Annotated in this window: 38 protein-coding genes (1 of these 38 running past the window's edge); 27 read left to right on the forward strand and 11 right to left on the reverse strand. The window is 73.6% G+C overall.

The window, feature by feature from the left end; genetic code table 11:
- Positions 1-243: 243 nt before the first annotated feature.
- Positions 244-1,743, forward strand: coding sequence for an FAD-dependent oxidoreductase (locus tag AB0G28_RS32920; protein WP_361098025.1), 1,500 nt, complete (start codon positions 244-246; stop codon positions 1,741-1,743).
- 10 nt (positions 1,744-1,753) lie between these two features.
- Here the strand turns inward: AB0G28_RS32920 and AB0G28_RS32925 are convergent, their stop codons facing one another.
- A complete protein-coding gene (locus tag AB0G28_RS32925; protein WP_361098028.1) occupies positions 1,754-2,719 on the reverse strand; it encodes a LysR family transcriptional regulator in 966 nt (321 codons plus the stop codon).
- Positions 2,720-2,827: 108 nt separating this feature from the next.
- On the opposite strand from AB0G28_RS32925, the gene AB0G28_RS32930 reads away from it, so the two are divergent.
- Together AB0G28_RS32930 and AB0G28_RS32935 are read left to right on the forward strand one after the other, a co-directional pair.
- Complete coding sequence (locus AB0G28_RS32930; RefSeq protein ID WP_361098031.1) at positions 2,828-3,649, forward strand: alpha/beta fold hydrolase; 822 nt, start codon at positions 2,828-2,830, stop codon at positions 3,647-3,649.
- A 4-nt stretch (positions 3,650-3,653) separates the two neighbouring features.
- Positions 3,654-4,448, forward strand: a complete 795-nt coding sequence (locus AB0G28_RS32935; protein ID WP_361098035.1) for an SDR family oxidoreductase — start codon at positions 3,654-3,656, stop codon at positions 4,446-4,448.
- Positions 4,449-4,451: 3 nt separating this feature from the next.
- Here AB0G28_RS32935 and AB0G28_RS32940 read toward each other — a convergent pair whose 3' ends face one another.
- Positions 4,452-5,027, reverse strand: a complete 576-nt coding sequence (locus AB0G28_RS32940; protein WP_361098038.1) for a TetR/AcrR family transcriptional regulator — start codon at positions 5,025-5,027, stop codon at positions 4,452-4,454.
- Positions 5,028-5,119: 92 nt separating this feature from the next.
- On the opposite strand from AB0G28_RS32940, the gene AB0G28_RS32945 reads away from it, so the two are divergent.
- Complete coding sequence (locus AB0G28_RS32945; RefSeq protein ID WP_361098182.1) at positions 5,120-5,551, forward strand: tautomerase family protein; 432 nt, start codon at positions 5,120-5,122, stop codon at positions 5,549-5,551.
- Entirely contained in the window at positions 5,544-6,560 is a 1,017-nt protein-coding gene (locus AB0G28_RS32950; RefSeq protein WP_361098041.1) for an alcohol dehydrogenase catalytic domain-containing protein, read from the forward strand. Before AB0G28_RS32945 ends, AB0G28_RS32950 begins: the two co-directional genes overlap by 8 nt.
- 116 nt (positions 6,561-6,676) lie before the next feature.
- Here the strand turns inward: AB0G28_RS32950 and AB0G28_RS32955 are convergent, their stop codons facing one another.
- A complete protein-coding gene (locus tag AB0G28_RS32955) occupies positions 6,677-7,336 on the reverse strand; it encodes a DUF2238 domain-containing protein (RefSeq protein ID WP_361098044.1) in 660 nt (219 codons plus the stop codon).
- A 9-nt stretch (positions 7,337-7,345) separates the two neighbouring features.
- Complete coding sequence (locus AB0G28_RS32960) at positions 7,346-8,254, reverse strand: LysR substrate-binding domain-containing protein (protein ID WP_361098047.1); 909 nt, start codon at positions 8,252-8,254, stop codon at positions 7,346-7,348.
- 114 nt (positions 8,255-8,368) lie between these two features.
- Here AB0G28_RS32960 and AB0G28_RS32965 point away from each other — a divergent pair, with 114 nt between their 5' ends.
- Positions 8,369-9,445, forward strand: a complete 1,077-nt coding sequence (locus tag AB0G28_RS32965; protein ID WP_361098050.1) for a tartrate dehydrogenase — start codon at positions 8,369-8,371, stop codon at positions 9,443-9,445.
- A 1-nt stretch (position 9,446) separates the two neighbouring features.
- Here AB0G28_RS32965 and AB0G28_RS32970 read toward each other — a convergent pair whose 3' ends face one another.
- Complete coding sequence (locus AB0G28_RS32970; protein WP_361098053.1) at positions 9,447-10,172, reverse strand: GntR family transcriptional regulator; 726 nt, start codon at positions 10,170-10,172, stop codon at positions 9,447-9,449.
- Positions 10,173-10,282: 110 nt separating this feature from the next.
- Here AB0G28_RS32970 and AB0G28_RS32975 point away from each other — a divergent pair, with 110 nt between their 5' ends.
- The 8 genes from AB0G28_RS32975 to AB0G28_RS33010 all read left to right on the forward strand — a co-directional run bounded on the left by AB0G28_RS32975 (position 10,283) and on the right by AB0G28_RS33010 (position 19,995).
- On the forward strand, positions 10,283-11,557 hold the full coding sequence (locus AB0G28_RS32975) for an MFS transporter (RefSeq protein ID WP_361098056.1): 1,275 nt from the start codon (positions 10,283-10,285) through the stop codon (positions 11,555-11,557).
- Positions 11,554-12,492, forward strand: coding sequence for an NAD(P)-dependent oxidoreductase (locus tag AB0G28_RS32980; RefSeq protein ID WP_361098059.1), 939 nt, complete (start codon positions 11,554-11,556; stop codon positions 12,490-12,492). The genes AB0G28_RS32975 and AB0G28_RS32980 overlap by 4 nt, the downstream gene beginning before the upstream one ends.
- A gap of 19 nt (positions 12,493-12,511) precedes the next feature.
- On the forward strand, positions 12,512-13,879 hold the full coding sequence (locus AB0G28_RS32985) for an acyclic terpene utilization AtuA family protein (RefSeq protein WP_361098062.1): 1,368 nt from the start codon (positions 12,512-12,514) through the stop codon (positions 13,877-13,879).
- The gene (locus AB0G28_RS32990; RefSeq protein ID WP_361098065.1) at positions 13,872-14,201 is read left to right on the forward strand and encodes a DUF4387 domain-containing protein; all 330 of its coding nucleotides are present in this window, start codon (positions 13,872-13,874) and stop codon (positions 14,199-14,201) included. The genes AB0G28_RS32985 and AB0G28_RS32990 overlap by 8 nt, the downstream gene beginning before the upstream one ends.
- Entirely contained in the window at positions 14,198-15,019 is an 822-nt protein-coding gene (locus tag AB0G28_RS32995; protein WP_361098068.1) for an alpha/beta hydrolase, read from the forward strand. Before AB0G28_RS32990 ends, AB0G28_RS32995 begins: the two co-directional genes overlap by 4 nt.
- Before the next feature lie 156 nt (positions 15,020-15,175).
- Complete coding sequence (locus tag AB0G28_RS33000) at positions 15,176-18,052, forward strand: beta-galactosidase (protein WP_361098070.1); 2,877 nt, start codon at positions 15,176-15,178, stop codon at positions 18,050-18,052.
- A gap of 23 nt (positions 18,053-18,075) precedes the next feature.
- On the forward strand, positions 18,076-19,509 hold the full coding sequence (locus AB0G28_RS33005) for an alpha-L-fucosidase (RefSeq protein WP_361098073.1): 1,434 nt from the start codon (positions 18,076-18,078) through the stop codon (positions 19,507-19,509).
- A 240-nt stretch (positions 19,510-19,749) separates the two neighbouring features.
- Positions 19,750-19,995 carry an ATP F0F1 synthase subunit C gene (locus tag AB0G28_RS33010; RefSeq protein WP_361098076.1) on the forward strand — a complete coding sequence of 82 codons (246 nt, stop codon included), beginning with the start codon at positions 19,750-19,752 and terminating at the stop codon, positions 19,993-19,995.
- A 45-nt stretch (positions 19,996-20,040) separates the two neighbouring features.
- Here AB0G28_RS33010 and AB0G28_RS33015 read toward each other — a convergent pair whose 3' ends face one another.
- From AB0G28_RS33015 to AB0G28_RS33025, 3 genes are read right to left on the reverse strand one after another with little or no spacing between them, the layout of a single operon-like run.
- Positions 20,041-20,802 (reverse strand): alpha/beta fold hydrolase, encoded by a 762-nt coding sequence (locus tag AB0G28_RS33015; RefSeq protein ID WP_361098079.1) that lies wholly within the window; start codon positions 20,800-20,802, stop codon positions 20,041-20,043.
- A gap of 14 nt (positions 20,803-20,816) precedes the next feature.
- On the reverse strand, positions 20,817-22,478 hold the full coding sequence (locus AB0G28_RS33020; RefSeq protein ID WP_361098081.1) for a non-ribosomal peptide synthetase: 1,662 nt from the start codon (positions 22,476-22,478) through the stop codon (positions 20,817-20,819).
- On the reverse strand, positions 22,478-23,506 hold the full coding sequence (locus AB0G28_RS33025) for a TauD/TfdA family dioxygenase (protein ID WP_361098084.1): 1,029 nt from the start codon (positions 23,504-23,506) through the stop codon (positions 22,478-22,480). Before AB0G28_RS33025 ends, AB0G28_RS33020 begins: the two co-directional genes overlap by 1 nt.
- A 216-nt stretch (positions 23,507-23,722) precedes the next feature.
- Here AB0G28_RS33025 and AB0G28_RS33030 point away from each other — a divergent pair, with 216 nt between their 5' ends.
- From AB0G28_RS33030 to AB0G28_RS33085, 12 genes are all read left to right on the forward strand, one after another.
- A complete protein-coding gene (locus AB0G28_RS33030; RefSeq protein ID WP_361098087.1) occupies positions 23,723-24,151 on the forward strand; it encodes a cobalamin-dependent protein in 429 nt (142 codons plus the stop codon).
- A complete protein-coding gene (locus AB0G28_RS33035; RefSeq protein WP_361098090.1) occupies positions 24,148-25,416 on the forward strand; it encodes a methylaspartate mutase in 1,269 nt (422 codons plus the stop codon). Before AB0G28_RS33030 ends, AB0G28_RS33035 begins: the two co-directional genes overlap by 4 nt.
- The gene (locus tag AB0G28_RS33040; RefSeq protein ID WP_361098093.1) at positions 25,413-26,408 is read left to right on the forward strand and encodes an asparagine synthetase A; all 996 of its coding nucleotides are present in this window, start codon (positions 25,413-25,415) and stop codon (positions 26,406-26,408) included. Before AB0G28_RS33035 ends, AB0G28_RS33040 begins: the two co-directional genes overlap by 4 nt.
- Positions 26,405-27,652 carry a glutamate synthase-related protein gene (locus AB0G28_RS33045; RefSeq protein ID WP_361098096.1) on the forward strand — a complete coding sequence of 416 codons (1,248 nt, stop codon included), beginning with the start codon at positions 26,405-26,407 and terminating at the stop codon, positions 27,650-27,652. The genes AB0G28_RS33040 and AB0G28_RS33045 overlap by 4 nt, the downstream gene beginning before the upstream one ends.
- Positions 27,653-27,726: 74 nt before the next feature.
- Positions 27,727-32,769: an amino acid adenylation domain-containing protein gene (locus tag AB0G28_RS33050; RefSeq protein WP_361098099.1), complete on the forward strand. Its 5,043-nt coding sequence runs from the start codon at positions 27,727-27,729 to the stop codon at positions 32,767-32,769.
- Positions 32,766-37,094, forward strand: a complete 4,329-nt coding sequence (locus AB0G28_RS33055; protein ID WP_361098102.1) for an amino acid adenylation domain-containing protein — start codon at positions 32,766-32,768, stop codon at positions 37,092-37,094. Before AB0G28_RS33050 ends, AB0G28_RS33055 begins: the two co-directional genes overlap by 4 nt.
- Positions 37,095-37,109: 15 nt before the next feature.
- The gene (locus tag AB0G28_RS33060; RefSeq protein ID WP_361098105.1) at positions 37,110-37,304 is read left to right on the forward strand and encodes an MbtH family protein; all 195 of its coding nucleotides are present in this window, start codon (positions 37,110-37,112) and stop codon (positions 37,302-37,304) included.
- Between the two features lie 10 nt (positions 37,305-37,314).
- Complete coding sequence (locus AB0G28_RS33065; protein WP_361098108.1) at positions 37,315-37,581, forward strand: phosphopantetheine-binding protein; 267 nt, start codon at positions 37,315-37,317, stop codon at positions 37,579-37,581.
- 305 nt (positions 37,582-37,886) lie between these two features.
- A complete protein-coding gene (locus tag AB0G28_RS33070; protein ID WP_361098111.1) occupies positions 37,887-38,588 on the forward strand; it encodes an alpha/beta fold hydrolase in 702 nt (233 codons plus the stop codon).
- Positions 38,589-38,704: 116 nt separating this feature from the next.
- Positions 38,705-39,877, forward strand: coding sequence for a cytochrome P450 (locus AB0G28_RS33075; protein ID WP_361098114.1), 1,173 nt, complete (start codon positions 38,705-38,707; stop codon positions 39,875-39,877).
- Positions 39,878-39,900: 23 nt separating this feature from the next.
- Entirely contained in the window at positions 39,901-41,106 is a 1,206-nt protein-coding gene (locus AB0G28_RS33080; RefSeq protein WP_361098117.1) for an MFS transporter, read from the forward strand.
- A gap of 12 nt (positions 41,107-41,118) precedes the next feature.
- Positions 41,119-52,662: an amino acid adenylation domain-containing protein gene (locus AB0G28_RS33085; RefSeq protein ID WP_361098120.1), complete on the forward strand. Its 11,544-nt coding sequence runs from the start codon at positions 41,119-41,121 to the stop codon at positions 52,660-52,662.
- Between the two features lie 85 nt (positions 52,663-52,747).
- Here the strand turns inward: AB0G28_RS33085 and AB0G28_RS33090 are convergent, their stop codons facing one another.
- Complete coding sequence (locus tag AB0G28_RS33090) at positions 52,748-53,953, reverse strand: helix-turn-helix domain-containing protein (protein WP_361098123.1); 1,206 nt, start codon at positions 53,951-53,953, stop codon at positions 52,748-52,750.
- Between the two features lie 247 nt (positions 53,954-54,200).
- Here AB0G28_RS33090 and AB0G28_RS33095 point away from each other — a divergent pair, with 247 nt between their 5' ends.
- Entirely contained in the window at positions 54,201-54,395 is a 195-nt protein-coding gene (locus tag AB0G28_RS33095; RefSeq protein ID WP_361098126.1) for a hypothetical protein, read from the forward strand.
- Between the two features lie 97 nt (positions 54,396-54,492).
- On the opposite strand, the gene AB0G28_RS33100 is transcribed toward AB0G28_RS33095, so the two are convergent.
- Both AB0G28_RS33100 and AB0G28_RS33105 read right to left on the reverse strand, forming a co-directional pair.
- On the reverse strand, positions 54,493-57,342 hold the full coding sequence (locus tag AB0G28_RS33100) for a BTAD domain-containing putative transcriptional regulator (RefSeq protein ID WP_361098129.1): 2,850 nt from the start codon (positions 57,340-57,342) through the stop codon (positions 54,493-54,495).
- A gap of 60 nt (positions 57,343-57,402) precedes the next feature.
- A protein-coding gene (locus AB0G28_RS33105; RefSeq protein ID WP_361098132.1) for a nuclear transport factor 2 family protein crosses the window boundary here: on the reverse strand, positions 57,403-57,671 show its 3' portion. Its footprint extends 142 nt past the window's final position; 269 of the gene's 411 nt are visible here — the last part of the coding sequence; the start codon falls outside the window, past its right edge; it ends in the stop codon at positions 57,403-57,405.

Here is a 57,671-nt window from a genome sequence, read left to right on the forward strand (position 1 = left end):
ACGTCCTGTTCGCGCTCCTGCGGACCCGCCGGCCCTACCAAGCCGACCATGCACAAGTCACAGCTGCTTGACAAAAACATTAGGCAGCCTCCTCCCCGGAAGCACTTTCGTTCAGGGTCGTCCGGCCGCGGGGTGAAGTTACGGGCGCCACCCGAATGGGGGGAACGGCGACCGGGTGGCCGGCGCGGGCGCAACCGCTCTACGCTGGCCGGAAAGGGGTTTCTTTCTCGACGGGGGACACTGATGCCGCAGACGACGGACCTGACCGTGCTGATCGTCGGTGCCGGGCCGACCGGGCTGACGCTGGCCTGCGAACTCGCCCGCGGCGGCGTTTCCTTCCGCCTGATCGAAGCCGCGCCCGGCCCGCGGCCCGGCTCGCGGGGCAAAGGCGTCCAGCCGCGCACCCTCGAGGTGTTCGACGACCTCGGCGTCGTCGGCCGCGTGCTCGCCCACGGCCGGATGGCGATGCCGATCCGGTCGGTCGCGCCCGGCGGGCAGGTGACGCTCGGTGGCACCGAGACGGCGGGGGACCGCCCCGACATTCCTTACCCGGCCAGCCTGATCACGCCCCAGTGGCGGATCGAAGAGACACTGGGGCTGCGGCTGGCGGAGCTGGGCGGGGACGTCGAGTTCGGCGCCGCGCTCGACAGCTTCGAGCAGTCCGGCGAGGGCGTGTCGGCGGTGGTCGTGAAGGACGGCGTGACCGAGACGATCGGCGCGCGCTGGCTCGTCGGCTGCGACGGCGGCCACAGCCTCGTCCGCAAGCAGGCCGGGATCACCTTCGAGGGCGAGACCCGGGACGCCGTGCGGATGATCGTCGCCGACGTCGGGGTCGACGGCCTCGACCGCGACGCCTGGCACATGTGGCGGCACCCCGACGGCCTCGCCAGCCTGTGCCCGCTGCCCTCGACCGACGTCTTCCAGTACCAGGCCAGCATCGCGCCCGGGCAGGATCCCGGGCTCGGCCTCGCGAACCTCCAGGCGATCCTCGAGCGGCGCAGCGGCCGTACCGACCTCCGCCTGCGCGAACCGGAGTGGTCGTCGCTGTGGCGCGCCAACGTCCGGCTCGCCGACCGCTACCGCGAGGGCCGCGTCTTCCTGGCCGGCGACGCGGCGCACATCCACTCGCCCGCCGGTGGCCAGGGGATGAACACCGGCATCCAGGACGCGCACAACCTCGGCTGGAAGCTCGCGGCGGTCGCCCAAGGTGCCTCGCCGGCGTTGCTCGACAGCTACGAAGCCGAACGCCGTCCGGTCGCCGCCGGCGTGCTCGCGCTTTCGGACGCGCGCCTGGCGCAGGCGATCGAGGAGAAGGGCATCCCGATCCGCCGCGACGCGGACACGATGCAGCTCGGCGTGCGCTATCGCGGGTCCGCTTTGGCCCGCGACGACCGCGACGAGACGGCCGCGCTCCGAGCCGGCGACCGCGCTCCCGACGCGACCGGGCTGCTGACCGTGGACGGCGAGCGCCGGTTGTTCGACCTGACCCGCGGCGGGCGCTTCACACTGCTGAGCTTCGGCGACGCGCCCGAGGTCGAAGCGAAGAGCGCCGGCCTCAGGACGTTCCGGGTCGTCGGCCGGCCGGCCGGTCCCGGCGACATCGCCGACCCCGAAGGCCACCTCACCCGTGCCTACGGCGCGACCGGCCGCACCCTCGCGCTGATCCGTCCCGACGGCTACCTCGCCGTGATCTCCGACGCCGGCGACGTCTCGGTGGTGTCGGACTACCTCGCGGCGCTGTAGCCCGCGGCTTTCACGGGGTGGCCAGGGCGAGATCTTCGGGTGGTGCCCACAGCGGCGCGGCGTCCGCGCGTTCGGGGTGCTGCCAGCGGTGGCGGGCCGCGGTTTCGCGGGCGACCTCGAGGAAGACTTCGACGGCTTCCGGCGGCTCGCCGTCCCGCCAGGCCAGCGACCACGGGTAGACCGGCTGGAGTTCCTGCGGCCGGTGGACCGGGACGCCGCGGTCGGCGTACCGGCGGGCGTAGCTGTCGAACTCGAGCAGGAACGCGCTGTCGCGTGCCCGGCTGACCGCCGCGTGGCAGGTGTCGAAGGTGCCGGGGTTGCCCAGCCAGCGCAGGGCGAGGCCGGTGTGCTGCTCCAGCGACCTCAGGTACCGGCCGTGCACGTTGAACAGCGCCGTGCCGGGCGCGTCCGCGAAGACCTCGATCGGTCGTTCGTGCACCGACACGGCCGTCCGGCGCGGGTCGCCCGGCCGGCCGACCAGCCAGAACGGCTCCAGCCGCAGCAGCGTGTGCCGCCACCCCGCCGGGTGGGCGGCCTTCATGGCGGTGGTGACGCGGATGATCCCGACGTCGAGGTGGCCTTCGAGCAGCGCGGTGAGCTGGCGGGCGCTGTCCATCTGGCTCTGGACGAGCTGGACGCCGGGATGGGCGGCGACGAACGCGTCGGCGAGGACCCGGCTGGTGTCGAGCTCGAAGATGTGGGCGATCCGCAGGTGGTGCGGCGCGGGCTCGCGCAGCATCTGGTCCGCGGTGGCCAGCAGCTGCCGGGCGAGGTGCAGGAACCGCTCGCCGCGCGGAGTCAGCGCGACGTGCCGGCTGTCGCGCACGAACAGCGGCCCGCCGACGTCGGTTTCGAGCTTGCGGATCTGCTTGGACAGCGCCGGCTGGCTGATGAACAGCTTGGCGGCGGCCCGTCCGAAGTGCAGTTCGTCGGCGACGGTGACGAAGTACCGCACCAACCTGAGGTCGAGGTCCATGCGGGCCTTCCGTGGCGTGAGTGTCCGGACGATGTCACCACGGCTATCGATTCGCGCGCAACAGGTCTTGGACGCGCCGCGGAGTGTCCGGTTGGCTTCGAGCAGTCCATGCGAACACTGGAGGATTCGATGGCCGAGCCGGGCACCCCTGTCGTGTTCATCCACGGTCTGTGGCTGCACGCCACGTCGTGGAACCCGTGGGTCGACCACTTCCGGGCGGCCGGGTACGCACCCGTCGCGCCCGGCTGGCCGCACGAACCCGAAACCGTCGAGCTGGCGCGCGAGAACCCGGACGCCGTCGCGGACATCGGGATCGACGACGCCACCGGCCACTTCGCGTCGATCATCGAGGGCCTCGGGCGACCGCCGGTGATCATCGGGCACTCCTTCGGCGGCCTGATCACCGAAAAGCTGCTGGGCCAGGGGATCGGCCTGGCCGGTGTCGCCATCGACCCCGCGCAGATCAAGGGCGTGCTGCCGCTGCCGCTGGCGCAGCTGCGCGCGGGCCTGCCGGCGCTGGGCAACCCGGCGAACCTCCACCGCGCGGTGTCGCTGACCGAGAAGGAGTTCCGGTTCGGCTTCGGCAACGCCCTGACCGACGAGGAGTCGTCGGAGCTGTACCGCCGCTGGACGATCCCGTCCCCGGCCCGGCCGCTGTTCCAGGCCGCGGCCGCGAACTTCGTGCTGCACTCCCAGGCCGCGGTCGACACCCGCCGCGAGGACCGCGGCCCGCTCCTGCTGATCTCCGGGACGGCCGACCACACGGTCCCGGACGTGGTCACCCGCTCGACATTCAAGCAGTACCGGGACTCCGCGGCGGTCACCGAGCTGAAGCAGTTCGAGGGCCGCGGTCACTCGCTCACCATCGACAGCGGCTGGCGCGAGGTCGCCGACGCCGTCCTCGGCTGGCTGCGCGACCAGGGGATCTAGGCCCGTGGATCTCGGTCTGGACGGCGCGGTCGCCGTCGTCACCGGGGCCAGCCGGGGCATCGGGCTGGCCGTCACCGAAGCCCTCGTCGCGGAGGGGGCCCACGTCGTGGCCGGAGCGCGCGTCCCGGGGCCGGACCTCGAAGCGCTCGCCCAGGCGGGGAAGGCCCACGCGCTCGCCGTCGACCTCGGCACCGCCGACGGCCCGGGCCGGCTCGCGGAGCTGGCCCTGACCGAGCTGGGGCGCATCGACATCCTGGTCAACAACGTCGGCGCCGTCACCCCGCGGCCGAACGGCTTCCTGCTGGTCGACGACGACGAGTGGACCCGGTCGCTGACCTTGAACCTGCTGAGCGCGGTCCGGGCCACCCGCGCCGTGCTGCCGACGATGGTGACCGCCGGGCGGGGCAGCATCGTCACGATCGCCTCGGTCAACGCGATCCTGCCGGACCCCGGCGTCATCGACTACAGCGCGGCGAAGGCGGCGCTGGTCAACTTCACGAAGTCGGTGTCGAAGGAGTTCGGCCCGCACGGCGTCCGCGTCAACGCGATCAACCCGGGGCCGGTCGCGACGGACCTGTGGCTCGGGACCGGTGGCGTGGCCGAGACGGTCGCCGCCACCACGGGCGCGAATCCGGGAGCGGTGGCCGAGGAGGCCGCCGCCCACGCCGTCACCGGCCGCTTCACGCGGCCCGCGGAGGTCGCGAACCTCGCGGCCTTCCTGGCCAGCGACCGGGTGGCCGGGAACATCACCGGTGCCACCCTCGCCATCGACGGCGGGTACGCCACCGAAACGCACTGAGGTTCAGCCGCCGACCGCCGTGGTGATCAGGCTTTCGAGCTGGGCGGAGACGCGGTCGAGGGGCCGGGTGCTGCGCTGGGCGCGGCACATGGCCACGGCGCCCTCGGCCGCGGCGACGGCCAGCGTGGCGAGCCTGCCCGCTTCGGCGGCGGCGACGCCGTGTTCGCGCAGGGATCCGGTCAGCTGGGCTTCCCAGCCGGTGAACGCCTCCGCCGCGGCGGAGAGGGCTTCGCCGTGCGTGCCTTCTTCGATGGACACCGCGAGGACGGGACAGCCGGCCTGGAAATCGCTGCCGGTGAGGATTTCGCGCCACAGCGCGAGAAAGGCGCGCAGCCCGTCGACCGGTCCCGCGCGCAGCCGCTTGTCCAGCATCCGGGTGACCGTGTCACCGGCGAAGCGGACCGCCTCGGTCGCCAGCTGCTGCTTGCCGCCGGGGAAGTAGTGGTACGTGGACCCCAGCGGGGTTCCGGCGTGCTTGGCCACCTCGCGGATGCTGGTGGCGTTGAGCCCGCGGCGCCGGATCATGTCGGCGGCTCCCGCGACGAGTTGCTGCCGCGACGGCGGGCTCGGCTCGGTCATCGGCGTCCTTCCCTGGCTATAACGACCGTCATAGTGTAGCGTCCGCCGCGGTTATAACGAGTGTTATAACCGGGAGGAGCGATGCCGTGCCGATGATCGAACTGACCGCACCCGCCGGAGTCCTGACGGCCGAGGGGCGGGCGGGTGTCCACCGCGAGCTGGCCGCGGTGCTGCTGCGCTGGGAAGGCGCGCCGGACACGGAGTTCTTCCGCGCGCAGGCGTGGAGCTACCTGCACGAGCTGCCCGCGGGCGCCCAGGCCACGGCCGCGGACGACGCGCCGCGGTTCCGGGTGGACGTCACGGTTCCCCAGGGAGCGGTGTCGGACCGCCGCAAGGCCGGGCTGGTGCAGGAGGCCACGCAGGTCGTGCTGAAGGCCGCCGGGCTGACCGAGGCCGACGCGCTGCGGGTGTGGGTGCTGATCCACGAGCAGGCCGAGGGCACGTGGGGGGCGGGCGGCGGCATCGTGCGCTACGCCGACCTGGTCGCCCTGGCCGAGCAGTCCCGGGAGGCGGCCGGTGCGTGAGCTGACCTACGTCGCCCGCCGGGCCGTCGAGTGGCGCGAGGCGCCGGACCCCGCCCTGGAGTCCGATCGGGACGCGATCGTGGCACCGGTCGCGGCGACCTCGTGCGACGTCGATTCGGCGATCCTGGCCGGGCACGGCCCGATCCCGCCGCCGTTCGCCCTCGGCCACGAGTGCGTCGCGCGGGTGACCGAGGTCGGTGAAGCCGTCACGCACGTCTCGCCCGGGGACCTCGTGGTCGTGCCGTGGGCGATCTCCTGCGGGGAGTGCGAGCGCTGCCGCGCGGGGCTGACGGCGCACTGCACGTCGGTGCCGCACATGGCGATGTTCGGCGCCCCGATCGGCGGGGCCTGGGGCGGGCTGTTCTCCGACCTGGTGCGCGTCCCGTGGGCCGACGCGATGCTGGTGCCGCTGCCGTCCGGGCTGGATCCGGTGGCGATGGCCTCGGCGAGCGACAACTGGTCGCTGTCGTGGCGGCTGGTCGCCCCGCACCTGCGGGCGAAGCCGGGCGCGCGGGTGCTGGTGATCGCCCGCGGCAGCATCGGCCTCTACGTGTGCGACATCGCCCGCGCGCTGGGCGCGTCGGACGTGCTCTACGTCGACCCGGACCCGGCGCACCGGGCGATCGCCGGCACCTACGGCGCCCGCACGGCCGAGGCGATCGAGCCGGTCCACCACGGGTTCGACCTGGCGATCGAGTCGACCGGCCGGGTCGGCGAGCTCGCCACGGCCCTGCGGTCGCTGGCCCCGGAAGGGATCTGCGAGAGCGCGGGCAACCACTTCCGCCCGGGCGAGCTGCCGCTGCTGGAGATGTACCTGACGGGGGTGAACCTGCGCATCGCCCGCGACAACGTGCGCACGCACCTGCCGGACGCGCTCGACCTCGCGCGGACCGGCCGGGTGGACCCGCGGCGGGTCGTCTCGGACGTCTTCGGCTGGGAAGCGCTGCCGGAGGCGTTGCCGGAGCGGCACCTCAAGCCCGTCTTCGTGCGGGACTTGCCCGGGGCGTGAGCTGCGGTCCGAACGCGCCGGCCGGCCGGCCTGGCACGGACGCTCCGAACCGTCGCTGGTGGATCCGGGTGCCCCGGCCGGGCCTTCGATCCTGTCCCTGCTGGACGGCGGCGTGTTCACCGAGGAGAAGGCGAAGGCGATCCGGGCGGCGACGGGCGGCTGACGACGTCGCCCAGCTGCCGGTCGTGGACCCGGCGCCAGACCAGCACGGAAACCACCGCGCCGCACAGGCAGAGGAACATGTCCCACTGGGTGTCCCAGACGTCTCCCTGGGTGGCGAGGAAAGCGTCCGCGCCGGAACCGGCGACGAGCGCGCTGAACCATTCCACGAATTCGAAGCACGCGCTGATCGCCAGGCAGACGCTGACCGTCAGGAACGCGACCCAGCCGCCCGCCCGCAGCGGCGTCCGGCGCAGCAGCACCTCACGCACCGCGACGGCGGGGACGAAGCCCTGGACGAAGTGGCCGAGCCGGTCGTAGTCGTTGCGCTTCGTCCCCAGCCAGTGCTGCACCCATTCCCCGAGCGGCGTTTCGGCGTACGTGTACTGCCCGCCGTAGCACAGCACGAGCGCGTGGAGGACCAGCAGCCAGCACAGCAGGCGCGTCAGGGGGAACCTCTTGCGCAGCGCCACCACCAGGGGCAGCCCGATCAGCACCCAGACGACTTCCAGGAACCAGGTACCGGGCGAGCGGGCCCGCACCCCGGTGACGACGAGCGCCGCGAGCACGACGCCGGCCAGCAGCGTCCCCTCGGTCCGGCTCGCTCCGCGCACCATCCGGGGAACCTATCGCGCCGATCGGCGGTGAGCGATGCGGTCCGGCAGCCGGGCGGCCAGGTACCTGACCAGCTCGCCGACCCGCCGGGGCGCGTGGGCGCCGCCGGGGCGCAGCGCGTAGATGTCGGCCGATGGGGTCGGCACGCCGGGCAGGACGCGCACCAGGGCGCCGCTGTCCAGGTGCGCGCGGACCTGCCACTCCGAGCGCATGATCACGCCGTGCCCCCGCAGGGCCCAGCCGGTCACGACGTCGCCGTCGTCGCACGACAGGCGCCCGCGTACCCGGACCTGCCGGGGGCTGCGGGCGTCCCCGAAGCGCCACACGGCGAAGTCGCCCTCGTTCTCGCGGAGCACGATGCAGTCGTGGTCCTCGAGGTCTTCGATCCGCTCGGGCATCCCTCGTCGCTCCACATAGGACGGTGACGCACACGGGATCCGGCGGTTCTTCGCCAGCCGGCGCATGCGCAGCGAGGAGTCCGGGGGTGGTCCCACGTGGACGGCCAGGTCGAACTCGCGCCGGTGCGGGCGCAGGGGGAGCGCGGACGTGTGCAGTTCGACGCTCACCCGGGGGTGCTGCTCGGCGAACTCGCCGAGCAGCGGGGCGATGTGCGCGCGGCCGAGACCGAGGGTGGCCTGGACCACGATGGACCCCCGCAGGTCGCCGGAACGGTGGGCGACGAGGTCCTCGAGCTCGCGGACCTGGTCGAGGATCGGCTCCAGGCGCGCGGCGAACAGTTCCCCCTCGGAGGTCAGCACGAGCCGGCGCGTGCCGCGGTGCACCAGCCGCGCGTCGAGCCGGCGTTCCAGCGCGCTGAGGCGCTTGCTGACCACCGGCAGCGAGCACTGCAGTTCCCGGGCGGCGGCCGTCAGCGTCTCGCTCGACGCGACCACCCGGAAGAAGCGGAGATCGTCGATCATCGCGACCTGTCCTTTCGCTCGGCGAAAGGATAGGTTGCCGGCCACGCTCTTGTTGCGCCGCTGACCGCCGATCAAGGTGAAGGTGCGTGCCCACCCGAGCGACAGGAGCGTCCCGTGTCCCAGCGTCACCGCATCGCGGTCATCCCCGGCGACGGCATCGGCCTCGAGGTCGTCCCGGAAGGACTGCGGTGCCTGTACGCCGCCGCCGATGCCCACGGGTTCGGGCTCGACGTCACCGAGTTCGGGTTCGCCTGTGCCGAGTACTGGCTACGGCACGGCGAGATGCTGCCGCCGGACTGGCGGGACGTGCTCGGCGGCTTCGACGCGATCTTCTTCGGCGCGGTCGGGTGGCCCGAGGTGGTGCCCGACCACGTTTCGCTGTGGGGCAGCCTCCTGCGGTTCCGCCGGGGTTTCGACCAGTACGTCAACCTGCGGCCGGTCCGGCTGCTCCGCGGGGTGCGCGGCCCGCTGCGTGACCACGGCCCGGGCGACATCGACTTCCTCGTCGTCCGCGAGAACACCGAAGGCGAGTATTCGAGCATCGGCGGCCGGATCTTCGAGGGCACCGACCGCGAAACGGTGCTCCAGGAGACCGTGCTGACCCGGACCGGCGTGGACCGCGTGCTGCGCTACGCCTTCGACCTCGCCGCCGCACGGCCCCGCAAGCACCTGACGTGGGCGACCAAGAGCAACGGCATCGCCATCTCCATGCCCTACTGGGACGAACGCGCGGAGCTGATGGCGCGGCAGTACCCGGAGGTGGCCGCGGACAAGGACCACATCGACATCCTCGCCGCCAAGTTCGTGCTCGAGCCGCGGGCCTACGACGTCGTCGTCGCGAGCAACCTCTTCGGCGACATCCTCTCCGACCTCGGGCCGGCCTGCACCGGGACCATCGGGATCGCCCCGAGCGCCAACATCAACCCCGACCGCACCGCGCCGAGCCTGTTCGAGCCGGTCCACGGCTCGGCCCCGGACATCGCCGGGCGCGGCATCGCCAACCCGGTCGGGCAGATCTGGAGCGGCGCCATGCTGCTCGACCACCTGGGGGAGACCACCGCGGCCGCGGCGGTCGTGGCCGCGATCGAAAACGTGCTCGCCGAACGCCCGGAAGTGCTGACCCCCGACCTCGGCGGCTCCGGCACGACCGAGAGCCTGGGTGCGGCGATCGCCGCCGAGATCGCGCGGTGATTCAGCGGGCGGCGGTGGCCGGTGCGGCGAGCAGGTCGCCGAGCCCGCCGCGGGCGTCGTCGACGACGAGCGCCTCCGCCGCCGCGGAGTCACCCGCTCTCAGCGCCCGGACCAGCGCGCGGTGGCTGCCGTAGCGGTCGAGGCCGAACCGGTCGTCCTCGGCGATGCGGTCGAGCAGCCTGGCCCGCCGTTCCGGTGCGGAGAACACCCGGGTCTGGCCCAGCAGCCGCACCAGCACCGGGTTGCGGGCGCACGACTCGACGCCTTCGTTGAAGCGCTGCATGGCGTCCAGCAGCCGGTCCACGTGCCGCGAGATGTCCTGCCCGGCCCGCCGGCGCTGCTGGACGAGGATCAGCAGGTCGTCGGCTTCGTCGAGGACGGCGTCGAGGTGGTCCAGCTGCGCCGGGGACGCGTGCCGGGCGGCGAAGCGGGCCACCATCCCGCGCAGTGCCACCTCGACCTCGGCGAGGTCCTGGACCGCGGTGTCGCCGAAGGCGGCCACCTGGACGGTCCGCGGGCCGGTGCGTTCGAGGAGGCCGTCCTGCTCCAGCCGCCGGATGGCCTCGCGCACCGGCGTCGGGCTCACCGAGAGCCGCTCGGCGAGGCCGCGTTCGGTGACCTTCTGCCCCGGCCGGAGCTCGCCGGTCGAGATCGCGTCGCGAAGGGCCCGGTACGCGCGGTCGGCCAGCGTGTCGGCTGTCAGGCCCTTCAACGTCTCACTCGCCATGGCGTCACCTTATCCGCCATGGCAAATCCAAAATGCAACTCTTGACGGTCTTGCTATAGCAAAAGTACGGTGGCGGTCACCGCGGCCGCGGTGGGACAGGAAGGTGCCGGATGACGACGACGTCGAGCGCACAACGCGTGCGGACCGGACGGATCACGTTCTTCGTGGCCCTGGCCGTCTTCGCGCAGGAGTCGACGTGGAACCTCTACGACTCGCAGGTTCCGCCGCTGCTGCGGGAGCACATCGGCAGTGCGGCGCTGGTCGGCCTGCTGATGGGGATGGACAACGTGCTCGGCTTCTTCATCCAGCCGTGGATGGGCAACCGGTCGGACCGCACGCGCACCTCGTGGGGGCGGCGGATGCCGTACCTCATCGCCGGAATGCCCTTGGCGGCACTGCTGTTCCTCGTCATCCCGCACGTCGCCGGCTCGCTCCCGCTGCTGGTCCTGGTGATGTTCGGCTACGCGCTGGTCGCGAACTCGTTCAAGCCGATCGCCGAATCGCTGCTCCCGGACTTCGTCCCGCCCGAGCGGCGCAGCCGCGCCAACGCCGTCGTCAAGATCGCCTCGAGCCTCACGGTGATGGTCGCGGCCCTGATCAGCATCTTCCTGGTCGACGCGCATCCGAAGCTGTCGTTCGCCGTTCCCTCGGTCCTGATGGTGGTGTCCCTGGCCGTGCTCGCCGCGAAGGTGCGGGACAACCGGTCCCCGGCCTACCGGAGGGCGCTCGAGGAGGACCGCGAAGAGCGCGGCGCGGCGAAACCCGGCCCGCGGGTGCGGGACACGGTGCTCGACATCGTCCGGGACACCGACCGCAGCCGGCTGCTGCTCATCGGGGCCATCCTGCTCTTCGGCGGCGCGTGGGCCGCTTCGCGAGCGCTCATCACGCCGTACGGCATGGAAGTGCTGCACCTGTCCCGTGGCGAAGCGGGCGGGCTGACGCTGCCCAGCGGCGTGGCCTTCATCCTGGCCGCCTACCCGGTCGCGCGGCTCGCCGAACGCTTCGGCCGGCTGCGGGTGATGCGGGCCGGGATGACGGTGTTCGCGGCCGGCATGGTGCTCGGCGCCGTGGTCCGGACGCCGACCGGCGTGGTCGCCGGCCTCTGCGTCGCCGCAGCGGGTGCGTCCTCGTTCCTGGTCAACGCGGTCGTCGTGCTGTGGAACCTCGCCCCGTCCGATCGCCTGGTCGGGACCTACACCGGGCTCTACACCGTCGGCTGGGTGGGCGGCGGTTTCCTCGGGCCCGCCGCGGTCGGCGGGATGGTCGACCTGACGGGCTGGCCCCTGCTGCCGCTGCACGTCGCGATCGTCGGGCTCCTCGCCGTGCTGGCCGTCTCCCGGATCAGTGCCCGGCAGCGCCGGTCGGCCTCGGGGCGCGCGCTGTGAGCACCCGCGTCCTGATCACCACGGACTACCTGCGGCCCGGCGACGAGACCGACCGGTTCTTGCGGAGTGCGGGCCTGGAGACCACGCACCTGCCCATGACCGGCCGTCGCGATCCCGGCCGGCTCGCCGCCGCCCTGGCCGGCGTCGACGCGGCACTGGTGGCCAACGAACCGCTGACGGAGGACGTCCTCGCCCGCGCCCCGAGGTTGCGCGCCATCGTGCGGACGGGCGTGGGGCACGACTCGATCGACGTCGCTGCCGCGGCCCGGCTCGGGATCACCGTGAGCACCCTGCCCGGTGTCAACGCCAACGCCGTGGCCGAGTACACCCTCGGCCTGCTGCTGGCGGGCGCCCGGCGGCTCGTGCAGTCCGCGACCGGGGTGGCGCGGGGCGACTGGCCGCGCGAGGCCGGGCGCGAACTGCGTGGCTCGACCCTCGGCCTCATCGGCTACGGCGCTTCGGCGCGCGCGGTGGTCCCGCTGGCCCGCGCGTTCGGGATGACGGTCCTGTGCGCGACGAACGTCCCGGCGGAATCGCGGGAACCGGGTGTCCGGTTCACCGGGCTGCCGGAGCTGCTGTCCACTTCGGACTTCGTCTCGGTGCACACCGCGCTCACCGAACGGACCCGGGGCCTGCTGGACGCCGTGGCGTTCAAGCGGATGAAGCCGACGGCGCTGCTGGTCAACACCGCACGCGGACCCATCGTCGACGAGGACGCCCTCGTCGCGGCCGTGCGGGACGGGAGATCGCGGGCGCCGCGCTCGACGTCGTGGCCGAGGAGCCGCTGCCGCCCGGCAGCCCCTTGCGCGGGGTGGACGGGATCGTCGTCTGTTCCCACCTGGCCGGGCAGACCGCCGAAGCACGGCGGGCCGCGGGCCTGCGCGGTGCCGAAGAAATCGTGGCCGCGCTCGCGGGACGGGCGCGGTTCGTGGTGAACGGAGCGAAATGAGGGACATGGACACAGTGCGCGTCCTGGTGCCGAGCGGCATGCTCGGCGCCGGGTGGGACCACGCCACGATCGAGCGCGGCATCGCCCTGGGGGCCGACGTCATCACCGTCGACGCCGGGTCGACCGATTCCGGCCCCTACTACCTCGGGTCCGGGCGGCCCAAGACGACGGCCAAGGCGGTGGCCCGCGACCTGCGCAGCCTGCTGACGGCCGCGGCCGGCGCGGGCATCCCGCTGATCGTCGGCTCCTGCGGGACGAGCGGGACCGACGGCGGCGTCGACTGGGTCGCCGGGATCGCCGTCGAGGTGCTGGCCGAAGAAGGCCTGGACCTGGCCGTCGCGCGGATCTACAGCGAGCAGGACGCCGCCGGCCTGAAGGACCACCTCGACGCGGGCCGGATCCACCCGCTGCCGCCGCTGGGGGAGCTGCGGGCCGAGACCCTCGAGAGCTGCACCCGCATCGTCGGCGCGATGGGGCACGAACCGATCGTCGAAGCGCTGCGCGCCGGCGCTCAGGTGGTGCTCGCCGGCCGCGCCACCGACACCGCGGTGGCGGCCGCCTACCCGCTCATGAAGGGGATGCCCGCCGGGCCGGCGTGGCACGCCGCCAAGATCGTCGAGTGCGGTGGCCAGTGCACGAGCAACCCGCGCGCGGGCGGCGTCCTCGCCACGATCGACGCGCACGGCTTCACCATCGAACCGCTCGACCCCGCCGTGTCGTGCACGCCGATTTCGGTGGCGGCGCACATGCTCTACGAGTCCGCGGACCCGTTCGAGATGCGGGAGCCCGCCGGCACCCTCGACGTCCGGGACGCGCGGTACACCGCGGCCGACGACCGGATCGTGCGCGTCGAAGGGTCGCGGTTCCACCCCGCCGCGCAGTACACGATCAAGCTGGAAGGCGCGCGGATCACCGGCTACGAGACCGTGTCGTTTTCGGCGATCCGGGACCCGCTCATCCTCGCCGACGTCGATGCTTGGGCGAACCTCATGCGCACGATGATCACCGAACGGGTGCGCCAGACACTGGAGCTGGCCGGCGACGAGTACGCCTTCGACCTCCGCCTCTACGGCCACAACGCCGTGCTGGACGACCTCGAGCCGGAGAGCGGGCCGCCCCGCGAGGTCGGCGTCATGCTGCTCGTCAACGCGCCCGACCAGGCGACCGCCACGGCCGTCGCCAAGGTCGCCAACCCGCTGATGCTGCACCTGCCCGCCCCGGGGATGGCCTACCTGCCCAGCCTCGCCTTCCCGTTCTCGCCCGCGGAGGTCGAACGCGGCGCGGCCTACGAGTTCGTGCTCAACCACGTCGTCGACTGCGCCGCGCCGACGGACCTGTTCCGGATCGAGCTGGGGGAGAAAACCCTTGTCTGACACGACTCTCGCGGATCTCGCCCATGAGGTCCGGTCGAAGAACGCCGGCCCGTTCTGGGTCACCATGGAGCTGTTCATGCGGGACGCCGAGGGCTACCGGATCGCCGCGGAGCTGGTGGACGAGCGGGTGATCGCGGAGCTCTACCGCGTCGAGGAGAGCGCCGTCCGGGTGTTCCGGATCCCTGCGCTCGACGTCGTGAAGATCTCCTTCCCCCGGCCGGTCGGCCAGGGCTCGCTGCGGGATCGCGACGTCCACGCGGGACAGCACCACGTGCCCCTCGCTCGCCTGGTGGTCACCGGCCGCGGCGGGGAGGTTTCGTGATCCGGGTCGCGGACCTGCCCGCCACGCACCCCGGCCGGAGGCTGCTCACCAAGCGCTCGCCCTTCTTCGCCGCACCGGGCGAGCCGCGCTGCAGTTACTGCGTCTACGTGCCCACGAGCTGGACCCCCGACGCCGAACTGCCGGTTCTGGTGGCCGTGCACGGCACCGGCCGCAGCGTCGGGGAACTGCGCGAAGGGTTCATCCCCTTCGCGGAACGCCACCGCCTGATCGTGGTGATCCCGCTGTTCCCGGTCGGTATCGACGACCCGGACGACGTCGACGGCTACAAGCTCCTCGATGCCCACGGCATCCGGTTCGACCTGGTGTTGCTGGACATCCTGGAGCAGGTGCGGTTCCGGTGGAACGCGCGGATCGGCACCGTGCTGCTGTGCGGGCACTCCGGCGGCGGCCAGTTCGCCCACCGCTTCCTCTACCTCCACCCGGACCGGGTCGCCGCCGTCGCCGTCGGCGCACCCGGCCGCGTGACCCTGCTCGACGACGCGCTCGCGTGGCCGGACGGCGTCGGCGACACCCGGGAGCGGTTCGGGATCACCGTGGATCCCGGCGCCGTCGTCCGGGTGCCGGTGCTGCTCGTCATCGGCGCGGACGACGACGGGCGGGCCGACCTGGCCGCCATGGGCCACCCCGGCCACAGCCGCCCCGAGCAACTCGACCGGCTGGCCCGAAGCCTGGCCGGGCACGGCACGGCGGTCCGGCGGGTCGTGGTCCCCGGGGCCGGTCACAGCGCCCCGGCGACGCGGCCGCCGGTCGTCGACTTCTTCACCGGCTTGCTGCCGGCTGATCCCGGCCGGGAATAATCGCCGAAACAATCGAATTCCCTTGTCGCGCCGACGAACCGTTGACAGGAGGAAAATTCCCGGGACATAGTGCGGTGTCGTCGTTTCCGCGGCATTGCCGTGCCGTGGATTCGAATCGATTCGAATCGACGGAATCCGCCGGCGGAAGGGACACCCGTGGGGATCGGAAAGCGCTTGCGGACACTCGGTCTCTGCGGTGCCCTGGTGGCCGGGCTCCTCGCGAGCACGCCCGCCGCCGGGGCGGCCGCGCGCCCGGCGCACACCGTCACCTACGACAAGTACTCGCTCGAGCTCGACGGCAAGCGGCTGTACGTCTGGTCGGGGGAGTTCCACTACTGGCGCCTGCCCAGCCCGGACCTCTGGCGGGACGTGCTGCAGAAGATGAAGGCCGCCGGGTTCAACGCCGTTTCGATCTATTTCGACTGGGGTTTCCACTCGCCGAAGCAGGGCGTGTACGACTTCACCGGGATCCGGGACGTCGGCAAGCTGCTCGACATCGCGCAGGAGACGGGCATCTACGTCATCGCCCGGCCCGGCCCGTACATCAACGCCGAGACCGATTCCGGCGGGTTTCCCGGCTGGCTCACCCGGCAGGTCGGGCTCGCCCGGACGAGCGCGCCCGACTACGTCGCGGCCGCCCAGGAGTGGTTCACCGCGATCGACGCGATCCTCAAGCGGCGCCAGGTCACCGACGGCGGCGGCCCGATCGTGCTGTACCAGGTCGAAAACGAATACAGCGGCACGGTGCTCGACGCCGGCTACATGCAGGCCCTGGTCGACAAGGCGCGGGCCGACGGCATCACCGTGCCGCTGTTCCACAACGACGTCTGGCCGGGCGGGAAGTGGGCGCCGGGCAAGCCGGGCGCGCCGGACCTCTACGCCTTCGACGGCTACCCGAACCTGTTCGACTGCCGCAACCCGCAGGCGTGGAAGCCCGCGCCCGACTTCCGCTGGACCCGGCCGGTCTCCCCGGGCACACCGATGTTCGTCGCCGAGTTCCAGGGCGGCTCCTTCGACCCGTGGGGCGGTCCCGGCTACGACAAGTGCCGCGAACTGACCGATGCCTCGTTCGAAAACGTCTTCTCCAAGAACAACATCGCCTCCGGCCTGACGCTGCAGAACTTCTACATGACCTACGGCGGGACCAGCTGGGGCTGGCTGCCCGACCCCAACGTCGTCTACACCTCCTACGACTACGGCGCCGCCATCTCCGAAGCGCGCCAGCTCGGCCCGAAGTACGACGAGCAGAAACGCATCGGCTACTTCACCCAGGCCGTCGAGCCGCTCACGAAGACCGACCCCGGCCCGGACATCACGGGCACGAACCCGGCCGTCACGGTGAAGACACAGTCCAATCCGGACACTCGCACGCAGTTCCTGCTGGCGCAGCACAAGGACACCACCTCGACCACGCACGAGCGGACGGCGTTCGGCCTGACCGGGCCCGACGGGACCTACGCGGCCGTTCCGCAGCAGGGCGCGCTGGACGTCGACGGTCGCGAAGCCAAGCTGCTCGTGGCGGGTTACGACCTCGGCGGGCAGCGGCTGGTCTATTCGACGTCGGAGCTCATGACGCACGCCCGCATCGGCGGCCGCGACACCGCGGTGCTCTACGGCGGCGCCGGGCAGGACGGCGAAACGGTGCTCCGCTATCCGAGCGAGCCCAAGGTGACCGTGCTCGAAGGCGTGGTGGACCACGGGTGGGACGCCGCACGGGGTGACCTGCGGCTGGACTACCGCCACGGCGGACTGGCCCGCGTCCGCGTCGAGGGCGGCGGCCGGACCCCGCTGGAGCTGCTGATCGCCGACACCGCGGCCTCGGCCGCCTTCTGGAAGCAGGACACCGCCGCCGGACCCGTGCTGGAGCGCGGTTCGGACCTCGTCCGCACGGCCACCGCGGCGGGGCCGCTGCTCGCGCTGACCGGTGACACCGCCCGGGCCGGCGACCTCGAGGTGTGGGCGCCGCCGTCGATCCGGTGGGTGACGTGGAACGGCCGTCCACTGCCGGTGACCCGGACCGCGGACGGGACACTGCGGGGCCGGCTGGACGGCCCGGCCCCGGTCACGCTGCCCGCGCTGACCGGCTGGCGCACGCGGTACGAGACCCCGGAACGCCGGCCGGACTTCGACGACTCGACGTGGACGGCCGCCGACCACACCACGACGAACAACCCGACGAAGCCGCCCGCCGGGCAGCCGGTGCTCAACGCCGACGACTACGGGTTCCACCACGGCGACGTCTGGTACCGCGGCCACTTCTCCTCCAGCGGTGCGGAGACGGCCGTCACGCTGAACGGGATCACCGGCAACCAGGGCGTCTACTCCGTGTGGCTGAACGGCACCTACCTGGGCAGCAGCGGCAGTGGCACGCACGAGTTCGCCATCCCCGCGGGCACGCTGAAACCGGACAGCGTGCTGTCGGTGCTGCTGGAGAACATGGGCCACAACGAAGACTGGGACGTCAACGACGCGCACAAGCAACCGCGCGGCCTGCTGTCCGCGGCCTTCACCGGCGGAACCCCGGCCGTGCGGTGGAAGATCCAGGGCACCCTCGGCGGTGAAGACCTCGCCGATCCGGTGCGCGGCCCGGTCAACAACGGAGGGCTGTACGGGGAACGCGCGGGCTGGTCGCTGCCCGGGTTCCCCGACCGCGGCTGGCCGCGGACGTCCCTGCCCGCGGCCCGCACCGAGCCGGGCGTCACCTGGTACCGCACGGAGTTCTCGCTGCACCTGCCCGCCGGCCAGGACACCGCGGTGGGGTTGCGCATCGACGACGACCCGGCCCTGGTCTACCGCGCGCAGATCTTCGTCAACGGCTGGAACCTCGGCCGGTACCTCAACAACGTCGGTCCGCAGCACGTGTTCTCGCTGCCCACCGGCATCCTGCGCGCCGACGGCCGCAACACGATCGCGATCGCGTCGTGGGGTGACGGCGCCCGCGGGCTCGGCCAGGTCGGTCTGGTCGATCTCGGCACCCACCGGGGCGGGGTGCCGGTGGCCGACGTCCCCGGCCCGGCCTACCGAGGCCGCTGACCCGCTCCCGAAGGGAACCCGCCGTGTCCGAGCTTTCCCGCCGTGACCTGCTGAAGGCGACGGCCGCCACCTCGATGCTGCTGGGGCTGCCCGCCCTGGCCGGTGGTCCGGTCGCCGGAGCGTCCACGGCAGACGATCCGCTGTCGTTCTTCGTGAACCTGCGGTTCGGGATGTTCCTGCACTTCAACATGGGGACCTTCCACGACGCGGAATGGGTGGACCCCAACCAGGACCCGAAGTCGTTCGCGCCCACCGCGCTGGACTGCGGCCAGTGGGCGGACGCGGCGAAGGCGGCCGGGATGACCTTCGGCGTCCTGACCACCAAGCACCACGACGGCTTCTGCCTGTGGCCGTCGAAGCTGACCGGCTACACGGTGGCGAACAGCTCCCATCGCCGTGACGTCGTCGCCGAGTACGTCACCGCGTTCCGCTCCCGGGGCCTGGTGCCCGCGTTGTACTTCTCCATCTGGGACCGGACGCAGGGCGTCGCGGCGGGCTCGGTCGGCCGGGCGGACCTGGACTTCGTCAAGGGCCAGCTGACCGAGCTGCTGACCCGCTACGGGGACATCCCGGCGCTGGTCATCGACGGCTGGTCGTGGCAGATGGGGCTGCGGGAGGTGCCCTACGGCGAGATCCGCGACCACATCCGGTCGCTGCAGCCGCGGTGCGCGGTGGTCTGCCTGACCGGGATCACCGAGCCGTGGGGCACCGACGTCGTGTTCTACGAGGAGCCGAAGGGCGTGTGGACCGCGCCGGACAACACGTACGCGGCCTGCCAGGGGCAGACGATCGCGGCCAACGGCTGGTTCTGGCACCCGAGCACGCCCACGACGTCCCTGATGACGGCGGACGACATCGTGCACCGGCACCTGGCGCAGCTCGAACCCCGCTGGTCGACCTTCATCCTCAACTGCCCGCCAGGGCCGAGCGGGCTGCTGGACGACAACATCGTCGCCCGCCTGCGCGAGGCAGGCGCCCTGTGGCGGCCGAACCCCGCCCGTCCGCCGCTGCCACCCCAGCCGCCGCGGCTGACGCATCCGGTGGCACCGGTGACCGCGACGGCCACGAGCGGCGACGCGGCGAAGGCCATCGACGGCTACAGCGACTACAACGGCGGCGCGCAGCAGACGCTGTGGCAGCCCACCGCGGCCTTGCCGCAGTCGGTGACGCTGGACCTGGGGACCGTCCGGCCCGGCATCGACATGCTCACCTACCTGCCCCGCCAGGACGAGGTGAACGGCGAGTACGTCACGACCGGCGACGTGACCGGCTTCCGGGTCGAGACGAGCACCGACGGCGTCCGCTTCGCCCCGGCGGCCCGCGGCGGGTGGCCGGCGGACAAGACGATGAAGCACGCGAAGTTCAGCCCTCGCCCGGCGCGGTATGTCCGCTTCACGGCGACGGCCGCGGTGGGCGGCCGGGCGGTGGCGAGCCAGCTCGACTGCGGACGCTCCTGACACGCTTTCCGGGAATGGGCGTACGGCCGATACCCGATCGTTTCCGTTTTTCGCTGTGAGCGATAAGGCGTCATGGGAACCGTCGATTCGGTGATATCCTCGCTGTGACCGAACCTCTCGGTCCTCGTGGATATCCCCGAATTTCTCAACGACTCCCGACCAGTCGAATTTCCGGCACTCCGACGCATCATCAGCCGCTCCACGCGAGTGTGCGCGTGGACCGATGAGAGGGGAATGCTCATGCGCGACATCGTTCTGGCCGAAACCGCCAACATCAACCCCGGCCTCGCCGCCATCGGTTACGGGCTGGGTGCGATCGGCCCGGGAATCGGCGTCGGCCTCATCTTCGCGGCCGTCATCAATGGTACCGCGCGGCAGCCGGAAGCGCGAGGGAAATTGCAGACCATGGGTTACTCGACCTTCGTGCTGACCGAGGTGCTCGCCCTGATCGGCATCGTCGTCTACTTCATCACCTACACCAAGTGAACCCGTCGCCGCACGCGCCCGGCCCGGGCGCGTGCGGCGACGGGATCAGCCGGCCGGGACCGGGGTGAGGGCCGGGATCCGCGTCGGCAGCGTCCGCCAGATCTCGGGGGTGTAGAAGTGCCCGCCGGGGAGTTCGACGTGCCGGTAACCGCCGCGGGCGAGCGATCGCCACTGCTCGGCCGCGTCCGGCACGATCACGTCGTCCTCGGCGCCGGTGAGGACCTCCAGCGGGACCTCGACCGTCGCGCCTTCGGTGTAGCCGAAGGTGTCGCGGACCCGGATGTCGGCCCGCATGAGCTCCAGCGCCATCTCGCTCAGCTCCGGGTCGTCGAGCACGTACCCGGGCAGCAGGCCGTTGGTGCGCATCCACGCCACCAGCTGCTCGTCGGTGTCCCGCTGGGCCGGGAACATGTCCCGCGGGGTGAGCCCGCGGCTCGGCGCGTTCGCCGACGACACGATCAGCGTCTCCGGGAGCGGGCCGCCGCGCCGCTGCAGGCGGTGGGCCACCTCGAACGCCATCCAGCCGCCCATGCTGTGCCCGAACAGCAGGTACGGCCGGGGGGCGGCGGCCGCGGTCACCGCCTCGGTCGCGTCCTCGGCGAGGGTGTCCCAGTCCGGGGCGAAGTCGTCGAGGAACCGGCCGTCGCGGCCCGGGTAGCAGATCGTCACCAGTTCGACGTCGGCCGGCAGCACGTCGGCCCACGGCAGGTACGGGCCGGAGCCGCCGCCGCAGAACCCGAGGCACACCAGAGTCTTCGTGGCGTCCGGGTTGGGGCGGGCCCGCACCACGGTGTTGGGGTTGTCCATCGCCGTGCTCCTCATCAGGTCGTGGCGAGCGCCGAGACGTGCTTGGCGAGGTCGGCCAGCTTCGGGTGCCGGTAGACGTCCTTGGTGGACACCGGGACGCCGAAGTTCTTCTTCAGCCGGGCCACCACGCGCAGGGCCACCAGCGAGTGCCCGCCGAGGGCGAAGAAGTCGTCGTCGGCGCCGACGCCGTCACGGCCGAGCACCTCCGACCAGACGTCCGCGATCAGCTCCTCGACCGGTCCACTGGGGGCCGGGCCGCCGGAGCCGGCGTCCGGCGCAGGCAGCGCCGCGGTGTCCAGCTTGCCGTTCGGCGTGCGCGGGAGCTCGTCGAGCCGGACGAACGCGGCCGGCACCATGTACTCCGGCAGCGTCGCGGCGGCCGCCTCGCGGAGTTCGCCGCCGCCGACGTGGTAGGCGACCAGCTGCTCGTCGCGCAGCACGACCACGGCGGACGTGACACCGGGACAGTCGCGCAGCACCGCTTCGATCTCGCCGAGCTCGATCCGGTAGCCGCGCAGTTTCACCTGGCGGTCGAGCCGCCCGAGGAACTCCAGGGTCCCGTCCGGCGACCAGCGGACCTCGTCGCCGGTGCGGTACAGCCGCGAACCGGGCTCCCCGAAGGGGTCGGGCACGAACCGGCCGGCGGTCAGGCCGGGCCGGCCGAGGTACCCGGCCGTGAGCCGGGGCCCGGACAGGTACAGCTCACCGGACGAACCCGACGGCGCGGGCCGCATGGCGGAGTCGAGGACGTGGGCCCGGATGCCGGCCAGCGGGACGCCGATGTGCGGGGACGGCCCGGTGACCCAGGTCGCCGTCGCGTCCACAGTGGACTCCGTGGGACCGTAGAGGTTGAGCGCCTCGAGCCCGCTTCCGGCCAGTTCGCGCCACATCGGCTCCGTGATCGGCTCGCCGCCGAGGAACAGGCGCAACGAACGGCCGGGCAGGTGCTCGCGCAGCGCGGTCCAGTGCGACGGCGTCAGGTCGAGGTCCGTCACGCCGCATTCGTCCAGCCAGGCGACGAGCCGGGCCGGGTCGGTCCGGTGGGCGTCGTCGAGGAGCACGACGGTGTCCCCGCGGCACACGCGGGCCCACTGCTGCACGGACGCGTCGAACGACACGCTGGCGTTCCAGGCGACCACCCGCGGGCCGGCCGCGTACATGCCCGCCTGCTCCAGCGCGGCGACGAGCGTGGCCACCGCGCCGTGGTGCGCCGGGACGCCCTTCGGGCGGCCGGTCGAGCCGGACGTGTAGATCACGTAGGCCGGGTCGAGGTCCGAGACCGCGGTGTCGGGCACCGGCGGCCCCTCCGCGCCGGGCGCCACGACGACCGCGTCCGCCGGGAGCCAGGGCGCGGCCGTCGCCGACACCAGGACGCGGATCGCCGCGTCGCCGGCCATGAAGGCCAGCCGGTCGGCCGGGTAGGCCGGGTCGAGGGGCACGTAGGCGGCACCGGTCCGCCAGACGGCCAGCAGCGCCACGACGAGGTCGCAGCCCCGGCCGAGGGCGACCCCGACCCGGTCGCCGCGGCCGGCGCCGTGGGCGCGCAGCGCGCCGGCCAGCGCCGCGGTCCGGCGGTCCAGCTCGGCGAACGTCAACGCGGACGCGGTGTCCCGCACGGCGATCCGCTCGGGCGCGCGGCGGACCGCGTCGTGGAAACGGGTGAGCAGGCCGGCCATCAGCGGACCCCGCTCGCGGCCGGGCGCACGGTCGGCGCGCAGTCGGCGACGTCGACGGGCTCGCCCATCGCGACCACGATCTTGCGGTCCCCGCGGAACGGGTCGCGCCCGTGCGTCGCCAGGATGTTGTCGACGAGCAGCAGGTCGCCCGGCTGCCACTGCTTGCGCACCGTCGCGGCGTCGTAGGCCGCGTCCAGCGCCGCCATCTCCTCACGCGTCAGCGGGCTGCCGTCGCCGATGGCGGTGTTGAACGGCAGGTCGTCGCGGCCGAACTCGTCGATCAGCGTCTCGCGCAGCTCTTCGTCCAGCGACCACTCGTTCCAGAAGGCCAGGTGGTTGAACCAGACCTCCTCGCCGGTGACCGGGTGGCTGATGACGCCGGGCCGCAGCTGGCTGGTCCGCAGGTGCCCGTCGGCCTGCCAGCGGCAGGCGATCAGGTTCTCGGCGCAGTAGCGTTCGACGTCTTCCCGGCCGGCCGCGGCGAACGCGGTCCGCCAGTCGGTCGAGATGTGCTCGGAGTAGCTGCGGTTCAGCAGCCAGCCGTGCGCGCGGACCTTCGCCACCAGTTCCGGCGGCAGCGCGCGCAGCACCTTCCGGACGTCCGCCACCGGCGTCGCCCCGCCCTCGGGCGGCGCGATCAGGCAGGAGAACATCAGCAGCCCGGGGAAGGTCAGCGTGTAGCTGTTCTCGTTGTGCATCCGGATCCGCTGCGCGGCCGGGAGGTCGGTCGAGGAGAAGACGCCATTGCCGAAGTCGCTGCGCGGCGTCGCCTTCTCGCGGTACGGCGTGCGCGCCGGCATCAGCGTGTCGCGCACCTGCCCGAAGTCCTCGACGCTCGCGATCGGCAGGCCGCGCAGGTGCACCGCGCCGTGGCGGTGCAACGCCGCCCGCAGCGACGGCGCCGCCGCGGCGAGCCAGGACACGGCCTCGGAGAGGCCGGTCAGCCCGCGCACTTCGGCGCTCGCCGGCTCGCCGGGTTCGACCACCCAGTCGAGCGGCAGGAATTCTTTGACGCCCAGGGAACCCATCGCATGTCCTTTCACCGCACCGCCGCGGGCGTCCACTGTGGAACCACCCGATTCGCTCGTGAGCCGACGCTAAGCGGCGCCACGGCCCCGCGGCGGCAGGTTGTGCGGCAAGTGGGAGGCAGTGCGGCGGCAGTTTCCGCGTCGCCCGCATTGCCGCCGCGGTCCTGCCGCTCCAACTGCCGGTCTCGCCCCGGTTCCGCTCCTAGGTTCGGCATCGTGACTTCGGAACTTCGCCCGGTCGCGGTGGTCAGCAGCACGGCCTCCGACGCACACACCTGGAACCTCGTCTACCTGCAGCTGCTGCTGGAAGAACTCGGCTTCGCGGTGGCGAACCTCGGCGCGTGCGTCCCGGACGACCTGGTGATCGGCGAGTGCCGCCGGCTGGGCCCGGACCTCGTGGTGATCAGCACCGTCAACGGGCACGGACACGCCGACGGCCTGCGGCTGGCCCCGCGGCTGCGGGCACTGCCCGAGCTGGCCGGCGCGGCGCTGGTCATCGGCGGGAAGCTCGGCGTCGACGGTACCCGCGGCGCCGCCGGTGAGCTCCGGCTGCGCGCGGCGGGGTTCGACCGCGTCTTCGGCGACGGCGACGTCGGGGCCTTCCGCCGGTACCTCGCCGCCGTCGCCGTGGGGGTGGCGTCGTGACCGTGCCGTTCGGGGCGTTCGTCGTCCGGGAGCACGCGGCGGGCCGCCTGGTCGTCCAGCCGCGGATGGGGTTCGCGACGCCGGCGGCCATGCGGGCCGGCCTGCTGGGCACCCGCGCGGCCGCGGCCACCACGGTCGGCACCTTGACCCTCGACAGCTACACCCGCGTCGGCGATCTCGCCGCGGCGGCCCGCGCGCTGGCCGAAGGCGTGCCGCTCAACGGGTTCCCGCTCGTCACGCACGGCCCGGAAGTGACCCGCGCGATGCTCGACGGCGTGCTCGGCGCCGGCTTCCCGGTGCAGGTGCGGCACGGCTCGGCCCGGCCGCAGGACATCGTCCGGACGCTGGTCGCGGCCGGTCTCGACGCGACCGAGGGCGGGCCGGTGTCGTACTGCCTGCCCTACAGCCGGACTCCGCTGGCCACCGCCGTGCGGCACTGGGTGGAAGCCTGCGACCTGCTGGCGGCAGCCGGCGGCGTCCCGCACCTGGAGACCTTCGGCGGCTGCATGCTGGGCCAGCTGTGCCCGCCGAGCATGCTGGTCGCGATCAGCGTGCTGGAGGCGATGTTCTTCGCCCGCCACGGCATCCGCAGCGTCTCGCTGAGCTACGCGCAGCAGGCCGACCCGGCGCAGGACGAGGAGGCGGTGCGGGCGCTGCGCCGGCTGGCCGCGCGGCACCTGCCCGGCGTCGAGTGGCACGTGGTGCTCTACGCCTACATGGGCGTGTACCCGCGGACGCCGGACGGCGCCGCCCGGCTGCTGGCCTCCGCCGCGCGGCTCGCGGTGCGCTCCGGCGCGGCCCGGCTGATCGTGAAGACCGCCGCCGAGGCCCACCGGATCCCGACCGTCGAGGAGAACGTCGACGCGCTCGAACTCGCCGCGCGCGTCGCCGCCGAGACCCCGCGGGCGGAAGCCGAAGCCGCGGACACCGGTCTCCTCGAAGAAGCGTCCACGCTGGTCGAGGCCGTCCTGGACCTCGGCGACGACCTCGCCGCGACGGTGCCGGCCGCGTTCGCCCGCGGTCTGCTCGACATCCCCTACTGCCTGCACCCGGACAACGCCGGCCGGGCCCGCGGCTACCTCGACGCCGCCGGCCGCCTGCAGTGGGCGGACACCGGCGGCCTGCCGATCCGGCCGCCGTCCCGCGGCGCGCGGCCGTCCCGGACCGGCTCGGCGGAGCTGTTGTCCGCGCTGTGCCACGTGGAGCGGAAGTTCGACGCGCCCCCGCCCGCCCGGGCCGGGGCCGGACCCGGAGGAGCGCAATGAACGACACCTACGACGGACAGCTGCCCCCGCCGCTGCCCGTGCACCTCGCCTCACCCGTCACCCAGAGCGCGCTTCGCGTGCAGCACCAGGTGCTGGTCGCGGTCCGCGAGTTCCTCGGCGGCGAGGGGTTCACCGAGCTGCTGCCGCCGGTGATCGGCCCGGTGACCGACCCCGGCGTCCGCGGGTCGAAGCAGCTGGACGTCGACTACTACGGCCACCGCTACAAGCTGATGACCAGCGGGATCCTCTACAAGCAGGCGTCGCTGCTCGGCTTCGGGAAGATCTTCTACATCGCGCCGAACGTCCGCGCGGAGCCGGTGGAGACCTGCTCGACGCGGCGGCACCTCGCGGAGTTCCACCAGATCGACGTCGAGCTGGCGGGTGCGAGCCGGGCGCAGGCCCAGGACGTCGCCGAACGGCTGCTGACGCACATCGTGAAGCACGTGCTCGCGACGGTCCCCGGCGAGCTGACCGGGCTGGGCCGGGACCTCACGGCACTGGCCGGCGTGCTGTCCGGGGCGTTCGGCCGCACGACGCACGCCGCCGCCGTCGCCCGGCTGCACGAGCTGGGCCACCCGCAGAGCCCGGACGCGGAGATCGACTGGGCCGGCGAGGAGCTGCTGTCCCGGAAGGCCGAGCGGCCGTTCTTCGTCGACGACTACCCGAAGGGCTCGCGCGGCTTCTACGACCGCGAAAGCACCACCGAGCCCGGGATCCTGCGCAACTTCGACCTCCTCGCGCCGGGCGGGTTCGGCGAACTGGCCAGCGGCAGCGAACGCGAGTCCGACTACGCCCGGATCGTCACGCGGATGCGCGAGACGGGCGAGAACCCGGCCAAGTACGGCTGGTACCTCGACATGGTCCGCGAAGGCATCCCCGCCAGCGCGGGTTTCGGGCTGGGGCTGGAGCGGCTCGTCCGGTTCCTCACCGGCCTCGACGCGGTGTGGCGGGTCAACGCCTACCCGAAGGTCCCCGGGCTGGTGGCGCCGTGAGGGCCGCCGGGTTTCCCGAGGCCGCGGTCCGGGACCGCGCCGCGCGGGGCGCGGCCGCGGTGTTCCCGGCCGAGTCCGCCTACGGCCACGAGGTGTTCGGTGCGGTGGCGTCGGACGGCGACGAGCTCGACCGGGCCCGCCTGGTGCCGCCGGTGTTCGTGCCGCTGCGGCTGGAAAAGCTGATCGAGCTGGGCCGCGAGCCGCTGTTCACCGACGTCGACCTGGCCACCGCGGTCGGCGGGTTCGCCTCGCCGCTGCCGGTGTTCCTCTCGGCGTTCGGCTCGACGCGGCTCGGCGGCGGCGACCTCGCGATGGCGGCGTCCCGGCAGGCCGGGCGGCTCGGCATCCCGATGGTGCTCGGCGAGAACGTCGTGCCGGTCAACGGGTACCAGAACGCCCTGCTCACCCGGGTCCGGGCCTACGCCGAAGAGGTGCCCGGCGGGCTCGGCGGAGTCGTGGTGCAGCAGAGCACCGAGGACGCCGACGCCGAGGTCTGGAACCTCGTGTACAGCGACCCGTCGGCGTCGGCGTTGCTCGACGGGGGACGGCTCGGGTTCGAACTGAAGGTGGGCCAGGGCGCCAAGCCGGGGCTCGGCGGGATGACGCTGCTGGACGCGGCCGCGGCGGCCCGCGTCGACGGGCAGTACGCGCTGACTTCCGTCGGCTCCGGGGACCGGAAGCTGCGCTCGGGCAGTCCCGGCACGTTCACCGGCGAGATCCTGCGCCAGCAGATCCGCTTGATGCGCAACAACTTCCCGCGCGCCCGGGTCTGGGTGAAGCTGCCGCCGGGCCGCGACGTCGCCGAGGCGGCCCGGGTGGCATGGGCGGCGGGCGCGGACGCGGTGACCGTCGACGGCGCGGAAGGCGGGACGGGCTGGGCGCCCACCGCGTTCCTCGGCCACGTCGGGCTGCCGCTGGCCGAGTGCCTGCGGCGGATCGGGCCCCCGGAGGGCTGCCTGCTCGCCGGCGGCCGCATGTGGGAAGGAACGCGGGTGGTGAAGGCGCTGGCGCTGGGCGTCCGCGCGGCGGCGCTCGGCCGGGCGGCCCTGGTGGCGGTGGACGAAGACCGTTCGCACGGGCTGGAGCGGCTGGTCGAGGCGCTGGCGCTGGAGGCCCGGCTGCTGATCAGCGCGCTGGGCAAGTACCGCCCGGACGCGCTGGCGGCCGACGACGTCTGGGCTGCCGGGCCACTGCCGCACAATCTGCCGCTCCAGCTGCCGGTCGAGCCGGTTCCGACCGCCTAGTTTTGCTTGTGTGACACCGGATCCCCGGTGGTCCCTTTATCCATCCTTTGTGGTCAGTTCGGGGTGAGCCCAGCATGTCGGTGCAGGACGAGAAACCGGCCGTGACGATCGATTCCTTCGACCTCGGCGAGCTGACCGGCCCGCCGGTCCCGGTGCCGGTGCGCGTCGCGCGAACGGCGGCCCGCCGGCCGGACCGCCCGGCGCTTCGCTGTGGCGATCGCGTGCTCACCTACGGCGGGCTGGCGGAGCGGGTCGCGGAGGTGGCTGCCCGGCTGGCCGCGGCGGGCGCGGTGCCGGGTGACGTGGTCGCGGTGCGCGGCGAGGACCGGTTCGAGCAGGTCACCGGCCTGCTCGCGGTCTGGCGCGCCGGGGGAGTGCACCTGGCGTTGGACCCGGCGGCGCCCGCCGGGCGCAACGAGCGGCTGATCGAGCGGGCCGGGGTGAAGCTGCTGCTGGCCAACGGCGAGGTGAAGGTTCCGCCGCCGGACAGCAGCGAGCGGCGGCCGCCTCGGGTCGCTCCGGGCGGCGGTGCCGGGCCGGCGGCGGTGCCGGGTGGCGGTGGCCCGCGGTCGGCCGGGGTGCGCTGGAGTGCTGTGGGCGGTGGCGTCGGGCCGGAGGCGGCCGGGCCGGCGGCGGTGTCGGGTGGCGGCAACCTACGGTCGGCCGGGGTGCGCTGGAGTGCTGTGGGCGGCGGCGTCGGGCCGGAGGCGGCGGTGCCGGGTGACGGTGAGCTGCGGCAGTCCGGAGTTCGCTGGAATGCTGCGGGCGATGGCGTCGAGCCGGAGGCGGCAACTGCGGCCGGGCCGGCGGCAGTGCCGGGTCGCCGCGACCTGCCCATCGCCGATGAGCAGCTCGCCTACCTCGTCCACACCTCGGGCACCACGGGCGAACCCAAGGCGGTCGCCGTGGCGCACGGCCCGCTGGCCGCGCACGTCGAGGCGATCTCCGCCCGGTTCGGCCTCCGCGCCGACGACGTCGTCCTCCACTTCGCCCGGTCCACAGTGGACGTGGCGGTCGAACAGATCACCACCGCCCTGACCGCGGGAGCCTGCCTCGTCGTCCCGGAAGCCAAGCTCCTCTCCGCCGAGGAGTTCTGGCAGCTCCTCGAAACCGAACGGGTCACCGTCGCGAACGTCGCCGCCGGGTACTTCCACGACCTCGTCGCCTCGATCAGTGCCGGTCGGGTGGTGCCGCCGTCGTTGCGGACGATGATCTCCGGCAGTGACCGGCTCTCCCCGGCCGCGGCCGCCACCTGGCTCGAAAAGACCGGCGTCCGGCTGCTCAACGCCTACGGCCCGACCGAAACCGTGATCACCTCCACCGTGCAGGAGGTCCGGCCCGGCCGCGGGGTCACCGTCGGCACCCCCGTCGGCGACCGCGTCGCGCACCTGCTCGACGACCACCTGCGGCCCGTCGCCGAAGGCGAGCTGTACCTGGGCGGATCCGCCCTCGCGGCCGGGTACCTCGGCGACGGCGGCCGCACCGCCGAGCGGTTCGTGCCGGACCCGTTCACGGGTGGCCGTATGTACCGCACCGGCGACCGCGCCCGCCGCACCGCGGACGGCGAACTCGAGTTCCTCGGCCGCGCCGACGACCAGGTGAAGATCCGCGGCTTCCGCGTCGAACCCGGCGAGGTCGAGAACGCCCTGTCCGCGCACCCGGCCGTCGCCGCCTGTGCGGTCGTGCCCCACGAGGCCGCCAAAGGCACCCAGCTCGCCGCGTACGTCGTCGCCAAGGCCGAAGCACCCGGCTACCCGGAAATCCGGGACTTCCTGGCGAAGTCCCTGCCGGAGCACCTGATCCCGGCCAGCGTGACGCCGCTGGAGCAGCTGCCGCTCACCGCCGCCGGCAAGGTCGACCGCGCCGCCCTGCCCGAACCGGCCCGCGCCGAGACCGGCTACCGGGCCCCGCGCACCCCGGCCGAGCAGCTGCTCGCCGCCATCTGGGCGGACGTCCTCGGCGTCCCGCGCGTCGGCCTCGACGACAACTTCTTCCACCTCGGCGGTGACTCGCTCACCGCCGTCCGGGTGGCCGGCCGGGTGCTCGAGGTGTTCGGCCCGGTTTCGCCGTACCGCATCTTCGACGCGCCGACCCTGGAGAGCTTCGCCGCCGCGATGAACGACGACGCCGGCGACGCGCGTCCCGGCCCGGTTCGCACCCCGGCCACCGAAGCCCCGCTTTCGCGGTTCCAGCGTGGGTTGTGGCTGCTCGACGCCTGGCAGCCGGGCACCTCCACCTACAACGTGCCCTGGGTCTTCGACTTCACCGGCTCGCTGGACGACGAGTTGCTGAGAACCGCGCTGCAGCAGGTCGCCGACCGCCACGAAGCGCTGCGCACGACGTTCGAGGTCGGCGGAGCCCTGCCGCGCCAGGTGATCCACCCGCGGCTCGAGGTGCCGTTCCGGATCACCGAGGCCGCCGACCCGGCCGGGCTGATCGCCGCCGACGCCCGGACGCCGTTCGACCTCGAAACCGGGCCGCTGCTGCGGGCCCGCCTGATCCGGACGTCGGCCACGACCGCGAGCCTGGTGCTCGTCTTCCACCACATCGTCTGGGACGAAGGCTCCCTCGCCGTGCTCGACCGCGAACTGCGCGAGTGCTACACCGCGCTGCTGGAAGGTCGCGAACCGCGGCTGCCGGACCTGGCCGTCCAGTACGCCGACTACGCGAAGTGGTTGCAGGACAACGGGATCGCCGAGACACAGCTCGCCTACTGGGCCGAGCACCTGCGTGGCCTGCCGGACCGCCCGGCCCTCGCGCCCGACCACCCGCGGCCCGCCGAACCGGCGCAGATCTGCGGCTACCACCGCTTCGCGTTCGACGCCGAACTCGCCGCCGCGGTCCGGGAGTTCGCGCGGGACGCCGACGCCACGCCGTTCATGGTCCTGCTGGCCGGCCTGGTCCTGGCCGTGCACCGGACCGGCGGCGCGGACGACCTCGTGTTCGGCACCCCGGTCAGCGTCCGCGAACGCCCCGAGCTCGACGCGCTCATCGGCTACTTCATCACGCTCGTCCCGCTGCGGTTCCGCATCGAGCCCGGGGCGACCCTGCGGGACGTGCTCGAACACGTCCGCGGCGTCGCCCTCGACGGCTACCGCCACCAGGACGTGCCCCTCGAAGAGATCACCAGCCGGGTGCTGGGGGAGCGCTCGGGCGAGCGGAACCCGCTGTTCCAGCTGGTCTTCGAGATGCACACGGCCGACCCGAGCCCGCTGCCGTTCGGCGAGGCCCGGCTGTCGAGGCGGCTGCACGTCAACGAGCTGTCCCGGTTCGACCTCTCGTGGTCGGTGGAGGACGACGGCACCGGCTTCACCGGCCGGATCGAGTACGACACCGACCTGTTCGACGCCGCGACCCTCACCGCGCTGGGCGAAGCCTGGCGGACGGCGGTGACCGACCTGGTCACCGACCCGGACGTCGTCCTCGCGGAGCCGGTCCCCGCGGGCCCGGACCTGCCGGTGCACGAGCTGTTCGAGCAGCAGGTCCGCCGCGGCCCGGACGCCGTCGCCCTGGTCTCCGGCGACGACGAACTGAGCTACGCGGAGCTGAACGCGCGGGCCAACCGCGTCGCCCGGCGCCTGCGCGCCCACGGCGTGACCCCGGGTGCGGTGGTCGCCGTGGCGATCGAGCGCGACACCGACCTCGTGGTGGCGTTGCTCGCCGCGCTCAAGGCCGGCGCCGGCTACACGCTGCTGGACCCGGAGCTGCCCGAAGCCCGGCGCGCGGACGCGATCGCCGCGGTCCAGGCCCGCCTGGTCGTCGACCGCGAGTTCGTCGCAGCCGCCGACGGGCCCGACGACGACCTCGGCATTCCCGTCAGCGCCGACGCGGTCGCGTGCGTGATGTTCACGTCCGGGTCCACCGGCCGGCCGAAGGGCGTCGCCGCGTCGCACCGCGCGCTGGCCGCGACCTACCTCGGCCAGGACTACGCGCTGTTCGCGCCCGGCGAGGTGTGGCTGCAGTGCTCGCCGGTGTCGTGGGACGCCTTCGGCCTGGAGGTCTACGGCCCGCTCCTGTTCGGCGGCACCTGCGTGCTGCACCCCGGCCAGCGGCCGGACCCGGAGACGATGACCGGGCTCGTCGCCCGGCACGGCGTCACGCAGCTGCAGCTGTCGGCCACCCTGTTCAACTTCCTCGTCGACGAGTTCCCCGCGATCTTCGCCGGCCTGCGCGTGGTGTTCACCGGCGGCGAGCGCGCCTCGGTGCCGCACGTGGCGCGGCTGCGCGAGCGGTACCCGCACGTGCGGATCGTCAACGGCTACGGGCCGGTCGAGAGCATGGGCTTCACCACCTGCCACGTCGTCGGCGACGCCGACGTCACCGCCGACGCGATCCCGATCGGCGTCCCGGTCGCGCACAAGGACGTCCGCGTGCTCGACGACGGCTTCCGGCCCTCGGCCGAAGGCGAGTTGTACGCGACCGGCGACGGGCTGGCCATCGGGTACGTCGGGCAGCCGGGCCTGACCGCGGACCGGTTCCTGCCCGACCCGCTCGGCCCACCCGGCTCGCGGATGTACCGCACGGGCGACGTCGGCGGCCGGACGCCCGGCGGCACGCTGACCATCACCGGGCGCGCCGACGACCAGGTGAAGATCCGCGGCTTCCGGGTCGAGCCCGGCGAGGTCGCCGCCGCCTTGGCGCGGCACCCGGGCGTCAAGGACTGCGCCGTCGTGGCGCACGCCGGCGGGCTCGCGGCCTACCTGGTCGCCCGCGACACCCCGCCCGGCTACCAGGACGCCTGCGACCACCTCGCGACACTGCTGCCGGACTACATGATCCCGGCGAGCGTCACCGTGCTCGCCGCGCTTCCCCTGACCCACAACGGAAAGCTCGATCGCGCCGCGTTGCCCTCGCCCGAGAGCGCCGTGGCGGCGGTGCCGGCCGAGCCGGCCGTCACCGAGGCCGAACGGCTGGTCGCGGCGGTCTGGGCCGAGGTGCTCGGGGTCGACGCGGTCGGCATGGACGACAGCTTCTTCCGGCTCGGCGGCAACTCCCTGGCCGCCGTCCGCGTCGCCCTGCGCCTGTCCACCGAGACCGGCACCCGGGTCGCGCCGCGGCTGGTGTTCGCCGCCAGGACCGTCCGGGCACTGGCACGACGACTGGAGGTGCGGGCATGACCGGCCGGACCACCGCGGTTTCCGGGCTCCAGCGCGGCCTGTGGTTCCTCGACAGCTGGAACCCGGGCTCCGCCGCCTACACCGTGCCCTGGGTGTTCACCTTCGACGCGCCCGTGGACGCGGGCGTCCTCGAGCGGAGCATCGCCGGGATCGTCCGGCGGCACGAAGTCCTGCGCACCACGTTCTCCTTCGGCCCGGACGGTCCACGGCAGACGGTCCACGACGACGTCCGGATCCCGCTGCACCGGGGCGAGCCCGAGCTGACCGCCGGGTTCGACCTCACCACCGGGCCACTGCTGCGCGCGACGCTGGTGGACGCGACGACGCTGGTCCTCGTCGTGCACCACATCGTGTGGGACGGCTGGTCGGCCGGGGTGTTCGAGCGGGAGCTGGCGGAGTGCTACACCGCCGCCGTCGAGGGCCGCGAGCCCGTGCTGCCCGAGCTGGCCACCCAGTACGCCGACTACGCCGCCGAACCCGTGGCTCACGACGACCAACTGGCTTACTGGCGCGAGCAGCTCCAGGGCGCGCCCGAACGCCTGGCGGTGCCCGCCGACCGGGAAGTCCCCGCGCAGCAGGACTTCGCCGGGGACACCCGGGAGTTCACGCTCCCGGCCGGACTGGCCGCGCGGATCGGCGAGCTGGCCGCCGAGGAGGACGCGACACCGTTCGTCGTCCAGCTGGCCGCGTTCGCCGCGCTGCTGAACCGCTACACCGGCGCGGCCGACCTGGTCGTCGGCACCCCGGTGACCACCCGCGACCGGCCGGAGCTGGCCGACCTGATCGGCTACTTCGTCAACATCCTGCCGCTGCGGCTGAAGATCGACCGCGCCGCGAGCTTCCGCGACCTCGTGGCGCACGTGCGCGACACCGCGTTCGACGCCTATGCCTGCCTGGACGTGCCGTTCGACGTCGTGGTCGACGCGCTGGGGCTCGAACGCTCGCCCCGGTACGCGCCGCTGGTGCAGGTCGTCTTCGGGGCGCACGCCGAAGACCCCGCGCCGCTGCGGTTCGGGCCGCTCACCGCGACCCGGCGGGTGCACCACAACGGCACCAGCAAGTTCGACCTCACCTGGTCCACCTTCGACGACGGCGAGCTGCGCGGCGAGGTCGAGTACCGCACGAGCCTGTTCGACGCGGCCACGGTGGACCGGATGACCGGGCACTGGCGCGCCCTGCTGGCCGCCGTGTTGTCCGAACCGGACAGTCCACTGTGGAAGACCGACCTGGAGCCGGCGTGGCCGGCGGCCGTCACCACCACCCGGCCGCGGTGCCTGCACGAGTCCTTCGAGGACGCCGTGGACCGGTTCCCGGCCCGGCCCGCGGTGACCTTCGGCGGCGCGAGCGTCACCTACGCCGAGCTGGACCGGCGGGCCAACCGGCTCGCGCACGCCTTGATCTCCGAGGGGGTCCGGCCCGGCGACCGGGTCGGCCTGCTGCTGGACCGCACCGACGCGATCGTCGTGGCCATCCTGGCGGTGCTGAAGACCGGCGCCGCGTACGTGCCGGTCGACCCGGCCGCCCCGGACGACCGCGCCGCGTTCGTCTTCGGCGACACCGGCGTGCGGCTGGTCGTCACCGACCAGGGCACCGACGGGCCGTGGCCGGTGTTCGACGTGGCCCGGGACGTTTCCGCGTACTCCGCGGACCGGCCGCGGGTGCCGGTCCGGCCCGGCGACCTGGCCTACCTGATCTTCACCTCCGGCTCGACGGGCCGGCCCAAGAGCGTCGGCGTGGCCCACGAGCACGCCGGGCGGCTGATGGAGTCCGGGCACGCGCACTTCGGGTTCGCCGAGACCGACGTCTGGACGCTGTTCCACTCGTATGCCTTCGACTGGACGGTCTGGGAGCTGTGGGGCCCGCTGCACCACGGCGGCCGCCTGGTCGTCGTGCCCTACCTCGTCAGCCGGTCGCCGGAGGCGTTCGCCGCCCTGCTCGCGGACGGAGGCGTGACCATGCTCTGCCAGACGCCGTCCGCCCTGCGTCAGCTCGAAGCCGAGCTGCGGGCGACTCGCCGTCCGTTGCCGGCGTTGCGGCAGGTCATGCTCGGCGGCGAAGCGCTGGACCCGGCGGTGGTCCGCCGCTGGTTCGCGCTGGAGTCGGCGGCGCCGCTGTGCAACCTGTACGGCATCACCGAGACCACCGTGCACGTCACCACCCACGACGTGCCCGGGCCGGAGGGGTTCGAGCGCAGCCTGATCGGCACGCCGCTGCCGCACCTGAGCGCCCACGTGCTCGACGAGTGGCTGCGGCCGTGCCCGGCCGGCGTGCCGGGGGAGCTGTACATCGGCGGCGGCGCGCTCGCCCACGGCTATTGGGGCCGGGCGGGCCTCACCGCGCAGCGCTTCCTGCCCGACCCGTTCTCGCCCGTGCCGGGCGCCCGGCTCTACCGCACCGGCGACGTCGCGCGCCGGCTCGCGGGCGGCGGTCTGGAGTACGTCGGCCGGTGCGACAGCCAGGTCAAGATCCGCGGCTTCCGCATCGAGCTGGGCGAAATCGAGCACGCGCTGGGCACCCACCCCGCGGTCGGCGCCTGCGCGGTCACCGTGCACGGCGACCGGCTCGCCGCCTACGTCACCGGCGACCCCGACCACGCCGACCTGCGGGCGCACCTGGCGAAGTCGTTGCCGGAGCACATGATCCCGGCGACGGTGACGATGCTGGACCGGCTGCCCGTGACGGTCAACGGGAAGCTGGACCGGGCGGCGCTGCCCGCGCCCGCCGCGCCACGCCCGTCTGCCGGGTACACCGCGCCGAGCACGCCGGGGGAGCGGCTGCTCGCCGAGCTGTGGTCGGACGTGCTGGGTGTTCCGGGTGCCGGGGCGCACGACAACTTCTTCCACCTCGGCGGCGACTCCATCCGCGCGGTGCACCTGGTGGGCAAGCTGCGGGACCGCGGCTGGACGTTCACCCTGCCGGACCTCTTCGGCGCGCCGACGCCGGCGGCCCTCGCGCCGCTGCTGAAGCCGTGCGCCGGGGAAACGGCGGCGGCGCGGCCGTTCGCCGGACTGTCCGAAAAGGACCTGGCGAAGCTGCCCGGCGACGTCGTCGACGCCTACCCGATGGCCGCGATGCAGCTGGGGATGATCTACCACATGGAGCTGTCCGGCGACGCCGGCGGCTACCACAACGTCAACAGCTACCGGGTCGCCGGCCGCCTCGACGAACGGGCCCTGCGCGCGGCGGTCGCCGGGGCGATCACCCGGCACCCGGTGCTGCGGACGACGTTCGACGTGATCGGCTACCGGGAGCCGATGCAGCTCGTGCACGCCGAAGCTCCGGCGCCGGTGGAGACGGCCGACCTGCGCGGCCTTTCCGAAGCGGCGCAACGGGACGCGGTGACCGAGGTGTTCGACGGCCTGTGCGCGACGCGCTTCGACCTGCGCACGCCGCCGTTGTTCCGGGTCGTGGCCCAGCGGCTGGCCGACGACGTGTTCCAGCTGACCATCGCCGAGCATCACTCCATTTTGGACGGATGGAGCTTCACGTCCCTGCTCACCGAGATCCTGGAACGGCACGCTTCCCCGGACACGCCGCTCGCGCCGCCACCGGCGTCGACGTTCCGCGACTTCGTCGCCGCCGAACAGACCGCGGCGGCGTCGGCGGAGAGCGAACGGTTCTGGCGGGACCGCCTCGCGGGCGCGAACGGCGCCCTCTGGTCGTCCGAGACGGACTCGGCGGCCGCGACGGCGGAGATCCCGCGCACGGTCGAGCGCGTGCTGCCGGACGCCCCGGCCCAGCTGGCGGCGATCGCGGCCGCGGCCGGCGTCCCGGTCAAGGCCGCCGGGCTCGCCGCGCACGTGCGGGCGCTGGGCCGGATCACCGGCCGCGACCGCGTCACCACCGGGCTTTCGGTGAACGGACGGCTGGAGGAGCGCAGCGGCACCGAGGCCTACGGGCTGTTCCTCAACACGGTTCCGCTGGTCGTGGACCGCGCTGGTCCGGATCTCGTGCGTGAGCTGCACGAGATGGAGGTCGCGCTGCTGCCGCACCGCCGGGTCCCGTTCGCGCGGCTGGCCCGGCTGATGGAAAGCCCGCGGCTCGAAGCGTGCTTCGCGTTCCTGCGGTTCCACGCCCTCGGCCGGCTCGCGGGCTCGGCCACGAGCATCGTCGACGACCGGATCGGCTGCGAGCCGGACATGCGCTACGAGCCGACCAACTTCGCGCTCGGCGTCGCGCTGGTGCAGGACCCGGCTTCGGGCCGGATCCTGCTGGCCGTGGACCACCTGCGGTCCCTGGTCCCGGACGAGGTCGCCGACGCCTACGTCACCGCCTACACCGAAGAACTCGCCGCGCTCGTCGCGGACAGCCGTCAGCTCATCTGAGGAAAGGAATCCACTGTGGACGCGTTCAAGGACTTCACGGTCGTCGTCAACGACGAGGAGCAGTACTCGATCTGGCCGGCCGAGCTGGCCGTGCCCGCGGGCTGGCAGCCGGCGGGGAAGAGCGGGACCCGCGAGGAGTGCGTGGCCTGGGTCGACGAGACCTGGACCGACATCCGCCCGAAGAGCCTGCGCGTCGCGCTCGGGGTCTGAGGTGACCGGGATGCTGGAGACGATCGCCGCGGTCTGGGCCGAGGAGCTCGGCGTGGCGGGGGTGCGGCCGCAGGACGGGTTCTTCGAGCTGGGCGGGCACTCGCTGACCGCGTTGCGCGTGGTGTACCGGGTGCGGGACGAGTTTTCGGTGGACCTGTCGCTGCGTGACCTGATGGCGTCCCGCACGCTGGCGGACTTCGTCGCGACGGTCCACGCGGCCCGCGAGGCACCCGCGCGGCCGGTGGTCGCCTTGGTGGGCCGCCGGGGGACGCGGTGACGCTCGCGGCGGGGCCGCGGCCGGGGGTGGCACCTGTCGTGGGTTCGCTCGCGGTGGGTGCTCGGCCGGGGGTGGCAGCGGGCGTGGGTTCGCCTGCGGCGGGTGCTCGACCGGCGCTCGCAGCGGGCGCGGGTTCGCGCGCGGCGGCTCCTCACCCGGTGGTGGCAGCCGGCGTGGGTTCGTCTGCGGCGGGTGCTCGGCCGGGCACGGCACCTGCCGTAGGTGCGCGGGCGGCGGCTCCTCGCCCGGCGGTGGCGGGCGACTGGTGCTACCGGCCGCACCCACTGCCGACGAGGACACCGCAGGTGGTCTGCTTCCCGCACGCGGGCGGCGACGTCACGGCGTTCGCCGGCCTGGCCGCGGCGCTGGCCCCGGAGCTGGAGGTCTGGGCGATCCGCCTGCCCGGCCGCGGCGGCCGGTTCGGCGACCCGATGCCGGACTCCTTCGCGGCGCTGGTGTCGGCGGTCCTCGCCGGGCTTTCCCCGCACCTGCGTCCGGGGTCGCTGTTCTACGGCCAGAGCTTCGGCGCGTTGCTGGCCTACGAAGTCGCCCGGGCCCTGCCTTCCGAGCTACGGCCCCGGATCGTGGTCCCGGCGTGCGCGCCACCACCGCCCGCGTGGCCGGGCCCGACCCCGCCGACCTCGGCGGGTGCGGCGGAGCTGTTAGAGCGGTGCGGCCTGGCCACGGCCCTGCCTGATGACACGGCGATCCGCGAACTGGCGGTGGCGGCGATCCGGACGGACCTGACGGTCTGCCGGACCTACCGCCACCGGCCGGACCCGGTGCCCGGCTTCGCGATCCACGCCGTGGCCGGCGCGCAGGACCGGGGTCTGCCGCCGGCCGTGGTCGCGGGCTGGGCGAGCGCCACGACCGGCCGCTTCACCACCTCGACCGAAGACGGCGGCCACCTGCTCGCCACCCCCTTGACCAGCGGCCCGGCGACCCTGCTGCGCACCTTGCACGCCGTGGCGGCCCAAACGCCCCAATGTGGCGTTGGGTGCGTCTGACGCACCGAACGCCACATTGGGTGCGCTCAACGCACCGAACGCCACATTGGGTGCGCTCAACGCACCGAACGCCACATTGGGGCGCATTGCCACCCACCCCTGCCGAGGAGGCATCCGTGACCACCGCCACCGTCGACCTGACCGATCCCGGGCTGTGGGCCCGGCCCGATGCCGGCGGCATCGTCGCCGAACTGCGGGCGCAGGCTCCCGTGCATCGCACCGAAACCGCGCTCGACGGGCCCGTCTGGTCCGTGCTCGGCTACGAACTCGGCTCCCGCGTCCTCACCGACGCCGCCGGCTTCAGCTCCACCGGGGGCTCGCTGCTCGGGACCGGCGGTACCCCGGCGGGTTCCGGCAAGATGATGGCGCTGTCCGACGGGCCGCGGCACCGCGAGCTGCGGGCCCCCGTCCTGCCGTACTTCTCGCCCAAGGGCGTGCGCGGCGCCGCCCAGAGCATCACCGAGCTGGCGGCAAAAGTCGTGAAAGACGCCGTCGAGCGCGGCGAAGTCGACCTCGTCGACGTCCTCGCCACCGTGCCGCTCGTCGTCATGTGCGATCTGCTCGGCATCCCCGGGGACGACCGCGACCTGGTCGTCTCCGTCTGCGACGAAGCCTTCCTCGCCCAGACGCCGGACGCGCGCCGCGCCGGGCACCAGAAGCTCCTGCCTTACCTGCTCGACAAGGTCGTCCGGCGGCGCAAGCGGCCCGAAGGCGACCTGATCAGCACCCTGGCCACGCACCGCATCGGCGGCCGGCTGCTGCCGATCGAAGACGTCGTGCTCAACCTCGACAACATCGTCGTCGGCGGGGTGCAGACCGTCCGGCACACCGCCGCCATGAGCGTCTGGGCGCTGATGAACCACCGGGACCAGTGGGACGAGCTGGCCGCGGGTGCCGACCTCGACCTGGCCACCGACGAACTGCTGCGGTTCACCTCCGTCGGCCTGCACGTGCTGCGCACCGCCACGAAACGGACCGAACTCGGCGGGCACGTCATCGAGCCCGGCGACAAGGTCGCCGTCTGGACCTGGTCGGCCGACCACGATCCCACCGTGTTCGACCGGCCCGACGACCTCGTGCTCGACCGGTCCCCGAACCGGCACCTCGCCCTCGGCGTCGGCGCGCACTACTGCGTCGGGGCCCCGCTGGCCAAGGCCGAGCTCAAGGCGATCTACACCGCCCTGCTCGACCAGGTCGCCGAGCTCGAGCTCACCGGGGACCCGGTGCACAACCGCTCGATCATCAACTTCGGCTTCGACCACCTCCCGGTGCGCCTGCGGGCCCGCTGAGCGCGACGGAACGGACACCAGCCATGACGACGACACAAGCACCGGCGCCGCCCGCGATCTGGGGCCGGGTCGGCCTGCTGCTCACCGGCCAGGGCGTCTCCCTGATCGGCGACCAGGTGTTCTTCATCGCCGCCGTCTGGGCCGCGGCCCAGCTCGGCGGCACGGCCGCGGTCACCTGGGTGACCCTGGCCGAATCGGTGCCGCGGGCGCTGGCGATGATCTTCGGCGGCGTGATCTGCGACGCCTTCGGCCCCCGCGCGGTCCTGCTGCGCACGACGTCGGTGCGGATCGCCGTGCTGGCCGTCTCGGTCGTCGTCGCGCTGTCCGCGCAGTCGGTCACGCTGCTGGTCGTCGTGGCGGCGCTCGAAGGCGCGATGCTGGGCCTCGGCTCGCCGTCGTTCGGCACGCTGATGCCGCGCATGGTACCGAAGGAGCGGCTGAGCACGGCCAATTCCGTACGCACCATGGTCGCGCGGTTCGCCCCGATCCTCGGGTCGCCGTTCGGGGCCTGGCTCGTCGCGACCGGGCACCTCGGGGTCGCGCTGGCGGTGGTCTGCGCCGGCTGCGTGGTCTCCCTGGCGTGCCTGGCCCCGGCGACGAAGGCGATCGACGCGCCGCGGACGGTGTCGAACGTCCCGCTGTGGCGCCGCTCCGGCGACGGCGTCAAGCTGCTGCGCGCCGACCGGCGGCTGCGGCTGCTGTTCCTTTCCGGGCTGTGCCTGGACTTCGCCTTCGCGTGGCCGATGAACCCCGGCCTGCCCGAGGTCGTCATCGAACGCGGCTGGGCGGTCTCCGCCGTCGGCGTCCTCATCGCCTGCTGGGCGGCGGGCGCGCTGGTGTCCGCCGGGCTCGGCGCGCTGCTCGGCGACCGCGTGCCGATGTCGGTGCGGCTCGTCGGCAGCGGGATCGGGATCGCCGTCCTGCTGCTGGGCATGGTCCTGGTGCCGTCCCTGCCCGCGATGGCCGCGATGGCCGTCGCGCTGGGCGTGTGCTCCGGGCAGAACGGCCCGGCCGCGGTGACGCTCTACCAGCAGGCCGCGCCCGCCGACCGGCTCGGCGTCGCGATGTCGATGGTCTCGCTGTCCGGCATCGGCTGCGCGCCGCTGGCCTACGCGGTTTCCGGCGCCATCGCCAGTTTCACCACCCCCGTCGTCGCCTGGATCTGCAGTGCCCTGCTCGCCTTCGGCGGGCCGGTGGCCGCGGCCCGGGCCCTGCGCCTGCCCGAGTGAAGGGATCCTCCCGTGCGTCCGTTGTCGTTCGGCCAGCAGCGCCTGTGGTTCCTCGACCAGCTGGAGGGGCCCGGCGCCACCTACAACGTCCCGTTCCCGCTGCGGCTGCGCGGCCGGCTCGACCGCCGCGCGCTGCGCCAGGCCGTCGCCGACGTGCTCGGCCGCCACGAGGTGCTGCGGACCGTCATTCCTGTCGCCGGCGGAGTTCCCGGCCAGCAGGTGCTGTCCGTGGCGGACGCGACCGCACGGCTCGTCTTCGACGTCCGGCCCGGCGACGACCTCGCCGGAGCCATCGCCCGGCCGTTCGACCTCGCCGCGGACCTGCCGCTGCGCGTCACGCTGTTCGAACTCGGCCCCGACGACCACATCCTGCTGCTCGTGCTGCACCACATCGCCTGCGACGGCTGGTCGCTCGGTCCGCTGGGCCGCGATCTGGCGGCCGCGTACACCGCGCGGCTCGACGGCCGGGCACCGGCCTGGGAGCCGCTTCCGGTGCAGTACGTCGACTTCAGCGAGTGGCAGCGGGAGGTGCTCGGCACCGAGGACGACCCGGAAAGCCTGCTGAGCGCCCAGCTCGCGTACTGGACCGAGCGGCTCGCGGGCGTCCCCGGCCGGATGGTGCTGCCCGCCCACCGCGACGGCGGCACGACCGGCGCGGCGGGGCTCGTCGAGGTGGACATCCCGGCGGAGCTGCACGAACGGCTCGTCGCGGTCACCCGGGCCGCGCGCTGCACGCCGTTCATGGGCTTGCAGGCGGCGCTCGCCGCGCTGCTGCACCGCTGGGGCGCGGGCGACGACATCGTGCTCGGCACGCCGGTGTCCGGCCGGGGCGAAGCGGCCTTGGCCGACCTCGTCGGGTTCTTCGTCAACACTCTCGTGCTGCGCACCGACCTGAGCGGGGACCCGAGCTTCGCCGAACTGCTGTCGCGGGTCCGCGACACCGGCCTCGACGCCTACGCCCACCAGGACGTGCCGTTCGACCGGCTGGTCGACCGCCTCGGCGCCGGCCGGTCCGCCACCGCGCACCCGCTGTTCCAGGTGATGGTCGTCCTCCAGCACGACGGCACGGCGCTCGCCCTGCCCGGCCTGGACGTGACGCCGGTGCCCCTGGACCTGGCGACGGCCAAGCTCGACCTCAGCGTCGTCTTCGCCGAGCACGCGAACGGCGTCACGTGCCAGTTCGAGTACGCCGTGGACCTCTTCGACGAGTCCACAGTGGACGAAATGGCCACCATGCTGGTGCGGCTCCTCGAACTCGCCTTGGCGGATCCCGGAAGTCCACTGGGGACGCTCGAGCTGGCGCAGGTCGCCGCCGTGGCAACGGAAACCACTGCCGAGGTCGCCCCGGTGACCTTCCGCGCCGCCCGCACCGCGCGGGAAGAAATCCTCTGCGGCCTCTTCGCCGACGTGCTCGGGCTGGACACCGTCGGCCTCGACGACGGGTTCTTCGCCCTGGGCGGGCACTCCCTGCTCGCCACCCAGCTGATCAGCCGCATCCGCACGGCGCTGCACGCCGAACTCGGCGTCCGCGCGCTCTTCCGGGCCCCGACGGTCGCCGGGATCCTCGCCACCCTCGACGCCCAGGCGCCGGGCCCGGTCCGCCCGGCCCTCGTCGGCCGGCCCCGCCCGGACCGCGTGCCGCTGTCGTCCGCCCAGCGGCGGCTGTGGTTCCTCGCCGGGGTCGAAGGCCAGGACCGCGCGTACAACATCCCCCTCACCCTCGGGCTCACCGGGCCGGTCGACGTCCCGGCGCTCGAGGCCGCCTGCCAGGACGTCGTCGCCCGCCACGAGTCCCTGCGGACGGTGTTCCCCTTGGACGACGGCGAGCCGTGGCAGCGCATCTTGCCGGCCGTCGAGCACGTCCTCGAGGTCGTCGACTGCGCCCCGGAAGACCTCGGCGCCCTCGCCGAGGCCGCCGGGAGCGCGCCCTTCGACCTGGCCCGCGAGATCCCGCTGCGCGCCCGCCTGTTCCGCGCCGGTGACGAGACCGTCCTCGTGCTCTGCCTCCACCACATCGCCGCGGACGGCTGGTCGACCGGCCCGCTGATGGCCGACCTCGCCACCGCCTACGGTGCCCGCCTCGCCGGGAAGCCGCCTGAGTGGCCGCCGCTGCCCGTGCAGTACGCGGACTACGCGCTGTGGCAGGCCGGCCTGCTCGGCGACGAGGACGACCCGGACAGCCTGGCCGCCCGCCAGCTGGCCTACTGGACCGAAACCCTGGCGGGCCTGCCCGACGAACTCGCGCTGCCGGCCGACCGGCCTCGCCCGGCGGTCCCGACCCACCGCAAGGACGTCGTCTCGGCCGACGTCGGCACGGCCACCCACACCGCGCTGCTGGCGCTGGCCCGCGACAACCAGGCCACGCTGTTCATGGTCGTCCAGGCGGCGTTCGCGCTGCTGCTTACCCGGCTCGGCGCGGGCGAAGACGTCCCGATCGGCACTCCGGTCGCCGGCCGCGGCGACGAGGCCCTCGACGACCTCGTCGGGTTCTTCGTGAACACCCTGGTGCTGCGCACCGACACCTCCGGCACGCCGACGTTCCGCGAGCTGCTCACCCGCGTCCGCGACGCCGACCTCGGCGCCTTCGCCCACCAGGACCTCCCGTTCGAGCGGATCGTGGAGGAGCTCAACCCGCCTCGCGTGCTGGCCCGGCACCCGCTGTTCCAGGTGCTGCTGTCCTTCCTCGGCGCGGGAACCGCCGGGGGTGGCTGGAGCCTGCCGGGGCTGACCGTGACGGCCGGGGACACCGTGTCGGGCACCGCCAAGTTCGACCTGAGCCTGACAGTCGAAGAGCGTTCCGCCGGGCTCGGCTGCAGCCTCGAGTACGCCGTCGACCGGTTCGACCGCAGCACCGCCCAGGACGTCGCCGACCGCTTGGTCCGGCTCCTCGAAGCGGTGGCCGCGAACCCGGACTCCCGGGTGGAGAGCGCCGAACTGCTGTCCGATGTGGACCATTCGAACCTGGCAAAGTGGAACGACACCGCGGCGCCCGTCCCGGCCGCGACGCTGCCGGAACTGTTCGCCCGGCAGGTGGCGCGGACCCCGGACGCGACGGCGGTGGTCTTCGAAAGCGAGTCGTTGACGTACGCGGAGTTCGACGCCCGCGTCGACCGGCTCGCACGAGCCCTGCGCGACCGCGGAGTGCGGCCGGGCGACGTCGTCGCGGTGCGGCTGCCGCGATCGCTCGAGCTGATCACCGCCGTGTACGCGGTCCACCGGGCCGGTGCGGCGTACCTGCCGGTGGATCCCGGCTACCCGGCCGACCGGGTGGCGTTCATGCTCGCCGACGCCCGGCCCGCCCTGGTCCTCACGCCCGACACGGATCTCGGGGAGCCTGGTTCCGGGCCACTGCCCACCGTCAGCCCGGACCACCCGGCCTACGTGATCTACACGTCCGGCTCGACCGGCCGCCCCAAGGGCGTGCTGATGTCGCACGCCGGGATCGTCAACCACCTGGCGTGGATGCAGGCCGGACACCCGCTCGCCGACGGAGACCGGGTGCTGCAGAAGACGCCGTCCAGCTTCGACGTCTCGGTCCTGGAGTTCTTCCGCCCGCTGATCGCCGGGGCGGCCCTGGTCGTCGCGAAACCGGACGGGCACCGCGATCCCGCGTACCTCCTGGAAACGATCCGTGCCGAACGGATCACCGTGCTGTACGTGGTCCCCGGCATCCTCGACGGAATCCTGGGGCTGTCCGAAGAGGACTCCCCGTCGTTGCGCCAGGTGTTCTGCGGCGGGGAAGCGCTGACCGCGGCGCTCGCCGAACGCTGCGCGAAGACCCTCACCGCCGAACTGGTCAACCTCTACGGCCCGACGGAGGTCGCGGTCGACGCCACCGCCCACGTCGTCACCGGGACACCCGTCCCCATCGGCGCGCCGGTGTGGAACACCCGCGCGTACGTGCTGGACGGCCGGCTGAGCCCGGTGCCGCCGGGCGTCCCGGGCGAGCTGTACCTCGCCGGGGCCCAGCTGGCGGACGGCTACCTGCACCGCGGCGGCCTGACCGCGGACCGGTTCCTCGCCGACCCCTTCGGCGGGCCGGGCGCGCGGATGTACCGGACCGGGGACCTCGTCCGGTGGCGGGCCGACGGCGTCCTGGACTACCTGGGCCGGACCGACGAGCAGGTCAAGCTGCGCGGCCTGCGCGTAGAACCGGGCGAGATCGCGGCCGTCGCCGCCGAACACCCGGGCGTGCGCGAGGCGGCCGTCGTCCTGCGTGAGGACCGGCCGGGCGACCAGCGGCTGGTCGCCTACTTCGCGGGCGACGCCGGCCCGGACGAGCTGCGGGACCACGTCGCGGCGTTCGTCCCGCGGCACCTCGTGCCCTCGGCGTTCGTCCCGCTGGCCGGGCTGCCGCGGACGCCGAACGGCAAGCTGGACCGCAAGGCGCTGCCGGCGCCGGACTTGACCGTCACCACGAGCCGGGAGGCCCGCGACGCCCGCGAGGAAATCCTGTGCGGGCTCTTCGCCGATGTCCTCGGCGTCGAGCGGGTCGGCATCGACGACGGGTTCTTCGACCTCGGCGGCCACTCCCTGCTGGCCACCAAGCTGGTCAGCCGGATCCGGGCCGCGTTCGGCGCGGAGATCGGCATCGGCGACCTCTTCGACGCGCCGACCGTCGCCGCCCTCGCCCCACGACTGTCCACCGCGGACACTGCGCGGCCGGCGCTGCGGCCGCTCCCGCGTCCCGAGCCGATGCCGCTTTCCCCGGCCCAGCAACGGCTCTGGTTCATCCTGCAGTTCGGCGACGACACCGGTGCCTACGACATGCCGTGCCTGCTGCGGCTGCGGGGCGAACTCGACCGCGAAGCGCTGAGCGCGGCCCTCGGCGACGTGGTGGAACGGCACGAAGTGCTGCGCACGATCTTCCCCGCCGTCGACGGGCAGCCGCGCCAGCAGGTCCTGGCGGACTGGCGGCCGGAGCTGACGGTCGTCGAAGGCGCTCCCGAAGCCCGGCCGTTCGACCTGACCCGCGAACCGCCGTTCCGCGCGGTGCTGCGCGCCGAAGCGCCGGACGAGCACGTGCTCCTGCTGCAGTTGCACCACATCGCCGCCGACGGCTGGTCCATGGGCCCGCTGGTCGCCGGCCTCGCCGAGGCCTACACCGCGCGCCGGGACGGCCGGGCGCCGGAGTGGGCGCCCCTGCCGGTCCAGTACGCCGATTACACACTCTGGCAACGGGACCTGCTCGGCGACGCCGACGACCCGGACTCGCTGCTGGCCGCCCAGCTGGCCTACTGGCGGGATCAGCTGGCCGGGATCCCGGACGAGCTGCCACTGCCGTCCGACCGGCCGCGCCCCGCCGTGGCGTCGCACCGCGGCGACTCGGTGCGGGTCGAGATCGGTGCCGAACTGGCCGGCCGCCTCCGCGCGCTGGCCGGCTCCGCGCAGGCGACGCTGTTCATGGTGCTGCAGGCCGCGCTCGCCACCGTGCTGACCCGCTCGGGCGCGGGGGAGGACGTCCCGATCGGCACGGCGATCGCCGGCCGCACCGACGAGGCACTGGACGGCCTGATCGGGTTCTTCGTCAACACCCTCGTGCTGCGGACCGACACCAGCGGCGCCCCGACCTTCCGCGAACTGCTCGGCCGCGTCCGCGAAACCGACCTCGCCGCCTACGCCCGGCAGGACGTCCCGTTCGAGCGGCTGGTGCACGAGCTGAACCCGGCCCGGTCCCTGGCGCGGCACCCGCTGTTCCAGGTGTTCCTGGTCCTGCAGAACACCGGCGACGCCGATCCGGCCCTGCCGGGCCTCGACGTCACCCCCGAAGTCCTCGACTCCGACGCGGTGAAGTTCGACCTCGGGCTGAACCTCGCCGAGCACGCCGACGGCATCACCGGCTCGCTGTCCTACGCCGCCGACCTGTTCGACCACGCCACCGCCCAGGCGCTCGCCGGCCGGCTGGTCCGCCTCCTGGACGCGGTGGCGGCCGAGCCGGACACGGCGGTGGACCGGATCGACCTCCTGTCCGATGTGGACCGGAGATCCCTTGAAGGGTGGACGGCGACGGAGGCGCCGGTGTCGGCGGAGACGTTGCCGGAACTGTTCGCCCGGCAGGTGGCGCGGACCCCGGACGCGACGGCCGTGGTCTTCGAAGGCGGGTCCCTGACCTATGCGGAGTTCGACGCCCGCGTCGACCGGCTGGCCAGGGCCCTCAGCGGCCACGGCGTCCGGCCCGGTGACGTCGTCGCCGTGCAGCTGCCGCGCTCGCCCGACCTGGTCGTCGCCGTGCACGCGGTCCACCGCGCGGGCGCGGCGTACCTGCCGGTCGACCCCGGCTACCCGGCCGATCGCCTCGCGTTCCTCCTCGAAGACGCCCGGCCGTCCCTGGTGCTGACCGACGCCGCCCTCACCGGTGACGGGCCGCTGCCCGCCATCACCCCGGCCCACCCCGCGTACGTGATCTACACGTCCGGTTCGACCGGACGGCCCAAGGGCGTGCTCATGTCGCACGCCGGGATCGTCAACCACCTGGCGTGGATGCAGGGCGACTATCCCGTCGGCCCCGGCGACCGGGTGCTGCAGAAGACGCCGTCCGGCTTCGACGTCTCGGTGTGGGAGCTGTTCTGGCCGCTGCTGACCGGGGCTGCCCTGGTCGTCGCGCGACCCGACGGGCACCGCGACCCCGCGTACCTCCGCGAGCTGATCCGCACCGAAGAAGTCACCATGGCGCACTTCGTCCCGGCGATGCTCGAGGCCTTCCTCGCCGAACCGGGTGACGTGAGTTCGCTGCGGCAGGTGTTCTGCGGTGGCGAGGCCCTGACCCCGGCGCTGGCCGAGCGCTGTGCCGCGGCACTGCCGGCCCGGCTGGCGAACTTCTACGGTCCCACCGAGTTCGCCGTCGAAGCGAGCCACCACCCGGTCACGCCGGGTGAGCACACTGTCCCTATCGGACGTCCGGTGTGGAACACCCGCGCTTATGTCCTCGACGGGCGGCTCGCGCCCGTCCCGCCCGGGGTCCCCGGCGAACTCTGGCTCGCCGGGATCCAGCTCGCCGACGGCTACCTGCACCGGCCGGGCCTGACCGCCGAGCGGTTCGTGCCCGACCCGGCGGGCGGCCCGGGCGCGCGGATGTACCGCACGGGTGACCTCGTGCGGTGGACGCACGGGGGAAAGCTGGAGTACCTCGGCCGCACCGACGACCAGGTCAAGCTGCGCGGCCAGCGCCTCGAACTCGGCGAAGTCTCCGGCGCGGCGTCCCGGCACCCGGCTGTCACCCAGGCTGTCGCGGTCGTGCGCGAGGACGTCCCGGGGGACCGGCGGCTCGTCGTGTACTGCACCGGCGACACCGGACCGGCCGACGTGCGGAGCCACCTCGCGGCCGTCCTGCCGGAGTACATGGTCCCGGCCGCCGTCGTCGTCCTGCCTTCGTTCCCCTTGACGCCCAACGGGAAGATCGACCGTCGAGCCCTCCCCGTGCCCGATGTGGAATCCACTTTGGACACCTATCGCGCACCGCGTGACCCGGCCGAAGAGATCCTCTGCGGGCTGTACGCCGAACTGCTCGGCGTCGGCCGCGTCGGGATCGACGACGGGTTCTTCGACCTCGGCGGGCATTCCCTGCTGGCGACGCGCCTGATCAGCCGCGTCCGGACCGCGCTCGGCGCCGAACTGGGCATCCGCGACCTGTTCCAGCACCCGACCGTCGCCGGGCTCGCGGCCCGGATCGACCACGGCAGGCCCGTCCGGCCCGCCCTGCGCCCGCGGCCGGCCCCGGACCGGATCCCGCTTTCCCACGCCCAGCAGCGGCTCTGGTTCCTCAACCAGCTGCACGGCCGGGACGCCGGCTACGCCGTCGTCTGCGCCCTGCGGCTCACCGGACGGCTCGACCGCGAGGCGCTGGCGGCCGCCCTGGCCGACGTCACCGGCCGGCACGAGGCCCTGCGGACGATCTTCCCGGAGGTCGACGGGAGCCCGTGCCAGCAGATCCTCGGTGTCGCCGACGTCCCGCTCACCGTGCGCGCCGTGGCCGAAGCGGACCTCGGGGACGCGCTGGCCGAGGCGTCGGCCGCGACCTTCGACCTCACCACCGACCGGCCCTTCCGGCCCGAGCTGCTCGTGCTCGGCGAGGACGACCAGGTGCTGGTCCTGGTGCAGCACCACATCGTCAGCGACGGCTGGTCGATGGGACCCCTGGTCCGGGACCTGGCGGCGGCCTACACCGCCCGCCGCGCCGGTGACAGTCCGAAGTGGACACCGCTCCCGGTCCAGTACCGCGACTACGCCCTGTGGCAGCACGAAGTCCTGGGCGACCCGGACGACGACGGCTCGGTCCTCGGCGCCGAACTGGCCTACTGGCGCGAGCGGCTCGCCGGGCTCCCGGAAGAACTGGTGCTGCCGGCCGACCGGCCACGCCCCGCGGTGGCCGGGCACGGCGGCGACTCGGTCCCGGTCGAGATCGACGCCGGTCTCCACGCCGGCCTCCGGGACCTCGCGCGCGAGGGCGGAGTCACCCTGTTCATGGTGCTGCAGGCGGCGTTCGCCGTGCTGCTGAGCCGGCTGGGCGCGGGAGACGACATCCCGATCGGCACCCCGGTCGCCGGCCGCACCGACGAATCCCTCGACGACCTCATCGGGTTCTTCGTCAACACGCTGGTCCTGCGCGTCGACACCGCGGGGGAGCCGACGTTCCGCGAGCTGCTCGCCCGTGTCCGCGAAACCGACCTGGGGGCTTTCGCTCACCAGGACGTCCCGTTCGAGCGGCTGGTGCACGAGCTGAACCCGGCCCGGTCCCTGGCCCGGCACCCGCTGTTCCAGGTGCTGTTCGCGCTGCAGAACGCCGGCGACGCCGACCTCGAGCTCCCCGGCCTGGAGGTGACCGGTGAGCCGGTCGCCGTGCGGACCGCGGCGTTCGACCTGGCGCTGTCGCTGCACGAGCTGGACCCCGGACGGCCCTCCGGCATCGGCGGCGGGCTCGCCTACCGCACCGACCTGTTCGACCGCGAGACCGTCGAAGGGTTCGCCGCCCGGCTGGTCCGGGTGCTGGCCGCGGCGATCGCGGCGCCGGACACCCCGGTCGGGACTCTCGACCTGCTGGCGCCGGGCGAACGACGCCGGCTGCTCACCGCGCCGGATCCGGTGGACTTCGGCCCGTGGCGCCCGGTTCCGGCGCGGATCGCCGACCGCACCGACGGCGTCGCGGTCGTGGGAGAGTTCGGGGAACTGGGCTACGGCGAGCTGAACCGGCGCGCCAACCAGCTGGCCCACCACCTCGGCATCGCCCGCGGCGCGCTCGTCGGCGTCTGCCTGCCCCGCGGGCCCGAACTGCTCGTCGCCCAGCTCGCCGTGCTGCGGGCCGGGGGCGCGTACGTGCCCCTCGACCCGGGCTATCCGGCCGACCGGCTGGCGTTCATGCTCGCCGACGCCGCCGCCGGAGTCGTGATCACCACGACGGACCTCGCTGCGCGGGTCGGCGGGACGGCGAGGGTGGTGTGCCTCGACGCCGAAGCCGTCGCGATCGCCGCCCAGCCCGCCGACGCGCCCGCGGTCACGCTCAGCCCGCGCGACGCCGCATACGTCATCTACACCTCGGGTTCGACCGGGACGCCGAAGGGCGTGGTCCTCGACCACACCGGGCTGGCCCACCTCTGCGCGTGGTACCACCGCGAATTCGGCGTCACGCCCGCGGACCGGGCCGGGCACGTCGCCGCGCTCGGGTTCGACGCGGCCGTCTTCGAGACCTGGCCGCTGCTCACCGCGGGCGCGTCGGTGCACCTGCCGTCGCAGCGCGCGCTCGACGACACCGGCGCGCTCGCCGCGTGGCTCGCCGATTCCGGGATCACCGTGGCGTTCCTGCCCACACCCCGGCTGGAGCTGATGCTGGACGAACCCGCGTTCGCCGGGGAGGACCTGCGGGTCGTGGTCGCGGGCGGGGACCGGCTGCGCCGCCGTCCGGCCGCCGGCGCCGGCTTCCGGCTGGTCAACGGCTACGGGCCGACCGAATGCAGCGTGATGGCCACCGGCGGCGACGTCACCCCGGACGGCGACGGCCCGCCGGACATCGGCGGCCCGGTGCCGAACACCCGGGTGTACGTGCTCGACCGGCGGCTGAACCCGGTGCCCGCCGGGGTACCGGGGGAGCTGTACCTGGCCGGCGCCGGGCTCGCGCGCGGGTACCTCGGCCGGCCGGGCCTGACCGCGCGGACGTTCGTCGCGGACCCGTTCGGCGGGCCGGGGGAACGGATGTACCGCACCGGCGACGTCGTCCGGTGGCGGCGGGACGGCAGGCTGGACTTCCTCGGCCGCGCCGACCACCAGGTCAAGGTCCGCGGGGTGCGGATCGAGCTGGGCGAGATCGACGCCGTGCTCGGCCGCTGTCCCGGCGTCCGGCAGGCCGTGACGGTGCTGCGCGAAGACCGTCCGGGGCACCCGGAACTGGTCGCCTACCTGGCCGCGGACTCCGGCGTCACGCCGAAGCCGCACGCCGAGGCGTTCCTGCCCGGGCACATGGTGCCGTCGGCGTTCGTCGTCCTGGACGCGCTCCCGCTCACGCCGAACGGGAAGCTCGACCGCACCGCGCTGCCCGCCCCGGTGAAGGCGCCGATGGCTCTCGGCCGTGCTCCGCGCACAGCGCTGGAGCGCGCGCTTTGCGGGCTGTTCAGCGAGGTGCTGGACGTGCCCGAGGTGTCGGTCGACGACGGCTTCTTCGACCTCGGCGGCCATTCGCTGCTCGCCGGGCGGCTGATCAGCCTGATCCGCCGGGAGCTGGGGGCCGAGCTGGGCATCCGGGTGCTGTTCGAGACGCCGACGGTCGCCGGGCTGGCGCGCCGGCTGGGGACGGGCACCGCCACCGGAACCGACCACGACGAGCTGGCGGTGCTGCTGCCGCTGCGTTCGACGGGTGAAGGCGCCCCGCTGTTCTGCGTCCACCCGGCCGCCGGGATCGGCTGGGTGTACTCGGGGCTGCTGGCGCACGTCGACCGCCCGGTCCACGCCCTGCAGTCCCGCGGCCTGACCGAGCCCGACCGCCGTCCGGCGACCGTCGACGAACTGGTCAAGGACTACCTGGAGCAGATCCGCCGGGTGCGTCCGCGGGGGCCGTACCACCTGCTCGGCTGGTCGTTCGGCGCGCAGGTGGCGCACGCGATGGCCGCGCAGCTGCGGGCCGACGGCGAGGAGGTCGGGCTGCTGGCGATGCTGGACGGGTACCCGCCCACCGGGGCACCCGCACCGGACGACCCGCTCGCGGCGTTGCTGGCGTCGCTGGGCCTCTCCGGGCGCCCGCCGGGGCTGCCGGAGTTCCGCTCGATCCTGCTCGCGGAGGGGAGTGCGCTGGCCGCGCTCGCGCCGCGAGCGGTGGACGCGCTGCCGGAGGTGTTCGCCCACAACAGCACGCTGGCGAGAGCGCACCAGCCCACGCCGTTCGACGGCGACGTGCTGTTCTTCCGCGCCACGGAAGGGAAACACGCTGCTTCTCCTCGTGTCTCGGCGTGGGAACCGTACGTCGGGGGCGCTCTCGAGGTGCACGAGGTCCGCGCCCGCCACGGCGAGCTGGCACGGCCGGAGGCGTGGGCGGCGATCGGCCCGGTGCTGGCCCGGCGGCTCGCGCTCGGGTGACTTGAACGACTCGTTCCTGTCGCCGGACGACAGGAACGAGTCGTTCAAGACGTTCCGGGATTCGGCCGGCCGGGGTGGGCCCCGCTCAGACCGCCACCCGGTGGTCCAGGCCGAGGGCGTTGACCAGGTCCAGGGTGCGGAACCGGGTGCGGTCCGGGCCGGCCGGGCGCACCAGGCCGTGCAGGACCAGGCGGCGGACGAACCGGGCGCCGGCCGCCGCCGGGATGCCCGTCAGGCCCGCCACGTCGCCGACCGACCAGCCCGCGTCGAAGCCCGTCAAGCGCGCCAGGAGGGAGACCTCGGTGGCGTCCAGGCCGCGGACCGCCGAGTCGAGGGTGTCGCGCAGGCCGGGCAGGTGGTCCGCCGTCAGGGCGAACGGGTCGGTCCGGACGTGCTCCAGCACGGCCGCCGGTTCGTAGACCAGGAACCAGCAGGCCGCCGCCTCCAGCGCGGCCGGGATGCCGTCGAGCCGCCGGCAGAGCGCGGCCACGTCCGCGGCCGTCGTCCGGTCGAGGGTGAACCCCGTGCGGACCTGGCGGACCTCGCGGACCAGCAGCCGGACCGACGGCACGGCCGCCAGCGCGACCGGGTCACCGCTTCCGGGCTCGGGCACGGCGAGCGGCGTCAGCGGGAAGACCCGCTCGCCCGGCAGGCCGAACGGCACCGATGCCGTGGCGAGGATCCGCAGCCCGCGGCATTCGCGCAGCAGGACGGCCAAGTCGTCCAGGCGGACCCGGTCCGGCTCGTGGCCGTCGAGGACCAGCAGGGCCGGGCGGTCGCCGATCAGGACCGCGAGCTCGCCGCCGGTTCTCGGCAGGGGTTGCTCCCCAGCCCCGGCGGACGACCACAGCACGACGACCCCGCCCGATTCGTGCACCCCGACGGCGACCTCCTGGGCCAGCCGGCTCTTGCCGACGCCACTCAGCCCGGTGATGGTCACCAGCCGGTGGCTGCCCGCGGCCAGGAGCTCGCGCACGGCCGTGACCTCTTCGTCCCGGCCGAGCAGCGCGTTCAACGGGGCTGGTGGCGGGGCCGGGTCGGCGCACCGCAGCCGGAAGTCGCCGGCCGCCGGGTGGCAGCCCGCCGCCTCGAAGTCCGCGCGTTCGCGGCCGCGCAGGCCCAGGCCGTCCGCGATCAGCCGCACGGTGTCCCGGCGCGGCCGGTGCGCCCGGCCGGACTCGAGATCGCGGATGGCGCGAATGCTCACCGTGGACAGGTCCGCCAATTGCCGCTGGGTGGCACCCCGTTTTGTGCGGTGCGCCTTCAGCAGTTCACCGAAATTCCGCTGCACGAATCGTCCGTTCCTGTCAGCGCCGTTCCCGATACGGGGATCCGGCTGTCCGGCTGCGATTTCCACCACGGGACGAGCATCGTGAGCGCGGCTATCCCGGCGTTATCACGCAGCCACCGCGAGCACGATAACTCCGGCGATAACGGCCGGAGCAGCCCGGCGATAGCGACGCGATGCCGGGCGTTCCTAACGTCGGTGGGGCAAGGAACGGACAAAATCATCGCCCCCCGAACGAAAAGAGACGACGGTGCGTATTCTCCCGGCGATCGCCACTGCGGTTCTCCTCCCGGTCCTCGGCGCGACGGCGGCCCAGGCGGCCCCCGCCGACACCCCCTGGGCGGCCACGGCGGACACCCCGTGGGCCACCGCCCCGGCGGACACCCCGTGGGCGGCGCCGCTGGACACGCCGTGGAGCGGCACCTCCGCCGACACCCCGTGGTGAACCCTTCCGTGGCGAGGTCTTGAACGACTCGTTCATGGCGTCGGATGTCTTGAACGACTCGTTCAAGACATCGGGAGCCATCGCGGTGACCCGGTGCTCAGCCGGGCAGCGCCTGCAACGCCGCGAGGTCGGCCCGCACCCGATCATCGGGTGCGCCGCCGCTGATCCGGCTCTGCAGTTCCAGGGCCTCCACCAGCAGCCGCTCGGCCGTCTCGCGCCGGCCCAGCCGGGCGTGGGCCAACCCCAGCCGGTGCAGGATGCGGGCTTCGCCGGCGACGTCGCGGGCCGCGCGTGCCCGGCTCAGCAGCCCGGTCAGCAGCTCCGCCGCTTCGTCGTGCCGGCCTTGGCGCATCAGGAGGCCGCCGAGCCGGTATCGCAGCTGGACCTCGACGCGGGGCGTCCCGGTCCGGTCGCAGATCCGCAGGGCCTCGGCCAGGTGTTCCCCCGCCCGTTCCTCGTCGCCCGTGTCGAGCGCGGTCTGCGCGAGCCTGCCGAGCACGTACGCCTCGCCGACCGGGTCCCCGGCGACCCGGAACTCGGCCAGTGCCCGCTCGAAGCGGGGCCGGGGGTCCGTGCCGCGGGCTTCGTCGAGCAGTGCCAGGTTGCGGTGCGCCATGGCCGTTCCGTGGGCGTCGCCCAGGTCCTCGAACGTCGCCAGCGCGGCGGAGAGGGGCTCGGCCGCGGCGTCCGGCCGTGACCGGCTCAGCTGCAGAGAACCCAGCGAGCACAGCAAAGCCGCCTCGCCCCGGCGGTTGGCCGCCGCGCGGACGGCGGCCAGGGCCTGCCGGTGCGTGCGCTCCCAGGCGTCGAAGTAGCACCGGTTCTCGAACAGCGCGACCATCGTGACGGCCAGGTCCCAGGCACACTCGTCCAGCCCGGCCTCGGCGGCCAGCGCGACGATCGAGCACAGGTTGTCCTGCTCGTCTTCGAACCACAGCAGCGGGTCGGCCAGGATCCGGTCGACGGCGCCGGCGGGTGGCCGCTGCCGGGGTGCGGGTCCGTGCAGCACGGTGAAGTCGCCGCCGTAGATGCGGTGGTGCGCTTCGGTGGCCAGGCCCAGCCAGCCGCTCGCGACCCGGGCCAGCGCCGCCCGGCGGCCGCTCGCCTGCTCGTGCTCGTCGAGCTGCTCGCGGGCGAACAGCCGGATGAGGTCGTGGAAGCGGTAGCGGGGGCTGCCGTCGCGCTCGATCGCCGAGATCTCCAGCATCTGCGCGTCGACGAGCCGTTCGAGCAGGTCGGCCGCCCGCATCGGGTCGGCCTCCAGCAGCGCCGCGGCCACCCACACCGGGAAGCTGAGGCGGTCGAGGCAGCTGAGCAGCCGCAGCAGGCGCCGGGCGTCGCCGGCCAGGCCGTCGTAGGTCAGCGCGAGGCTGGCCCGCACCATCAGCTCGCCGTGCGCGAGCTCGTCGAGCCGCCGCCGTTCGTCCGAAAGCCGTTCCAGCATCCACGCGAGCGACCAGCTCGGCCGCGCGGCGAGCCGGGCGGCCACGATCCGCAGCGCGAGCGGCAACCCGCCGACCAGCCGCACCAGCGCGTCGGCGGCGGCCGGTTCGGCGGCCACGCGGTCCGTCCCGATCATCGTGGCGAGCATCCCGGTCGCCTGCTCCGGGTCGAGGACGTCCACGTCGAGCACGCCGGCCCCGGCCAGCCCGGTGAGCCGGACCCGGCTGGTCACCACGACCACGCAGCTGGAACTGCCCGGCAGCAGGTCGCGGACCTGGCGCTCGGACTGCGCGTCGTCCAGCACCACGAGCATCCGCTTGCCCGCCAGCCGGTGCCGGTACATCTCCGCGCGTTCGTCGACCGAGCCGGGCACCGCCGGGCCGGGGACGCCGAGGGCGCGCAGGAACCGGCCGAGGACGTCGAGCGGGTCGGCCGGGTGGGCGCGGGTCCCGCCGAGATCGCAGTAGAGCTGGCCGTCGGGGCAGTGGTCCTCGGCGATCCGGTGCGCGACGTGCACCGCGAGCACGGTCTTGCCGACGCCGGGCTTGCCCGCCAGCACCACCACCGGCGTCGCCCGGCGCCCCGGGTGGCCGAGCAGCAGCCGTTCGGTGTGCTCGATCAGCGGGTCGCGGGCGGTGAAGTCGGCGATGTCGGCCGGCAGCTGGAACGGCACCACCGGCGGGTGCGCCGGCACCACCGGCGTTTCGGGGGCCGGGCTCCGGCGCAGCCCCGCGTCGTCGGCCAGGATCGCGGCCTCCAGCCGGCGCAGGTCGTCCCCCGGCTCGAGACCGAGCTGTTCGACGAGCAGGTCCCGTCCGGCCCGGTAGGTCTCCAGCGCCTCGGCCTGCCGCCCGGACCGGAAGAGCGCGAGCATCAGCTGCCCGCGCAGCCGTTCCCGCAGCGGGTTCGCGGCCACCTGGCTCGCCAGCTCGCCGATCAGCTGGTGGTGCCGGCCGAGCCGCAGCCCGAGGTCGAAGTGGCCTTCGACGGCGTTGAGCCGCTGCTCCTCGAGGTGACTGGCCTTGGCCTCCAGCAGCCGGCTCCCGGTCCCGCTCAGCGCGGGGCCGCGCCACAGCGCGAGCGCGGTGCCGAGCATCCGGGACGCGTCCTCCAGCGCCCCGGTCCTGGTCAGCTCGGCGGCGCCGGAGACCAGCCCGGCGAACGTCCGGGCGTCGAGCTGCCCGTCGGCCACCTGCAGTTCGTAGCCGGGGCCGCGGGTCACCAGCGTGTCCGGGCCGACGGCGGTGGCCAGCGCGCGACGCAGCCGGGAGATGCAGATCTGGACCTGCGTGCGCGCGGTCGCCGGCGGGTCGTCGTACCAGATCGCCTCGATGAGCTGGTCCAGGCTCACCACCCGGTTCGCCTCGACCAGCAGCGCGGCGAGGACGGTCTGCTGGCGGCCGGGCGGGATGCGGAGCTCACCCCCGGCGAGGTCCCGGATCTCCAGGGGACCGAGGATCCTGTAGACGGGCTCATCGCCCGGCGGCCCGCTGGTCAAACTCACGCTGTTCCCTCAATGCCGATTCCGTGGCCGGCGCGGGCGGGCGGAACAAGCCACCCGTCCTCATCCGACTGCTCGTGAATTTTCCCCGGAACCGAAGTCTGTCTTCTGGACCTCGATAAGCCCATAGTCCGAAAGCGTGAAGCTGTCGACGAAGGCGGTATTTGTACTTCCGCCGTTCGGCCCAATGGCGGCAATGACGCCGTTCACCACGACCTCACCGTGCGTCACCGTCACGCTCTGCAGGGTGTGTCCCGCCGGTGACCTGGCGGCCCGGAATCTTTCAATGGCGCGGCGGCCCTTTATCGGCGCCATTCCCGGAAAATGCAGAA

The sequence above is a fragment of the Amycolatopsis sp. NPDC021455 genome (assembly GCF_040640995.1).
In the GTDB taxonomy this organism is placed as follows: domain Bacteria; phylum Actinomycetota; class Actinomycetes; order Mycobacteriales; family Pseudonocardiaceae; genus Amycolatopsis.

Excerpts from the sequence above, each read along its gene's own strand:
- AB0G28_RS32920 (WP_361098025.1), top strand. The coding sequence starts at position 244 with ATGCCGCAGACGACGGACCTGACCGTGCTGATCGTCGGTGCCGGGCCG.
- AB0G28_RS32925 (WP_361098028.1), bottom strand. The coding sequence starts at position 2,719 with ATGGACCTCGACCTCAGGTTGGTGCGGTACTTCGTCACCGTCGCCGAC.
- AB0G28_RS32930 (WP_361098031.1), top strand. The coding sequence starts at position 2,828 with ATGCGAACACTGGAGGATTCGATGGCCGAGCCGGGCACCCCTGTCGTG.
- AB0G28_RS32940 (WP_361098038.1), bottom strand. The coding sequence starts at position 5,027 with ATGACCGAGCCGAGCCCGCCGTCGCGGCAGCAACTCGTCGCGGGAGCC.
- AB0G28_RS32945 (WP_361098182.1), top strand. The coding sequence starts at position 5,120 with ATGATCGAACTGACCGCACCCGCCGGAGTCCTGACGGCCGAGGGGCGG.
- AB0G28_RS32955 (WP_361098044.1), bottom strand. The coding sequence starts at position 7,336 with ATGGTGCGCGGAGCGAGCCGGACCGAGGGGACGCTGCTGGCCGGCGTC.
- AB0G28_RS32960 (WP_361098047.1), bottom strand. The coding sequence starts at position 8,254 with ATGATCGACGATCTCCGCTTCTTCCGGGTGGTCGCGTCGAGCGAGACG.
- AB0G28_RS32970 (WP_361098053.1), bottom strand. The coding sequence starts at position 10,172 with ATGGCGAGTGAGACGTTGAAGGGCCTGACAGCCGACACGCTGGCCGAC.
- AB0G28_RS32975 (WP_361098056.1), top strand. The coding sequence starts at position 10,283 with ATGACGACGACGTCGAGCGCACAACGCGTGCGGACCGGACGGATCACG.
- AB0G28_RS32985 (WP_361098062.1), top strand. The coding sequence starts at position 12,512 with ATGGACACAGTGCGCGTCCTGGTGCCGAGCGGCATGCTCGGCGCCGGG.
- AB0G28_RS33010 (WP_361098076.1), top strand. The coding sequence starts at position 19,750 with ATGCGCGACATCGTTCTGGCCGAAACCGCCAACATCAACCCCGGCCTC.
- AB0G28_RS33015 (WP_361098079.1), bottom strand. The coding sequence starts at position 20,802 with ATGGACAACCCCAACACCGTGGTGCGGGCCCGCCCCAACCCGGACGCC.
- AB0G28_RS33020 (WP_361098081.1), bottom strand. The coding sequence starts at position 22,478 with ATGGCCGGCCTGCTCACCCGTTTCCACGACGCGGTCCGCCGCGCGCCC.
- AB0G28_RS33025 (WP_361098084.1), bottom strand. The coding sequence starts at position 23,506 with ATGGGTTCCCTGGGCGTCAAAGAATTCCTGCCGCTCGACTGGGTGGTC.
- AB0G28_RS33040 (WP_361098093.1), top strand. The coding sequence starts at position 25,413 with ATGAACGACACCTACGACGGACAGCTGCCCCCGCCGCTGCCCGTGCAC.
- AB0G28_RS33050 (WP_361098099.1), top strand. The coding sequence starts at position 27,727 with ATGTCGGTGCAGGACGAGAAACCGGCCGTGACGATCGATTCCTTCGAC.
- AB0G28_RS33055 (WP_361098102.1), top strand. The coding sequence starts at position 32,766 with ATGACCGGCCGGACCACCGCGGTTTCCGGGCTCCAGCGCGGCCTGTGG.
- AB0G28_RS33065 (WP_361098108.1), top strand. The coding sequence starts at position 37,315 with ATGCTGGAGACGATCGCCGCGGTCTGGGCCGAGGAGCTCGGCGTGGCG.
- AB0G28_RS33080 (WP_361098117.1), top strand. The coding sequence starts at position 39,901 with ATGACGACGACACAAGCACCGGCGCCGCCCGCGATCTGGGGCCGGGTC.